Here is a 57,671-nt window from a genome sequence, read left to right on the forward strand (position 1 = left end):
AGGGTTTGGCTGTTCGCCAATTAAAGTGGTACGTGAGCTGGGTTCAGAACGTCGTGAGACAGTTCGGTTCCTATCTGCCATGGGTGTTGGAAAATTGAGAGGAGCTGTCCTTAGTACGAGAGGACCGGGATGGACGCACCTCTGGTGTATCGGTTGTCGCGCCAGCGGCAGTGCCGAGTAGCTAAGTGCGGAAGAGATAATCGCTGAAAGCATCTAAGCGAGAAACTCTCCTCAAAACTAGTTTTCCCTATGAGAGTCGTAGAAGACCACTACGTTGATAGGCTCGGTGTGGAAGCGCGGTAACGCGTGAAGCTAACGAGTACTAATCGCTCCATTGGCTTGAATATACACAGAAAACAGCAGTCAGTTGTTAGATGCCTGTCTTTCTAAGTTTTTAAAACTCTGAATGATAGCTAACTTCTGACATCTTAAAGAACAAATTGGTCACAACTATTTACTGTCATGCATTACTTTTTTGACAGTATCCCTATAGATTGCCTGGCTGCAATAGCGGAGGTGTCCCACCCGATCCCATCTCGAACTCGGCCGTGAAAGCCTCCTGCGCCAATGGTACTCCGTCTTAAGGCGTGGAAGAGTAGGTCGCCGCCAGGCTATCTATGGGGATATATGTCATTCTTCTTAAATTCTCTCACAACATATTAAGCTTTAGTTAAAAATTATTTCTTTGGGTATCTTTTTTCATAAATTTATGACTAATTTTTGGGATAAATCTTAAAAATAAATCATTTTTAATCTAGGAAATCAGCCAATTTTCTTAGATATGCAAAAAAATCATCTTAAAATTGTAAATTAGGCAATTGTAATTTCCGAAAAGACAACTATATTTTTCTCAGAACAGATTTTTAAGGAAATATAGGATGCATAAAGATCATAAGATTTTAATTTATACGACGACAAGAGTTTTAACACTTATTTTCTTAGCAAATGCTTATGCTGAAGGTCCTATGGATGAAGATACAATGGCTCTGCGCGCGCCCACCATGGGACAACGTGCTTTTGATAAAGAAGAACTTCTGGTTCTTAAAAAATCTCTACAAGGATTAAACGGTGCAGGCGATTTAGAAGCGATTGATCCTAAAAAAACAACGCGACAAAGCGTAAACCTTGAAATCGTGGTCAATGAAAGTTTGCCAACGCCGTCCCACTTACAAGTTATTGAAACAGCAGAAATTCTTGACGAAGTTGCAGCAAATACACCTGTTGTACGGACTGTGGCAGGCTTTACTTTAGATGATGTCAAAGAAATGGCTCATCTTTCTACTTTATCTTACACCGGCACCTTTGACGCTGACAATGGGAAGGAAATGGTTGCTAAACTTAAATCTGAAGGCTGGGAAATTGTTGAATTTTCGACAAAAGCTGAGCGTTCAGGGATTGTCTTGGTGCGGGGTGATGAAGCGATTATTAGCTATCATGGCAGTGAATCTTTAAGAAATCTTGCAACAGATGCTTATGCCACGATGTCTGAAATGGAATGGGCTTCTGGTTATGCTCATACAGGATTCTTGAATGGATTTGAGAAGACTTGGGATCAAGTTTATGGGACATTGAATACACATGCCACTAAAAAAGGTCTTAGTCTCCGTGATATGAAAGTGAAAGTGACAGGGCATAGTTTGGGGGCGGCTCTTGCAACCCTTGCTGCTTACCGTTTAGCCACTGTGAGTGAGGTAAAACCTGAGGTTATTAATTTTGCTTCTCCTCGTGTTTTTGATCCAAATGGAGCCGCAAACTACGAAAAAGTTTGTTCTAAGACATTAAGGGTAAAACATAACGATTCTACTACTGGCACAGACATCGTAACGCTTGTTGGGCCAGGTTTCCTAGGATTTAAGCATGTAGGCAAGGAGCTTGTCATTAAAGATGGTGGCGGTGTTCCTCATGTCATGAGTGGATATCATGGAGCTTTGGGTAAATTAGAAGATGAAAACTTTGAAGCTAAAAAAGGGTCAGGAACTGGTTTCTTTGCTTGGTTAAATAAGAAGTTATACACAGTCGATAGCGATCGCCATCTTGCTAAAGGGATTGTCCGCATCAGCAAAATTGCACCAGATAAGTGGATTGAAGTTCAGGGGATGGAACCTGAAGAAAAAAAAGCTTTTGTGAATTCAAGGCAAGCGTCTATCGCGCTTGCAAGAGCAATTTCTGCGAACAAAGCGCCTGAAGTTCTTGCTAATTTGAGTGAAGAAATGATGATGGCTCGAGCCCACTATGAGCTGGTAAGAGATCAACATCTCGATATTACCTCAGGTGTTCGTAAAGCTCGTCATGAAGTTGATTCAAAGCAAAAATCTTTTGAAGATAAACTTAATAAACTTGAGCGTCGTCATGGAGAGCTTATGCAAGCGGTAGACTATGCCGAAGAGAACTTTAAAAGTGAGAAAGCTAAAAAAGAAGTTGAAAAGAAAAGACAGAAATTAGACAAACAAAAAGTGAAAGTTCTGAAGGCGAAAGAAAAGCTTGATACAGCAGAAACACGTCTAAAACAAAAACGAGTTAAAGCCGCACAGAAAAAGGTTGAAAACACTAACCTTATAAACGAGACGGAAATTAAGTCTGCTGCTTAAGACCATTTCATCTTTTTCTTAATTTACGATCTCCCGATAATTCTTGTCGGGAGATTTTTATTTTAAGGCTCTACTTGGTTTTGAGGATATTTCACGGTAGGATGCACACCTAAAGCAAGTAAGGAGTCTTAGATGTATTTTATGGCGCCCATTTCCAATAGAGGGATTCTCTCACTGAGAGGAACAGACGCAAAAAAATTCCTCCAAGGACTTATTACGAATGACATCCATCACGTCTCTGATAAAAGAGCCATTTATACAGCACTGCTTGCGCCTCAAGGAAAATTTCTGCATGATTTTTTCATTACAGAGAAGTCAGGTGTCTTATTTCTAGAAGTTGAAAAAGAGCGGCTCGCAGATCTTAAGAAGCGTCTAATGCTTTATAAATTGAAAGCAGATGTAGATATAGAGGATGTCTCAGCTTGTTATCAGATTTGGGCTTTTTGGGGAGAGAACGTTGAAAATAAATTCGGCCTTTCCTTAACCCTGGGAGAAGCGCTTTTTGATAGAGAAAATATCTTTTATGTAGACCCTCGTTGGGCCATGATGGGCGTAAGAGGATTACTCTATATGCCCCAAAAATCCCCAAATGAACAAATTAATTTAGAACCTCAAGCTCTTGACACGTTTTCACAAAATTTTATCTCTCAAGGTTTTCAAATCGTTGAATTTGACGCTTACGATTACATGAGACTTCAGAAAGGCCTCCCGGATGGAAGTCGAGATATGATCATTGAACGCGCCATTTCTCTTGAATGTGGCCTTGAAGATTTACACGCGATCTCATGGACGAAAGGATGTTATATGGGGCAAGAGTTAACGGCTCGAACAAAACACCGAGGTTTAGTTCGTAAGCGTTATTTTCCTGTAGAATTTGAAGGAAGTGCTCCAGAATTTGGGACTAAAATTTCTCAAGGGGAAGATGACGTTGGTGAAATTTATTCTTCAAATGGAGCATTAGCTTTGGCGCGGCTTAAACTTGAGGCTTTATTGAAAGAAGAAGAGTTGTCAGCGAATCATCAACCTTTAAAAGTTCTTAAGCCTGAGTGGATGCCCTATGATGAAATTATGAAAGACGCTTCTCAAAATATTTAAAAATATTAGCGTCCTGTTCGAATTCTTGTCATTGTTCTTGTCAGAAGCTTCATAAATTTAGGGGAAAAAGAAGCCATTTTAAAAAGGCGTTTAAAATCTTTGTCTTTCAAGAATATGGATGTATTTTTAGTGAGTTCTTTATCTAATAAAGGATATGACGCGGGGACAGCATTTGCAGATCGTGTGAAATTAGAGATCTGCGCCATGATATGAGGTTGTAAAATAAATTCTAAAAATTTGTGAGCATTATAGGGGTGGGGAGCGTCTACAGGAATAACGAAACAATCAATCCATATAAGGGCGCCTTCTTTAGGGATGCGATAAGTTAATTGAGGCCGTTTATGAGGATCTAAATGATGCTGAGATTTTGCAATTGAACTGAGCCAATGTTGAGCAAGACATGTTTCGCCTGTGGCAATATCATCGTGACTGCGAGACGCATCAAATCGGCGAATATAAGGGCGAATTTTTGCGATCAATTTTTCAACAGCTTTAAGGTCTTCAGGATTTTCTTTTTTGGGGTCAAGTCCAAGATAAAGATAGGCAGGAATAATCACTTCGGCAGGTTCTTCAAGAAGGGTGACACCACATCTTGAAAAATGTTGGATCACTTCAGGATCAAAAAACATCGCCCAGCTATCGGTCGGAGCCTTTGAGAATTTTTGCGAAATTAACTCTTTTTGATAAGCAAAACCTGTCACCCCCCACATATATGGAATGGCATGTTCATTATGAGGATCTAAGGCCTGAAGTTGTGCCATGATTTCGGGATGAAGGCCGTTTAAATTTTTGATTTTCTCTTTTTGAAGTTTTTGGTAAACCCCAGCCGGGATCTGGCGCGCTATAAAAGGCCATGCACTGGGGCACACCAGATCATATCCAGAACTTCCTGAAAGGAGTTTGGTTTCGAGAATCTCGTTACTTTCATAGATATCGTAATTAATCTTAATACCGGTTTCTCTTGTAAAAGCTTCAAGAACTTCTGGGGGCATATATTCATGCCAATTATAGATATTTAAAACAGCTTCTTCTTGTTGTCCGATGGTCGGAGAAGAAAGCGAGGCAAGTAAAATAGCGAAAAGTGAAAAAAAGCGTTTCAAAGCCGGTCCTTCCAGAAGTTTCTCTTAATTTTTCATATCGCGTTAGAGGCGGGGATTCAATGATATTTATTTAAAGAAGAAAGTTTGAGATTAAAAAATATGTCTTATATTTTTCTATCAAGTGATGATGCTTAGCTATTTTTTCGGATTAAATTTTCTAAAAGATAATAAAAGAAGCATCAATTTATGATGTTCTTAAATAAACTTGGCCATCATCCTCTGAAAAAGGTTTTGTTTTGAGCCAGGATGTCCAGCCGAGGTAGGTTTTTCCATCCAAGCGGGTTTCCATAGCATCAGAAGCTTTAATCGTGAGATTAAAGCAGAACTCTTGTTCAACGCCAACATATAGCCTTGTTAAATCATAAAGAGGGGTATAACCATAACCCGGCTTAATAAAGGCCATAAAGCTTTCACGATCTAACGGCCCCAGGCGAATAGTAATATTTTTTCGTTGATTCCAAACTTTCTCGCCTAAAGCAGCTCCTTGACCAAGAAGATTAAATTTTCCGCGAGCCCCAATCCGTGTGAGTTGATTTTCTTCGAGTTTATTCCAGCCTCCTTGGAATTGAATAACTTCGACAGGAAGATCAAAATAGTTAGAGAGAAAAGTTTGAAGGCCTATCATAGAGCGTGGCTGCCCCCAAAGAAGTCCCGTATAATAAAGTAAACCTCGATCAGGAATCCCTAACCGATTGCGTGTTCCGTTTGTCCCTAATCCTAAAAGAGCATAAAGATTATTCGCAAAGGGAGTTTTATCTGGGCTTTGCTCACTTAAACCAATCCAATGCTTTTTACGAATTCGATGAAGGATCGAGAGGAGTCGATGATTAAAAATATCGATAAAATCTCGTCCGGCCGTATCTTGTTGACGAAGGCGATCATATAGAATTTCCGTGTATGGAGAAGGGAGGGGGCCATGGCCACCTGCAATCCCAAAAAAGTTCACGTGAACGGTGATGCGCTTATCGGATATTAAATTCTCATTGGAAGCATTTGTTTTTACTGAAAAAAGATCGCTTCCTGGATAAGAGTAGAGGATACGACCTTTTAAAATAAGAGCTTCTTCGCCGGGATGAGCCCCTTCCCCCAAAGATTTGCAATCAGGCGCTTGCATTTCAATAAGCTTAACAGCTTGATGAAATTCGAATTGATAAGGTTTCTCAAGAAACTGATTTTCTAAACTAGTCTCTTGCTGCCGGAGATGGAGGGCCATTGTTTCCATATTCCTTTACGATTTTTATTAATAATTTCAAGTTCAGTGAAAGAATTTACCGCGGCAAATAAAGAGAGAAAATGATTCATCACAGAAGAAAATAAAAACAAGTTTCCGCCTTCACCGTCTTTTTTATCAAAAGTTAGAGAGACTTTTGTTCCTTGCAAAAAACCACGCCATGCCTCTAGTCCTATGCGCCGTGTGACGAGTTCTGTTGACATTCCTACAAGAGCTTTCAGTTCTTTCGGTGTTGGAAGATGCTCTGTATTTGAATAAAGACGCATAATTTCCTTGAGGGCTTCCAAAGAGGCGGGATCGTTCGAAAGCGTTAAATGATTAAGTGATAAGTGTGAGATCAAGCGCCACAAAGCATCTCCTTCTAACGGAGCTGATGTTTGAGGTGTCGGCTTATCTAAACAATAAATATGCGAGGCAGGCGTTTCATTTTCTGGTTGTAAAATACTTCCTGCTGGTAATTGCTGAGCCAGCATTCGGTTTGTGCATAAAACTTCGGCATAGATGATATGAGAAGGTGGGCGTTGAGGATTCATCTCAAAATCAACAAAGGAAAGAAGAATATCTGTTCCAGAAAGTTTTGGATTCATCGCCGGGATACGGCGCGCAGACCAAAATGCTTTTTGCTCTCGTTGGACGTGGTTATGATTATAAGAGAAATATGGGGCAAATTCATGAACTTCTTCGCGATTTTCAAAAACGGCTTTGACGGTTTCAATCGAATGAATTTCGGTGGTTTTTTCCCGACGAAAATCAGCAACAAGCCGAGTTTCATGGGCTCGATAATCAAGTTTCAGAGGTTCGGAAGTTTTCCTGAAAATATTGGTGACAGGCGTTGTATGAAGCTGGAAAGTCATCTCATTAATATCATTGGGAGATAAAAAAACATCATCCGCGAGTGTGATTAAAATATCAAAACTTTTAGCAGTGCTGGTCAAATGTAAATTTTGGATTTCAGCATAGAGAAATTTCTCAGGAAAATGGAAATATTCATAAATAAGACGATAACCAGCATGCGCATGGCTGGGGTAAGGAATCACGGCCTCATCAGGTAAAAAACCCACTTGATAGAGAGAATCTTGAGGAAGAAGTTGAAGATTTTCTGGTGCTGAGAGTCCGCCTGGAATCACCGCGATTTCAGTTTCTTGAGCAAACAAAGCTTCATAGAGATTAGCTTGAAGAATGGAATTTCCCGAGAGATAAAAGCGCAATTTTTTAAGATTAATACGATTGATTTCCATTCCAAACGTTTCAAAGCGTAAGAGAAGGCAGTTCGTCGACGTCAAAATGTCGGACGGTAAATCCAGAGATCGTCTTGAGATAATTTCAGCTTTTTTGAGGCTAATGGGAGCAAGCTCAATATCATAGGCAGTTTCAAAGCGACATGTTTCCCCTTCAAGCGTTTGACAGAAGAGAGGCGTTTTTCTGGGGATTTTTGTAACTTCTGTCAGTTTTCCTTTGTCAGGAGTTGAGACGAATTTAGCAATTGTCATTGAAGGAAGAGGATTTATAAAGTGAGGGTATAAAACCTCCAACATGCCAGTGGCAATTCGTGGGAATTGATCATCAATATCTCGTTGAAGGCGGGCTGTTAGATAAGAAAAAGACTCCAAAAGCCGTTCTACATGAGGATCTGAGGATTCAGAAGCTCCAAAATCAAGTCTTTGCGCAATCTTCGGGTATTGTGTTGCAAAGCGTGAGCCTTGGTACCGGAGATAGTTAAGCTCGCGCTGATAATAATCAAATAAAGGTCTTAAGTTTGTCACGCAATCCCCCATCCATTTTTTTTAAGATGGCATGAGGAAGGTTAAGTTTTTATGAAAATTAGGGGATCATTTTTCATAAATTTTAATGAAATAAGCTTTCAAATTAATAGCGCACGCTTGTGAAGTAAAGGCCATCTGGGGGAGCTGTTGGACCGCCAGCTTGTCTATTTTTGGCTTCTAAGGCTTGTTTGAGAGTTTCAGGAGTCCACTTCCCTTCGCCAATTAATTTCAAGCTTCCGACCATATTTCGCACTTGATGATGAAGGAATGAGAGCGCTGAAACCTGAAAAAAGATCAAATTGCCTTCTTGCGTGATTTTGAAACTATTGAGAGTGCGTATCGGAGAGGTTGCCTGACATTCGCTCGCTCGGAAAGTGGTAAAATCATGCTTACCGATGAAAAGGTTCGCGGCTTGTTGCATCATCTCAATATTGAGGGGACATTTTATAAACCAAACACGCTTTTTATCGAGAGCTGGTGGGGCCGTACGACAAAGGATTTTATAGCAATAAGACCTTTCCACGGCTGAAAAACGTGCATGAAATTGGTCATCTGTCTCATGAGCTTCTGTAATGACAACAGGATAAGAACGCAAATAATAGTTGATTGCTTCTCGAATTTTGTAGGCTGGAAGACATTTTTCAAGGTCTACATGGGCGACTTGTCCCAGGGCATGAACCCCGGCATCTGTTCGTCCCGCAGCATGAAGTCGGACGTGCTCTTGCGAAAACGCCGTAATCGCAGATTCAATGACACTTTGAATAGAGAGACCATTTGCTTGATGTTGCCATCCAACAAAAGGAGTACCATCGTATTCAATAGTGAGTTTATAGCGTGGCATCAGTTCTCAACAAGAGGTAATTGAGTGCCACGAAGAATGACATGCCCATTCAAAAAATCTTTTAAAGAACACGGTTTTTTTCCTTGTTTTTGAATGAGTTGAGGTCTAAAAGCTTGCTGGCCGCAGGCAATTGTCAATTGATCATCAAGGACTTGCCCAACTTTTCCCGAGAGGGAAAGGACCTCTGCCGCAAGGACTTTATATATTTCATCTTGCCATATAAACCAAGCGCCAGGCCAAGGTGTGAAAGCACGAACTTGACGCTCGAGCATTTTCGCCTCTTGGGCCCAATCGAGTTGCCCTTCTTGTTTCGTGATTTTATGGGCGTAAGTAACGCCTTCTGAAGGTTGGGGCTGAGGTGTTATTTGGTCGTGTTGTAAGTCTTCAAGTGTTTTCAACAAAAGGGAAGCGCCCAGGGGGGCAAGTTGATCATGAAGGGTGCTTGCTGTCGTCTGAGGCGTGATTGGAATGGATTCTTTCGACAGCATTGTGCCTGTATCAAGGCCTGCATCCATCTGCATGATCGTAATGCCGGTTTCGTGATCTCCCGCTAAAATAGCCCGTTGAATGGGAGCTGCCCCCCGCCAACGAGGCAGAAGAGAGCCGTGAATATTAAGACAACCCAAGCGAGGAGCCTCAAGAATGGCTTGAGGTAAGATAAGTCCATACGCTGCGACGATCGCAATATCTGCTTTTAGCGTCTTAAAAAGAGTTTGTTCTTCATTCGTTTTTAACGTTTTTGGCGTGAAAACAGGAATGTTATAACGGTCTCCCAAAGAGTGAACAGGGCTTTTCTGCACATGATATCCTCGTCCTGCAGGGCGGGGAGGTTGGGTATAAATGCCAATAACATGATATCCCTTATCAAGAAGCAATTGAAGAGCAGGAACTGCAAAATCTGGCGTTCCCATAAAAATGACACGTTGTTTTTCCATGCGTCGCTTTAATCCTGTTTTATCTTAATCGCTCGTCGTAGCAGTAAGTTACGCTTAAGGGAGGAGAGATGATCAACAAAAAGAACACCATTAAGATGGTCGATTTCATGTTGAATGCAGGCCCCAAAAATACCATCGACAGTTAATTCTTGTCGCTTGTTAGAGCGATCAAGATAGTGGAATTTAACGGAGCTTGCACGGACAATCGACGTCCATTGATCTGGTACAGAAAGACAACCTTCTGTGAAGGCTTCACGTTTATCAGAATACCAGACGATCTCAGGGTTGGCCATGAGAAGAGGCTCGGGCGTCCGTTCATCTTCAAAATCAATAACAACAATGCGTTTTTGAATGCCGACTTGTGTTGCGGCCAAACCACACCCTTTATCGTGATACATTGTTTCAAGCATATCATCCATGAGGCGCTGAATTTCGCCATCAACTTTTTCGACAGGATGAGCTTTGAGCTTTAGACGGGGGTCAGGAACCTTAAGGACTTTTAAAAGGGCCAATTGAGTGCCTCATAATTTAGATAATACATTCTAAAGAAAATATAGTGATTAAGATGAAAATTTCAATTGTTTTCAGTAATTTTTTAAGAATTAACGGCGTATATTTATGACGTAAATGGTGCCTGGGGAGGGAATCGAACCCCCGACACAAGGATTTTCAGTCCTTTGCTCTACCGACTGAGCTACCCAGGCATCCAAGAGAAGTCTTAATGAATTCTTCGGACAATGTCTAGGAGTTTCTTCAAAATTACGTGACTTCTCAAAAAAAAGAGGTCAAACCTTCTGAAAAAAGAGGAAAGGCTTGCCTGTTAGTATTTTTATTGTATGCTTGATAATAAGATAAGAATTGGAGTTTTTGATGACCACAACAAAGAAAAAAGAAGGATCAGCCTCAAAAGAAGGTATTATAGAATTTGTGAAATCTTTGGTTTCCGCCATCCTGGTTATTGGGACCATTCAAACGGTTGCTTATCAAAATTTTAATATTCCTTCGGGCTCGATGAAACCCAACTTACTGATTGGTGATTTTCTTTTTGTTTCTAAATTTGCGTATGGCTATAGTCATTATTCGCTTCCTTTTAGTCCGCCTCTTTTTAAAGGGCGTATTTTGGCCCAAGAACCTAAACGTGGCGAAGTTGTTGTTTTCCGCCCACATTTTAATACAAAGATAGATTTTATTAAACGACTTGTGGGGCTTCCTGGGGATCGTATTCAGATGCGAGAGGGGATTCTTTATATCAATGATGAGGCCTGCCCTCTTGAGAGAGTCCCTGAAGATTTTTCAGATCATTTATATATGAATTATTTTCCAGGGAATATCGAAGAACGCGTCTATGACGAAGAGGGCGTTAAAATTCAGCAATTTGTTCAAACGCTGCCAAATGGAGTGAAGCATCTTGTAATTAAAGAAAGGCCTTTTGGAACCGGCAGATTTGATAATACGGACGTCTTTGTTGTTCCTGAAGGTCATTACTTTATGATGGGAGACAATCGGGATGGCTCTGATGATAGCCGGAATATCAATCATTTAGGGTTTGTGGCACAAGAAAATCTGATTGGTCGGGCTGAACTCATTTATTTCTCAACATCTGCACAATGGTGGGAAGTCTGGAAATGGTTAACACACCTGCGGTATGATCGTCTTTTAAAATTTATCCGATAGAGTACAGGGTGACAAATTTACGGCTTCTTGAAGAAAATTTAGGGTATGTTTTTAAAAACAAAAAGCTTCTGGATCAAGCTCTAACGCATTCAAGCTTGACTTCGATACAAGAGAATAATGAGCGTCTTGAATTCTTAGGAGATCGCGTTTTAGGCCTTGTTATTGCCCAACTTTTGTTTCAGCAGTTTCCTTCCGCACCAGAAGGAGATTTATCTTTGCGTCATACGCAGCTTGTGAATAAAGAAACACTTTCTCAGGTGGCGCTTAAACTTCAGCTTGGCCTCTATGTGCGAATGACAAGAGGAGAGAAGGCCTCAGGAGGGCAACTAAAAAAATCGTTAATCGCAGATGCTTGTGAAGCCGTGATTGCAGCTGTATACCTTGATGGAGGACTTTCCGCAGCCCAAGACTTTATTTTAAAGTATTGGGGTGATCTTTTGAGCGAAAAAAGTCAATTTATAAAAGATGCTAAATCGAAATTACAAGAGTGGGTCCAAGCTCAAGGTAAAAATGCTCCTTCTTATGAAATTGTTCGGCGGGAAGGACCTGATCATGCGCCTATTTTTACCGTGGCTATTTTTGCTGAAGGGCTCCCGTCTATGGAGGGGGCTGGGGCTTCGCGACGAGAGGCAGAGCAACAGGCGGCGCAGCGCTTACTAGAGTATTTAGAAAAGAATGGATAAAAGAATGCAGTGTGGTTTTGTAACAATTGTTGGGGTACCGAATGCCGGAAAATCAACCCTTGTCAATCAACTTGTCGGCTCAAAAGTAAGTATTGTCTCTCCCAAAGTTCAGACGACGCGGCGACGTATTCTGGGTGTTGTCATGCAAGATGAGAGCCAAATTATCTTAGTTGATACCCCCGGAATTTTTGAACCTAAGAAACGTCTTGAGCGAGCCATGGTGGCGGCTGCGTGGAGTTCTATTGAAGGCTCTGACGTTATTCTTGTGATCGCAGATGCAACGGCATACTCGCAGGAACCAACGCTTGCTTTGATTGACAAGCTTAAAGATGCGAATATTCCCATTTGGTTAGCGATTAATAAGATTGATCAATGTCCGCGAGCTCAACTTTTGCCGCTCATTTCTCAATTAACGCAAGATAAACCTATTCAAAAGACCTATCTTATCTCGGCTTTAACTCGAGATGGCGTGGACTCTTTATTGAAAGATCTTGCGGATAAGATGCCTTCCGCGCCATGGCATTTTCCAGAAGATCAGCTGTCAGATTTACCGCAAAGGCTCCTAGCTGCTGAAATTACACGCGAGAAAATCTTTCAATTTCTTCACCAAGAATTACCCTATGCGGTTACGGTGGAGGGCGAAAAATGGGAAAATTTTGCAAATGGAGATGTAAAAATCTCTCAAGTTGTCTTTGTGATGCGAGAAAGCCAGCGCCGCATTTTATTGGGTAAAGACGGGCAACAAATTCGGAGGATTGGTGAATCCGCACGACGAGATCTTCAAGAGATTTTAGGCACGCGTGTGCATTTATTCCTTCATGTTCGCGTGGCAAAAGACTGGGCTGAGAGGCGTCAACATTACGAAGAAATGGGCCTTGAATTTAAGGCGGGTGAGTAAAGTTTTATTAAAAGAGAGGAGAACATTTATCTTTCGATAAATGTTCTCAAGTCGTATTTATGTATTAATTGAGATCAATTTTTTGACAAAGGTGTGCCGACGGCAACGAGTTCTGTTGCGTATTGCTCTAGATAGTCATATGGAAGATAAGCATAACCTTTTTTGCCCCATTTAAGACCCCAGCTATTTTTAATTTCAAATAATTTACGTTTAAAGTCAAAACCCGTAATGACGATGGCATGTGAGCCTTCTATGGAGTCATAAAGGGTGGGCATACTTATTTGATAGCCATTTCTTGAAATGGGATTATCCCAGCAATTTTGATAGATATCAAGGGCAGCCACAACTGGAGACCCACAACATAAAGCTTTTTCCACCGATTCTATATCTGCTTCTAAAGGTTTCCCAACGGGAGCCGTTGCTTTTTTAGAAAGAGAACTTAACGCAAGATCAATACCAAATTCTTTCATGGTCCCATTATAGTCGCTCATTGTGCAAACTTTGGCATCTTCTTGTGCTCTAAGATCATCTTCCCAACCTTCATAAGAGATATTGATTCCGTTTTTAAGAGCAACTTCTTCAAGATATCTATCATAAGGAAGTTTATCTTCCGGGACAAATCCATATTGTTTGGCGACGCGAAGGGCGTTCCCTAAAAATAAACCTCCTTCGCAATGATTTCCTAATCTATGGGTTTGAGCCAATACTGTAAATTCCGCTTCAGAAAAACGGCGTTGATAGTAATATTCTGCAGTTGCGCTAGTTGCAAAGCTAACACATGTTCCTAAAGGACCCTGATCCTTTACGGACGTCATTTTTAAGTAATGATAGAAAGGTAATTTTTTCTCATATTCGATTGAGCCAGTAGAGCAAGGACATTTTCCTGAGGTATAAAAATCAACCGGCGTTTCTTCGAGATCTATTTTATGGTATGTAGCAAGAGAATTCCACGCATTGAACATAGCAAAGAAAAATGAGCAAAAAGCCAGATAGCGGGCTCTTTGTTTGTTTAATTTATGCGAAATACTGGTCATAATTATTTTTCCCTCTCCTTATAAAGTTATTGAAATGTGGATGACGTAAGGAATTCGTGATCCATGGGCCACGCTATGAAGAAAAGGCTGAGAGATCTATGCGTAAAATTTTCCTAATCAAGGCGCCTGAGTAGAAATTACTCAAAGATTTTATCGAAAAAAGAAGCATATTTTTGAAATTAGAACGGAATTTTCTTGATATTTGTATCGATTCGTGATAAGGTAATAATAGATGGTCAGAGATGATTTTCTTCCCTTACGCGGGCCTTACAATCCCTCGTAATTCTTTCACAAAATCTTCGACTACTGTCTTAATAAATTAGGTCTTACAACCCTAACTTATTAAAGAAGATAAGCTTTTTAACGCTCTTTTTGAGTGAATGCCTTTCCTTTGTCTTTTTTCAGAGGTCGCCTCCTCTGAGAAAAGCAGATCAAGAGACTCTTTTCTCATCCTGATGGAACCTCGAGGCCAAAGGGAGATGAAGAAAGGAACCTCTGAGGCTAGGAGGAGTAAAGACGGGACATACGTGGGGGATGAAAGAACCAAGTTGTTCGTCTTTATTTTTCTTAAGCTTTCGGGGGATAGAGAGAAGGGCAAAAGGCTCATCAGAAGTATGTAACAATAAACCATAAAACAGGGAGTAATTATAAAATGATGGAACGGTATGATCAAATAACAAATGTTAAGACTAAGAGAGGACCTCACCTATGGAGAGAGACATCGACACCAAAGAAAGATTCTCACCAGAGAGTGTTGAGAGCAGAAAGGAGTTACTTTCCTCCTCTGCAAGGAAGCAACAAAAAGACTGATCATCAGTCTTTTAATCGGTGGTGGGACCTTACCTTCGGCGATGAAGAGAGAGCAACAACAGATGGTAGAGAAAGAGGTCCTTTCTACTACCCTCATCCTCGGCCGTGTGCCGAGGATCTCAGGCAACCAGCGTGAAGACGCCAGGTACATTTGGAATTCTATGCCACCAAAGTGACAGGTCACCTGGCGCCACATCAGGGGCCGATGCGTACGGTTTTCCTAATAATCCTCCACCTGCAGACCATCCTAAGGGAAATATTGATTGATGCGTTGAAAGATTAAATCGACTTATCAGGAAAAATAAAGCGATCGATCTAAATTCTAGATCGATCGCTTTGGATGAAAAAATATGTCAACACAAGGGGGTGACAATTAGGGTTAAAAAATTGTTTCTAATTGTTAAGTGTAGTAGTGTTTGTTAATTTCTCTACCTTTATCTCTAATGGAGCGAACTTTTCTTGATAAATTTCTAACCAATTTGTCTTTACGGTCCTTTGATGACGATTAGCCATTTCTGTTTGGCTGATGGTTGCAGAGGTACCAGTGATGCTACTGATTGGATTTGTAACTACTTTACTGAGAGATATATGCAAGGTACCATTTGCAATTCTCATGAATTCATTCATAAATTCTGTTTGCTCTTGACTAAGTTTACTTGCAGGTTTCCAGTTATTTATATGAAGTGCTATAAAGCGACCCCAGTTAGTTACATTTTCTTGAACCTCATCGATAATAAATAAAATTTTTGGTAGAATGTTATTAAATTGCGCTAGATTTCCTTGAATACTTAGGAAGTTCTTAATATTATCATTAAGTGAAATATGAAAAATCTGATGTCTGCCATCAACTGTATCTATCATTCCGTTAATTTTTTTGTAGTCGTTAACTGCGGATTGCCCTATTAGAGATTTAGCTTTTTCAGTTGAAAGAACTGAATTTTTTAATCTAACCAGTGTAACAGTGCTTGCTGACGTAAGTGCTATAGCAGTATAATTATTTAAATTTACACTACTTGCTATAGACGTTTGGGCAATTATCGAAAACAGGACAATATATATAAATTTTTGCATATAGCGAATCATTTTGTAATTCCTTTAATAGGTTGTTTGAACTTACCTAAGGAGCATATTATAAATTGATTAATGGACAGTTAACTAAAATTGGTTTTGTGACTTAATTTGGTCTCAAAGGCATCTTCATGCATGCGGACTTCATCCTTGAATTAGGACGGTTGATTGAGAAAATTCTCACTGCGTCGATTGGGGGGAGAAAATGCTAGCAGCTCATTTGAGAAAGATATTTCTATTTTCTCTCTTTTAAACAAAGGATTCGATCCCTCTCAAGAAAATGATGTTCCTGAAACTTCTGCCAGCTCTCCAGAAGAAGAGCTCGATGATATCTTTCAATCAGAGATAAAAGAATTATTTGAAGAAGACGCAGGCAGGGAGTAATCTCTCTAACTATTTTCATCAAAATGAACGTTCAAAAGGAGTTTTCTTTTAAATGAAAGATCTGTTTCTAACCTATTTGCCTTCCATTCTTTCTGTGACGGCGATGCAGATAATTGGATTAGTAAGCCCGGGACCTGATTTTGCGATTGTGGTGCGAAATAGTCTTATCCACTCACGTAGCCTCGCGTTATTAACCGCTTTTGGGATTGCGGGTGGAATTATGCTGCATGTAACGTATATCTTGATGGGATTAGGCGCTTTCATTGCGCAAACAGAATGGCTTCTGGTGATGTTAAAAGTTTTGGGCGCAGGTTATTTATCTTATTTAGGGATCCGTGGTTTGAGAGCTTCTGCAACCTCTAAGAACATATCTCAAAAACCCATAGAGTTGAAATTGACCCCTTTTGGTGCTTTAAGAAGTGGCTTTTTAACCAATGCCTTGAATCCAAAAGCTATGCTTTTCATCTTGAGTCTTTTATCTCTGAATGTAAGTGACCAGACACCAAAGGCGATTTTAGGTTATTATGCCTCAATGATTTTTATCACAACACTTGTATGGTTCACAATTGTTGCCTTTTGTTTTTCAAATGAACGGGCCCGTCTTTTTTTTAGTCAGTATCGTCATTGGATTGATCGGATAACTGGGGGGTTTTTATTGTTGATGGCGTTGAAGTTATTACTAGGTTAAAGATCATTTTAAACAAAAGATTGCTTAAAATCCAATTATAGACTACATACCTTACGCACAAGAACCTCTTGGCTAAAATTTTTAATTCATTATAATAAAACACTTTTGGTTCTTGGAAAGTTTATGATTAACGTAAAATGGAGTTTGAATGTCGAAAGAAGATCTGATTGAATTTAGCGGAACCGTCGTTGAAATTCTACCAAATGCTATGTTTCGAGTGAAATTAGATAACGAACATATTATTCTTGCCCATACCTCTGGGCGTATGCGTAAAAATAGAATTCGAGTTCTTGCGGGGGATCGGGTTGTTGTTGAGATGACACCTTATGATCTTACAAAAGGGCGCGTGATTTTTAGAGAAAAATAATGGCGGGGAATGGCCACTAAAATCTCTACACTTGTGCCGGAGACACTTTTAAATTTGTGGCTGAAGACTCTAGGCTATAACTTATTCTCTTTATTATCTATTTATTCTTCTCTTAAATCTCTTGCTAAAGAGCCTCCTTGCAATTCTGTGGGCCCTGTTTTTTCATTAGAAAGTGTTAAAAATGCGCGAAGAAGATGAGAGGCAACTCTTTATTTTTAAAAAACCTGAAGGCATATTTTTAACGGCTTTTGAGGATGAGAAAGCGATTCAATGCAGTTTAGATCTTTTCGACAACAAACCTAAAGTCGGTGATATTTATTTAGCGCGCGTCTTACGAACGGATAAAACAAGAGCATGGCTTGATGTGGGCGAGAATAAACCAGCTCTTTGTTTTCCAAAAACGTCTTTTGTCGAAGGCGAATGTCAAGTCGTCTGTATCGTAAAAGAGTCTAGTGTAACCCCTTATGCTCAAAAGGGTGCTCTTGTAACGGATAAAGTTCCTGAAAAAGAAAAATATCTTAAAGACGCAGATAAATTACCCCTGTGCATGGTCGCAGCTGATCCAGCTTGGAAGAGGTATTTAAAAGAGATCGATATCCCTATTATCGTAAATGATATTGAAATTTATCAAGAGATTAGGGCTTTAGGGAAAACAACAGTGACACTAAAATCTGATTTAGAATGGTCCTATCAGCTTGATAGTATATGGAAATCATTTTTAGAGCCGATCGTGCCGATTTCAGGTGGTGGTTGGCTTTTATTTGAAGAAGCAGAGACGCTCACAGCCATCGATGTTAATACCTCTGCTTACGATCAAAAAGGCGTTAATTTAAAAGGAGATAATGACCTTTACGACTTCAGTAAGCGAGCTGGTGACACTTGTATTGAGCAAATTAAATTAAGAAATTATGGCGGGCGTATCGTCATCGATTTTCCGATCTTTAAAAATAAAAGCTTTTATTTTAAACTATGGACTTATCTTAAAGACCAATTTCAGGAAAAAGATACATTTATTCCTGGATTCACGCGGACGGGACTTTTTGAATTAACACGCTATCGTCCAGGTCTTTCAATCCCTCAAAAACTAAAGAAAATTAATTTTACATCATGACTCAAAACCCAACTTCGAAAATCCTTCTCTGCCCCATTTGTAAAAAGCCGCGACAGCATGAATTCAGGCCTTTTTGTTCGATACGTTGCAAGCAAATCGATTTAAATCGATGGTTTTCTGAAGTTTATTCAGTCTCTGTTGAAGAAGAGAAAAACCCAACAATAATTCAAGACGAAGATCTTGACTGAAGAAGACTCTCGACTTCTTACATCACAAGTATTGATTAACGGTAGGCTTGCCGTTAATATCTTAATTCTATGATAATATAAAGCGATATAACAAGGAGCTCTTAATGACACAACAAGGATTAATGGTCGGTAAAAAAGGCCTTATTATGGGCGTTGCTAACGACCATTCTTTAGCTTGGGGAATTTCAAAAGCGCTGGCTTCTCAGGGCGCCTCATTAGCATTTACCTATCAAGGAGAAGTTTTGAAAAAAAGAGTTGTTCCTTTAGCGGAATCCCTTAATTCAAATGTCTTACTTGAATGCGATGTGACGGATGAAGAAAAGTTGGCTGAAACCTTTCAAGCCTTAAAAGATCAATGGGGAACCCTTGACTTCGTTGTGCATGCAATTGCTTTTTCAGACAAAGAAGAGTTGAAAGGGAAGTATGTTGATACCAGCCGCGCCAACTTTTTAAATACACTCGATATTTCCTGTTATTCTTTTACAGCTGTTGCGCGCCATGCGGCACCTCTGATGTCTCAAGGGGGAAGTTTATTGACATTATCTTATTATGGCGCTGAGAAAGTGATGCCCCATTATAATGTGATGGGTGTGGCAAAAGCTGCCCTCGAGACAAGTGTTCGTTATTTAGCGGCAGATCTGGGTGGGGATAATATTCGTGTGAATGCGATCTCTGCGGGGCCTGTAAAAACATTGGCTGCTTCAGGGATTGGAGATTTTCGCTATATCTTAAAGTGGAATCAATATAATTCGCCCTTACGTCGCAATACCACATTAGAGGATGTTGGGGGTGCTGCCCTTTATTTGTTAAGCAACCTGTCTTCAGGTGTCACAGGAGAAGTTCATCATGTGGATAGCGGATATCATGTGGTCGGAATGAAAGCAATTGATGCACCTGATATCTCAACAATGAAAGAAGAACGGTCATAAAGTTAACTATCATGGGTCACTTTTTTAAGAAATTCCTTGTCGTATTGGGTGGAATAACTCTCTTTAGTATCGTGCTTTCTTTGAGTGGGATAATCTTTGCTTCTTTTAAAACTTTAAAAGTGCAAGATAATAGTTATTTAGAGTTATCATTTGACGGAGATTTAGAGGAAAAAACTGCAGAAGGGCTTCAATCTTTCTTCAGTCCTCATGTTTCTTTGCGTTCGGTTGTCGAAACGCTGACTCATGCGAGCCAGGATCCAAAAATTGTGGGAATTCTCTTAAGACTAAACCAACAATCTCCGGCGGGATTTGGGCAGATCCAAGAGCTTCGCAATGCCTTGAAAAGGTTTTCTCAAAAAGGGAAGAAGGTTATTGTTCATTGCGATACTTTTGGTGAAAGCTCTTCAGGTATGGCCGCCTATTACCTTGCTTCGGTAGGGCAGGAAATTTGGCTACAATCTCTGGGGTCCTTAAATATTACAGGTTTTGGTGTTGAAATTCCGTTTCTGCGGAAATTTTTGGATGACTATGGAGTGACCGCACGCATCTTAAGACGCGAAGGTTATAAAACAGCTATGGATTTTCTGACTCATGAGGGGCTTTCTCCCCAAAATCGTGAAGATCTCGAGAAAATTTTAACTGCGAGATTAAAACAATTTATCACAGATATTTCTCAAGATAGACAATTAAACCCGTCTCATATGAGAGAATACATAGATCGTGCCCCCATTGTGACAGCAGAAACGGCAAAGAAAATGGGATTAATTGATCATATAGGATACATTGAAGACCTTTATACGTCTCTTAAAGCGAAGATGAAAGAGGCTGGTCAATTTGTCCAATTTAAGAAATATGCGGAATCCCTTCCTAAGATAAAAGCAAAAAATAAGATCGCTATTATTTACGCTGTGGGTCCCATTATGCGAACTTCTGAGAGGGGAAATCCTTTGTCTCTGGATGCTGTAACTAAGGCAGAAGAGGTTCGTAAAGCCTTTGAAGAGGCTCTTAAAGATCCTCATGTGAAAGCAATTGTGTTTAGAATTAATAGTCCTGGAGGTTCTGCGGTTGCTTCTGATACCATCTGGGGCGCGGCTGAACAAGCAAAAATCAAAGGAATACCGGTGATTGCTTCTATGGGCGATGTTGCTGCATCAGGCGGATATATGGTGGCACTTCCGGCAAAAAAAATTGTTGCAAATCCTGCGACGATTACGGGTTCTATAGGCGTGTATGGTGGGAAACTGGTGACGAATGCTTTGTGGGAAAAGTTAAAAATTCATTGGCAAAGTGTTCAAGTGGGACAGAAAGCCATGATATGGAACAGTGTAAAAGACTATTCAAAAGAAGAATTAGAGGCTGTTAATGAATCATTGGATCAGATCTATGATATCTTTATGCAACGTGTCTCAGTGGCGCGTAAGTTGCCTTTAAATGAGGTTCGTAAACTAGCTCAAGGTCATGTTTGGACAGGAGATGAGGCTCTTTCTAGAGGGTTAGTTGATGTTCTGGGAGATATGGAACTTGCAATCACTATAGCGAAAGAAGAGGTAGGTTTAAAAAAAGATGAAGTGGTGAAGCTTGAAATATTTCCACGTGAAACCACGTTGATAGAAAAACTAAGGATGCTTTTAACCGGAAATTCTTCATCACTTTCTTTAAAGGGGGGAGTTTATGAAATTTTCAAAATGATCAAAGTTTCTTTTAAATCAATGGTTATTGAGTCTCTTTATTCCCCACTTTCTGCTTATTTTGAGAACAACTGAGGGAAGAGATATCATGACAAAACATGTTGTAACATTTATTGCAGGTGATGGGGTTGGCCCTGAAGTAACAAGTGCAGCGCGAAGGATCATTGAGGCGGTAGGGATCAATATTGAGTGGGAAGAATGTTTAGCGGGTGCAGCCGTTTTTAAACAAGGGTTTGCGTCGGGCGTTCCTGAAGAGACGATCAACTCTATTAAGCGAAATAAGGTTGTTCTGAAGGGGCCTCTTGAGACCCCTGTAGGATATGGTGAAAAAAGTGCCAATGTCACTTTAAGAAAATTATTTGAAACTTATGCAAATATCCGGCCTATTCGGGAATTCCCAAGTGTTCCATCTCCTTATCAAGGGCGAGGAATAGATTTTGTTATTGTTCGTGAAAATGTAGAAGATTTGTACGCGGGTATTGAATATATGCAAACGCCGGGAACGGCACAAACTCTTAAATTAATTACCCGCAAAGGGTGTGAAAAAATTGTGCGGGTCGCTTTTGAATTTGCGCTTGCAGAAGGGCGTAAGACAGTACATTGTGCCACTAAAGCCAATATTATGAAGTTTTCTGAAGGCCTGCTCAAGCAAACTTTTGAAGAAATTTCCAAAGAGTACCCGAACATTGAAGCGCACCACATTATTGTTGATAATTGCGCACATCAATTGGTGAAAGCTCCTGAAATGTTTGATGTGATTGTCACAACAAATATGAATGGGGATATTTTAAGCGACTTAGGATCTGGTTTAATCGGAGGATTGGGATTTGCACCTGGGGCGAATTTAGGAAATGAGATTGCTATTTTTGAAGCTGTCCATGGATCTGCTCCTAAATATGCAGGGCAGAATGCGATTAATCCCACAGCTGTTATTTGCTCAAGCTTGATGATGTTAAGGTACTTAGGTGAATTTGAGGCTGCCAATACCATTGAACAAGCAATTTTAGTTACACTGCAAGAACGACGTGCGTTAACGAAAGATGTTGTTGGGAGACAAAATGCAAGTTCGACAACAGCTTATTGCGATGAGATCATAAAAAATTTAGGAAAGAGCTCTGATTTTTGGCAATTAAGGGATTATAAACCTCTTCAGATGCCTAGCGTTTCACGGGATCCAGAGAGTGTCAAAGCCTCTTCAAAAGTTGTAGGGATTGATCTTTTTATTCAGTCAAGCTTAATGGCAGAGATCCTAGGTAAAAGTTTAGAAGAGATCGTCTCAGAGTTACCGATTCAACTCAAAATGATCTCAAATCGAGGGGTGAAAGTCTATCCGAGTGCAGGCACTACCTTAGATGTTGTGGATCTTTGGAGTTGCCGTTTTATGGCAAAAGAAGAAGCTGAAATGACAGACTCCTTAATCTGCCGTTTACTTGAAAAAATAAGTCCTTCTTATAGATGGATGCATCTTGAAAAATTAACTTATTTCGGAGATCGTATGGGTTTTTCAAGAGCTCAAGGTGAAGACTGAGGGCATCTCTTTATTAATTTAGGGGGCGCAATCTTTGAGAAAAGATCATCAGCTTTTTTAGGGTTCTCCTAACAAAATTAAGCTTTAGGAATCCTAAAAAAATGAAGAGAGGGATTAAATTTCAATAAAAAATTTTTTTTGGGCTAAAATTTTGGCCTTTATTAATAAAATATTAACCTTTACAGTTTAGAGCTAAGCGGCAATTTTAACGCCAAGGAGATATTGTTGTGAAGCGGATAACGCAGACTTTGAGAAGTTGGGGAACTTCGCGACGGGTTCTCTATGCCTTCATAATAGTTATAGGGCTTTTAAGTCTTGCCGGTTTATTTATAAAATTTTCATCTCAACCTATGGCTCTTTTGTATTCTGATTTAGAGCTTGCAGATGCAAGTCGTATTGTTGCACGACTTGAAAAGCAAAAAATTCCCTTTGAGATTAAAGCTGAAGGAACTCAGATTTATGTGCCATCTGAACGAGTGGCGCGCCTACGGATGGAGATGGCAGAAGCAGGACTTCCTAAAGGAGGAATTGTAGGTTACGAAATTTTTGACCAAAAAGCAGTCAATATAGGTTCTACTTTTATGCATGATATAAAACATTTACGAGCTTTAGAGGGGGAGCTGGCGCGAACAATCTCTTCTCTAGAGGGTGTGATATCTGCAAGAGTGCATCTTGTTCTTCCCCGACGAGAGTTATTTATAAAAGAGCAACAGCAGCCGAGTGCTTCAATCGTTCTTCATATGCGGAGTTCTAAAGAGTTAAAGCAATCTAAAGTTTTGGCCATTCAACATTTGGTCGCTTCGGCTGTGCCAGGACTTATACCTGAGGCTGTTGCAATTATTGATGATAAAGGAAATCTGTTAGCAAAGAGTGACACAGAAATAGATTCACAGCATCAAACAAATATCGAAGAAATTCGGATGGCTTATGAAACAAGAACGGCCCAGATGATTGAAGGCTTAGTCGGAAAATATGTGGGACCTGATAAGGTGCGAGCAGAAGTTACCGCCGAAGTGGATATCGATCGCTTTTCGCAAGAAGAAGAACGCTATGATCCCCAAGGGCAAGTTGAAAGATCTCGCCAAACTATTCGAAAGACTAATGAACCTCATGATTTAACAGAGGAAAATATTAAATATGAAGTTACAAAGTTAGTTCAAAAACAATCGCGAGAATCTGGAAGTATAAGACGACTTTCTGTTGCGGTCGTTGTAGATGGACATTATTTCTATGATGATAAAGGAAAAGAGATTTATCAGCCAAGATCTTCAGAAGAGATGGAACAATTAAAGAAGCTCATATCATCCGCAATTGGCTTTAATATAGAAAGAAAAGATCAACTCGAAGTTATCAATATGCCTTTTGCTAAGGTTAAAGACCGCACGTCACATCCAATTGATTATTTGGAGCCTGTTATTGCTTTTAAGCATTCAGAATTATTACGATTTGTAGAATTATTAATTTTCATTATTGCAACTTTTTTAGGGATTATGGTTGTCATAAAGCCACTTGGTTTTAGCTTTTCATTAAAAAAACAAAAAGCAACGACAACCCAAGACCCAATAAAATCGCCACTTCCTCATATAGATTTAAAGCATTCACAAGATATAAATTTTATTGCTCAATCCTTACAATCTAGGCTTTCTCCTCATTTTCAAAAAAATGTGAGTGAAGGATCTCAGCAAAAAGTGAAATATATTCTTGATCATCACCTTGAAGAAGCGGTAAGCGTACTTCGAGATTGGATGCGGAAGGGAAAATAAAAAGATGCCTATTCAGGAAACTGTAAGGCCAGAAACACATTCTAAATTTTCATCATTTGACAAGGTTGCTGTTTTTTTACTTTCTCTACCTAAAAATGAAGTAGAAAAAATTTTTTCGAAGCTCAATGTTGATGAAATCAAAAATATACTCCAAAGGATGTCAGCTATTGATTCATTTGAAATGGCAACCATTGACCATTTATATCTAGAATTTTCGAAAGACGTAGAAAAGTTAATAAATAAATCAAGCACTCTTGAAACTGAAGAAAATATTTTAACGAAGTTATTTCATCCTTTGGATTTGAATGAAAACAAGATTGAACACCAAAAAATTAAGGTAGATGATCTCTCAGAAACACTTAAGAATGTCACCTCTGTCAGCCTTTCGAAGTTTCTTAAAGACGAACACCCTCAAATGATTGCTCTCATCTTAAATAGGATTGATCCGCAGAAAGCAGCCTCTGTTTTTGTTGAATTCCCAGAAGCGTTATCACTCGATGTGATGAATAGAATGCTTACAATGGGGCAAGTTCAACAAGAGGTGCTTGATGAAGTTGAAAATACGCTTAAAGCAGAATTTAAAGATATTTTAACACCTGCAATTCAGCAAAATTCTTGTACCCATATGGCGGACATTTTTAATGCTTTCGGTCCAAAAGATGAGGTGAAATTTATGCAGGGGCTTGAATCTAAAAACAGTGAGGCAGCTAAGCATGTAAAAGATCTTATTTTAACTATCGAAGACTTGAAATATGTTGAAGAGGTCGGCATTAAAAAAATTCTCAGCATTATTGATAAAAGCAATCTTGTTATTGCCTTGAAGGGAGTTGATGAATCTTTAAAAGAGGTTTTCTTTTCTCATATGTCTGATCGATCTGCTAAACTTTTAAAAGAAGAAATAATGGCTTTAGGGATGGTTAAAATACGAACTGTTTATGAAGCTCAGCAAGTTATTGTTAACGAAGCAAAAGAATTGATTAGAAAGGGTGAAATTCATTTAAGTAAAACGCTCTTTAAGAAGAGAATTTAAAGATAGAATTCATCATGATTGATATTGTAAATTTTTCTTTGATACATAAAGTTTTCAAGAACAGGATTATAGAAAAATAAGTTTATTAAGTTGTTATAAAGGGGAAGCATCCTAGAAGAGGGGAATGGATGAATAGTCATGATCAAAAAAAAATAATAAAAGACAATCGAGATTTTATAAATAATACCGATTTCACGCCATTAAATGATGTTTTTTTTAAGGGCAGTTCTCAACAATCTGAAAAAGATTTACACTCATCAATTGATTTGAAAAGTCTTCAACAAGTACCTGTCCAAGTCTCAGCTGTTTTAGGACAAGCAAGTATTCCTATTAAACAAGTTCTAAAACTTGTTCCTGGGAGTATTATAGAACTAGATCGAAAAGTTGGGGAGCCCATAGATATTTATATTAATAATCATTTACTTGCTCGAGGGAATCTCGCTTTAATAGAAGATCAGCTTGGTATTACAATCACGGAAATTATTAAAATGGACAGAGATTAGAGATCTTAAGAGTTTTTTTAGGTGGACTCAAAAGTGTAGTAATTAAGCCACAAGCGTGCGGCTTAGAAAGAATAGTGTAGTGAATAGCTCGACAATTGTAGGGCTAAAGGCTAACTAAATAAGCATATCTAAGGGGAAGATAAGTGCTCAGAAAAAGTAATATTGTCAGCGACTCAATCCAAGAAATTTTAAAGTTATTTAGCCAATAGAATTAAGTTTCTAACCTTCTTCAAGGCCTCATAGAGTTTATCTCGATGGAGGTTAATAAAAAGAAAGTAAATCAAGAGGGGAGCAAAAGAATGCGCCTTAAAACATTCAGAGCCTCAACAATGACTGAGGCTCTGCAGGAAATAAAAAAAGAATTTGGCCCTGAAGCTGTTATTTTATCGACGCTTGAAGGGAAAAATGAAGTTTCTGTAACGGCCGCTTTAGAGCATAAGGATGACTTAAATTTTAATGAAGTTGCTGTTAATGAGCCTTTGAGCTTTTTAAATGATTTTTGTCGTATTCTAGAACATCATCGGGTCCCGACGGTCATTCAGGAAAGGCTTGTGTGGTCTCTTTCGTCTTCTCAAGAAGATACGTCAGATAAAAATTTTGAAGGAATGCTTAAAACAATTTTTAGGTTTAAGCCAATCATTAATTCTCAAGGAAAATTCTTACCTCCCGCGCGTTTAGCTCTTCTAGGGCCTTCTGGGGCAGGTAAGAGTGTAACAATTGCAAAGCTTGCTTCAGAGTATGTGATGGCGGGATTTGAGCCTTTTGTGATTACTCTTGATTGTTTAAAAGCAGGTGCTATTACGCAACTCGAAGTTTATATGAAAGCAATTGGACTTCCTCTTCATCCCGTTGAAAATATTAAGGAATTTAAAAAAATATTAAATGAGTCTCCAATTAATACTTATATTCTTGTAGACACCCCAGGCATTAACCCTTTTCGGCGAGATGAAGTTCAATTTTTAGAGGAAGTTGTAGATTGCTTAAATGGAGAAGCTGTTCTGACGTTTCCTGCAGGGCTTGATTCATGGGAAATCAGTGATTATTTAGGCTTATATAAAGGTTTAGGAGTAAAAAGAGTTATCTTAACAAGAGCGGATACCACTCATCGGTATGGTGCTTTAGTCACAGCTCTTTATGAAGGTCAATTCTCTTTAGCTCAAGTGAGTGCAGGCCCAGAGTTAGGATCACGTTTAGACGCGGGAGATTCTAAGTTACTTGCAGAGCTTTTAAGAAAGTTTCAAGACAGCAAGGCAATCCCACATTTCGCTTTAGAAGAAATGGTAAAGGAGCTAAGAGGGTGAATATGTTAAAAATGGACTTTAAAAATCCTAAATTAGATCAGCTAGAGGCAGCGGAGAATATTTACTTTATTGCTTCAGGAAAAGGTGGTGTAGGAAAAACCTGGTTTTCAGTTACTTTTTCTCAAGCTCTCGCACAACAAGGTAAAAAGATACTTTTGTGCGATGGTGATCTGGGGCTTGCTAATATTGATATCCAATTGGGTTTAACGGCAGAGAAAGACCTGACCACGAGTCTTATGAATTATATAGAGCTTAAAAATGTAATTGTGCCTTATCCTCAAGGGGGGTTTGATGTGATTGCAGGACGTTCAGGAAGTGGTACATTGGCAACGCTTCCTGCTCAAAGCTTAATATATTTAAAAGAACAATTAAAGAAATTATCAGCACTTTACGATGTCATTCTGGTGGATTTAGGGGCAGGTGTGGGGACAACAATTCAAAATCTCATGCAAATTGCAGGACAATGCATTGTTGTTATCACCGATGAACCAACGTCTTTAATGGATGGATACGCCTTTATAAAGGTGATGTATGGGCGTCGTCCGATGCTTCCAATGAATGTTATCATTAATCAAGCAGAAACCGTGGATGCGGGAAAACGAACCTATGAAACTATCCAACAAGTATGTGAGAAATTTCTCAAGATGACGCCTCATCTGTTGGGTATCATCAGGCGAGATCCTGAAGTGAGGAATACCATCTGTGCCCAAACACCCATTCTCACCCGCTATCCGACAGCCCCTGCGGCTGAAGATGTCAAGGGTATTGTGCAGATGATCTGCAGTTAAACATTCATGTTGGACGATTTGAGTGCAAAAAACCGCCAAAGAGAATTAGAGATTATGTATTCTTTTTATTGGCATCTTTTTGATAAATAGCTTCTGAGAGATCATCAATAACTTCATGGAGCATTTGTTCGTTGTCACCTTGGGCCATCAAACGAACAAGTGACTCAGTGCCTGATTTTCGAACCAAAAGCCGCCCAGTCGTCCCGAGTTTTGTTTCTGCATTATTAATTGCTTCTATAATTTTGTCATCTTCTAAAAGAGAAGAATTATTAAGTTTAAAGCTTTTTAAGAGTTGTGGCACAGGTTCAAATACGCGCAAAATTTCACTGGCAGGCTTATTTGAAGAAATAATCATGGAAAGAGCTTGAAGAGCTGCCACAAGGCCGTCTCCCGTGCGGGCATAATCACTTAAAATAATATGGCCAGATTGTTCACCGCCGACATTACATGATTTTGCTCGCATAGACTCAGAGACATAACGGTCGCCAACGGGCGTGCGAATTAATTCTATTCCTTTGTTCTTGAAAAACCATTCGAATCCTAAGTTAGTCATCACGGTGCCAACAACGGCTCCACCTTTCAAAAGACCTTCAGTATTCCAAGTGTTTGCAATGAGAGCTAGAAGTTGATCGCCATCAACAACGCCTCCTTTTTCATCAATCATGACAACGCGATCCGCATCGCCATCTAGGGCAATTCCTAAATCGGCTCTGTATTCAAGGACAGCTTGTCTTGCAGCTTCTACGGAAGTTGCACCCACATCTTTATTGATATTTATTCCATCTGGATAAACACCAATAGGGATAATTTCTGCACCCAGTTCCCATAAAACCGTTGGGGCGACCTTATAAGCCGCACCATGAGCGCAATCAATGACAATCCGAAGGCCGTCAAGCCGTCTATTCTTTGGAAAAGTATTTTTAACAAATTCGATATATCGGCCAGTTGCGTCTTCGAGGCGTTTTGCTCGTCCTAAATCTGCAGGTTTAACGAGACCTTCAAGAGACTTAGAAAAAACCCGTGCTTCAATTTGTTTCTCTACAGTATCACTAAGTTTATAGCCTTCGCGATCAAATAATTTGATTCCATTATCCTGATATGGATTATGAGATGCTGAGATGACAACACCAAGGTCAGCTCGAAAGGAACGAACGAGCATCGAAATAGCGGGTGTTGGAATGGGGCCTACAAGGGTTACATCCATCCCAACTGCAATAAAACCAGAGGTCAATGCAGGCTCAACCATATATCCTGAAAGTCGAGTGTCTTTTCCAATAACGACTTTTGGATGAGTGGCACCCTTTTTGAAATATCGCCCTGCTGCAATAGCTAGTCGCATGATTGTCTCAGGTGTCATCGGGTCTGTATTTGCGGTTCCTCGTACACCATCTGTTCCAAAAAGCTTTCGTGACACACTATTTTCCTTACTTAAATATTTTTCTTCTATAGGCGGCTTTAGATTTAAAAATCAAGAGTACAAATATATATTTGAATAATGTAAACTGAAAGTGTTTTAATTTATCAAGTGTGAGGGATCTTTTAGATGTTTGTTAATCCGCATATTTTTTTCTTTCTCAAAGATGGCGAAATTATAGCTTGGGATTATAAAAACCATCAACAATTTGCTTTAGAAAAATTATATTTTGACCGACTTGTGGATCGTTCAAAAGAGGAAGAATTAGAGACAATTTCTCTTGATAGTGAGCTTGCTGAAGGCGCTTTGTTATGCACACAACAATCTCCACAAGAAGAATGGGGTTGGGATGTTCTTGCCCAGATTTATCATATAGGAACGCGGGATATTGCAACCAATTTAGGGGAACTCGATCCTCAACAATGGTCTAAGGAATATCTTGAATACTGCCAAGGAATCTCTCAAGAGGCACCGGAATTTCACACCAAACGAGAGGGAGAGAAGTTAAAGCTTCCAAATCCTGACCTTGAACTCCTCAAAAATCAAAATTTTTTAGAAGTTGTAAAAGCCAGAAAAACATGCAGATCCTTCAATGGAGAGCCTGTGTCCCTTGAGTATCTCTCAACATTACTTTATGTCAGTTTAGGGCCCCTACATGATAAATGGCAGGATTTAGAGGACAATAATTTAATGGTCCTTGGCGTTCGTAAAGCCTTTCCTTCCGGGGGAGGTATCCATCCTGAAGAAGCATATGTTGTTATTTTCAATGTGGAGGGAATAAAACCTGGCGTTTATCATTATGATGCCGAGCAACATTCTCTAACAGTGATTAAAAATGGGGAATTTGAGAAAGAAGTGATTGAATTATTGTTGGGGCAATTCTTTGCAAAAGGCCTTGCTTTTGGAATTTTCTTAACTTCTCGATTCGATAAAATTTGGTGGAAATATCCTCATTCAAGAGCTTATAGAGTTGCTTTATTAGATATAGGACATGCGTCTCAAACGATATTACTTACCGCCACAGCATTAGGGCTTCAAACTTGGCTGACAGGTGCTTTCTATGATTCAAAAGTGGAGGAATTTCTAGAAATAAAGACATCGAATGAAGCCTCAATTTTCTTTGTTGGAGTGGGACATGGAGATAACCAATCGATTCCTCCTGAAATTCTTAAAATACTTCAAGAAAAATCATAAATAAAGGAAGCTTTCTTAAGTTTTCTCAAAATAAGTAAAACTTACCTAAGTAGACCACTTAGGAAGATTTTGCTCATAGATTAAAGGATTATTTTTTTATACAGCTGAAACCCGTTTATTTCTAACGAAGAGGTCAGTATGAAAAAATTTTACTTAGCAATTTTAACTGTTTTATTTTTATTAAATTTATCAAAAACTTATGCAAATGATTATAATCTTATTCGAGATTATATGTTGGCAGAGAATCAAAAAGGGAAGAAACAATCTTATTTTGCAGAAAAATTGGACATATCTGAAGCAACTATTTCACGGTTTTTAAATAAAAAAGTTGAAACATCTCCGAAGCTTTTAGAGAAATTCAAGTCAAAGTTGCCTAAGACATATCAGAAACTTATTACTCCCCAAAAATTACAGGCTACTAAGCAGATAAAAAAGAAGGCTAATTTTCCAGTGAAAAAGCTCATCTTTAAAGAGGAGGGGGAAAAACATATTCCCCAAGTGCCGCTTCAAACTAAAGAGGGAGCTTCTCAAAAAAAATTAAGCTCTGCCCTAGCTCAAATGCCGGTTAAAGTAAACTCAACTCTCTCTGTTATGCCTTTTAATAAGCCAAGTGAGATCTTGGCTCAAAAAAAGAAAATCAATCAGGAAGATAAAGCCAAAAAAGCACCTATAGTGATTGCATTTAGAGAAGAAGGAGATGGCAAAGGCGCGCTCTATGATCATTATACAGTCCAAAGAATAACGAAGTATCCAACTCAGATTTCTGCCCATGAGAATATGCGTACAAAGAAGCTAACAGAATACCAACGGACCGTAACTTATAGTCTAACGTATGGAAATAAGCATAATGGGCAAATAATTCCAGAGACAATTAATAATGCTTTTGAAGGAGGTCTTTTATTTATTCCAGGAAGGGCCCGGGTTAACGAGTTTGATTCTTTTCGCAAAGAACATGAAGAAAATCTCCTCAAACAAGCTTTTCTTAGAGGGCAACCTATTTTGGCGATTTGTGCAGGATCGTGGAGACTTTGGGAATCTCTGGGAGGAAAGCTTGAAGAAGTGGAAGATCATTGTTATGGCGGAGGGATGATACGGATCTCAGAAACGACCGGTGAGGTAGGATACAATAAGCAAATTCATCGGGTAAAAGTGCACAAAGACACTTTATTGAGATCGATTATGGGCACGGCCGTGGACGAGAGGCCAAGTGTGAATAGTCTTCATTGGAAAGCGCCGTCGTCTAAAAAAATCCCAACTTTAGCAAAGATATCAGCAATTTCTGTTGCGGATAACAAAATAGCCCCTAACACTCGGCAAGGGGAGCAGATGTCACCTGAAGAGGGAACAATTGAGGCTTTTGAAAATATGCATGGAGCCCCGTTCTTAGGAATACAATGGCATCCTGAAGCTTATACAAGAGCAGATTCTGAAGACATGGTGCCTGAAAAACATCTTGCTATCCTTGAGTATATGGCCAAAGCTGGTCAGGCTTACCATCATAAAAGATTAATGTTAAAAGAGTTAGAAGAGTTAACTCTTAAGAACTAAAAGAAATATGGCTTTAGGTAATTTGTAAGTTCAGTTTTGTTGAAGTGCAAAATTTAAAGGGACTTAGAATTACCTAACCTTTTTTAATGAGGGCATTTTTTTTCCAAGAATAATGAGATTACCGAGGCTGATAAGTCCAACACCCCAGATAACGTGTTGTTCCCATTGGAATTGTTCCAAAAAAGTTGAGATGATAAGGGCAACAATGGGGGTGATGAGCATAATGTAAGACGCTTTGACAGGTCCAATCTGGCCTACGAGAGTGAGATAGCATCCAAAAGCAATAACTGATCCTACGATGCTTAAATACAAGAGACTTAGAACGTAGGGAAAAGTCCAATCAAACGTCAATGAATGTCCTTCAATAAAGGCTAGTAAAAGAGTTAAAAGAGCGCCGTATCCCATAGCATAGGCGTTCGTTTGCATAACGGGAAGATGGTGCTTCTGATTGCGCATGGAGATCATGGTTCCCCATGAAGCTGAGGCGGCTCCGAATAAACTGAAGAGCATTCCTCTTAAGCTATCATTAGAGAGATTGAGAGCATTAATTTGAGGCCAGAAAATAAAACATATTCCGATAATTCCTAATAGAGCCCCACTAATAAATTTGGAATTGATAGGAAGGCGATAAAATAAGAATGAGTTCAGCATATTAAATATCAAAACAATTGAAAAGATAACGGCATTAATACCGCTTGAGATGTAAATTGCAGCTTCATAAGCAAAAAAATAGTTGAGACAAAAAAGAAAAATTCCTTGAAGCAGGAAGAGAAGATGACTTTTCTTAGAAAACCTGAGGTTAACGTCCTTAAGAAAACACCACCCAAAAAGGATCAAAGACGCGATTGCGAATCGATATCCAATCGAAAGGGCCGGAGCAACATTCCCAAACTGAAATTTGATAGCATACCAAGTTGACCCCCAAGCGAGTGTTGTCACAACATAGAAAAGGATCGTTTGAAGAAGAGAAGAATTTACGTACATATATCTATTTAACCACTATTATAGTCGCCATATAGTAAGCAATTTATCGCCCAAAGGGAAGGGGTTGTTGAGAAGGGTTTAAAATTTCTTATATTTGTTTTGGAGAGGTTATGCTTCTGTCTTAATTCTAAAGCATAACCTTATCCTTAGAAGCTTATTTCTTAAAATCTTCTGGTGTCATGTGTTGAGGATTCTTGGTTGGTCCAATTTTAACTTGTTGGTGATTCCTCACGGCTTGAATAGATCGTTCTTTTCCTAAAAGTCGTTGACATTCTAAACTCGCAACTTTTTGCGTGTTAGTGACCGCATATTTGCGGCATGCTTCTAATTTTTCTTGGTAAGCTTTACTCTCTTGTTCGCTCGCATTCACATGTATTGAGTGAAATGCCGTAAAAATGATTGTCGATATGATTATATGCTTTTTCATATTAATATCCTTTAATTTGATAGGGTAATTGAAGTAACATCATTAATATATCTGAGTAATATTAAAATATTATTAAGGAATTTTATTTTAATTTAATTGATTAATAATATTTTTTTATATTAATTTTGGTAGAATTTTATGGGAAATATTTTGGAATATTTTTGAAATATGATGATCTGGATGTTTCAAAATAAAAGGCTCCCCTGTATCGCAAGCTTGGCTCAATTCATAAACAAAGGGGATTTGCCCCAAAAAAGGAATATCTTTTTGGTTTGCTTCTTGAGACGTATTTCCTGGGTGAAAAAGAGGAGAAGCTTCCCCACAATGAGGACATTCAAAAACGCTCATATTCTCAATAATCCCAAGTACAGGAATTTCAAGCCTTTTAAACATACTGATGGTTTTTCGTGCTTCTGTTAAGGCGATATCTTGAGGCGTCGTTACGATGACTGCGCCCGATAAAGGTACTTTTTGAATCATTGTGAGTTGAGCATCGCCTGTGCCGGGTGGAAGGTCAACGATAAGCACGTCTAAATCCTGCCAATGGACATCTTTAAAAAGTTGCTGAATTGTGGTCTGTACCATAAGGCCGCGCCAAATAAGAGGTTCATCCTCATTGATAAATAAACCAATCGAGGCACATTGAATTCCATACTGAACGTGTGGTGTAATTTTTTTATTTTCATCAATGTGTGGTTTCCCTTTTAAATTCATCATGCGCGGTAATGAAGGGCCATAAACATCGGCGTCAACGATGCCAACTTTCAATCCCTGTTGAGAAAAGGTACAAGCTAAATTAACAGCGGTTGTTGATTTTCCAACGCCTCCTTTACAGGAAGAAACGGCGATAATATGTTTAACGGTTGGAAGGTCATATTTACCCCGGAATTTTGGATTAGTTTTCATACTTTCTTGTGAGTTTTCCTTATGAGATGTGAGCACGACCATTATTTTGTTAACGTGAGATAAGTGTTTAACTTTATGCTCAATCTCTTGACGTAATGGCTCATAGTCATGCGCTTTTTCTGGAGGGATATTAACGGAGATTGTCAGATTATTTTGATCAATGTTAAGACCAGAAACCCAATCCAAAGAAACAATATTTTTTCCTGAATGAGGATCAATAATTTCTTGAAGAACATCCATGATGTCTTGAACACGAAGGGAAGAAGAGGTCTTCATAGAATTCTCTTTTGTTAGTTAAAAATCTTAAATTAACATAGTAATCATTTACCCTTAACATTTGTCTGATTCCTCATACAAATATTTTTCGAAGAAAAACTTTTGTATTCTCTTAAAACATTATAAATTAACGCAACATAATTATGACAGGTGTCAGATACATGGATATCTCCTTCAAAGTAGTGCATCATCTTGGTTTTATTACGCTTGAGCGACCCCAAAGCTTAAATGCATTGAATCTTTCTATGATTACAGCGTTGCATGAGATTTTAAAAGAATGGCGTCATGATCCGGATGTTCATGCGATCATTGTTCAAGGGCAAGGAGAGCGTGCTTTTTGTGCTGGAGGAGATCTGAGGTCTGTTTACGAAGCGCAACAACGTCATGATTCCCGTTTTCATGATGAGCTTTTTCGCAAGGAATATACGCTTAATTTAGAGATAGCCCGATTTCCAAAGCCGTATCTCAGTTTTATTCATGGATTTGCCATGGGAGGCGGATTAGGACTTTCCGTTCATGGTTCGTATCGAATTATCGCTCAGAATGCGCAACTTGCCATGCCTGAGACGAAAATAGGTTATTTCCCCGATGTTGGGGCTAGTTATTTTCTTAATAAAGCGCCGGGTGCTTTGGGGATGTATCTTGGGCTTACCGGCAATAGTATTGGTGCGAGTGACAGTCTTTATGCCGGATTAGCAACGCATTTTGTGCCTCAAGAGAAACATGCTCAGGTCATTGAAGCTTTATGTGAGAGTGATGCGTTGCAACGCAAAAATATTGATAATATCCTCGAGACGTATGCCGAAAACCTTCCCGAAGCTTCTTTGAAGATTCAGCAGGCTCAGATTGATACTTTATTCCATCACTCGACGTTAGAAGGAGTTTTTCAAGCTTTAGAGAGTGATCCTTCTTCCTTTTCTCAAGAATGTCTCCAAACTTTAAAAATGCGCTCTCCCACAAGTTTGAAGGTCACATTTGAACTTTTAAAGAGAAATCAGGGAATAAGTTTAAAAGAGGCGCTTGAAACTGAATTTCAGCTCAGCCAAGTTTTCATAAAAAATCATGATTTCTTTGAGGGCATTCGCGCTTTGTTAATTGATAAGGATCAAAAACCTGCGTGGTCTCCAGCGACAATTGACGACGTTGATTCATCTCTTGTGGCGGAATATTTCAACCATAAGATAAAATTATGAAATAAATAAAAAATCAGGTTATAAGCGCAGAGATCAGTTAAAATAATTCATGAATTAAAGTCACTTAGAATGCAGATATTAAACATCGATCACTTACTGAGAAATTCTACTCATATAACTTTAGGAGGCGTGCCAGAAGGGGCAGAATCTTTTCTGTTAAAGGAAATGCTTGCGCAAGAGCCGAATACACCTTTGCTCTATATTTGTCATCATGAAACGTCTCTTCATGAACTTGATGCAACGCTTAGATTTTTGTGTCCTGAGGTTGATATCTTAATATTTCCACCGTGGGATTGTTTGCCTTACGACAGGATGTCTCCGAAGCGAGATATTATTGGTGAGCGTGTGACCACGCTGCTTAAGCTTAATAGGGCACTTGATAAACCAACACTCGTTATTACAACAATTCAAGCTTTCCTTCAGCGCGTGGCACCTCAAGAGATCTTTAAAGATGCGGATCTTCAGTTAAAAATTGGCACCTCTTTTAATCTTAAGACTTTTGAAAATTACTGCCATAAATATGGTTTTATGCGTGTTTCAACGGTTCGAGAGCCTTCTGAATATGCGATTCGCGGCGGGATTATTGATCTCTTTCCTTCCAGTTCTGAGCAGCCTTATCGATTAGATCTTTTTGGGGATGAAATTGATAGCATTAAAATATTTGATCCGCTCTCTCAGCGAAGTTTAGAGAATATTCAAGAAATTAATTTATCCCCCTGTAGTGAAGTTTTATTAGATGAGAAATCTATTGAAGTATTTCGCACGTCCTATCGGAAAGCGTTTGGGCATACAGGCGAGAAAGATCCTCTTTATCAAGCGATTAGCGCGGGACAAAGTTATGCAGGGATGGAGCATTGGCTGCCTTTATTTTACTCTCAGCTTGCAACCCTTTTAGATTATGTTCCTGAGGCGACTTTAGTCTTTGATGCCAAAGCTCTTGACACGGCAAAAGCTCAACTTGAGCTCATTGAAGAAAATTACCAAGCAAGAAAAGAATTCGTGACTATCAAGGCAGATAATAAGGCCCCTTATTATCCTCTTTCGACAGAGTTATTGTACCTCTCTCTTGAAGAAATAGAAAAGACTATTGAGACCAAAAAAGTCGTGCATTTTTCTCCTTTTTTAAAAGAAGGAAGCCCTCAAATAGAAGGGCGTAAGGTGCCGGACTTTAGTGCTGTTAGAGCTCAGCCGAATGTGAATCTTCTCGAGGCTCTTAAAGAACGAGGCGAAAATTATATAAAATCTCACAAGAAAGTTCTTCTTGGCTGTATGACTTCAGGCTCTCGTTTAAGGCTTCAAGGATTATTACAAGATCATGGTTGCCAAGCAAATTTAGTGGAAACATGGGATGATTTCATCACGTTGCCAGCTTCAATCATTGGAATTTCTCTGATTCCTTTAGAGCAAGGAATTGAGTTCAAAGATTTTGTATTAATCACGGAACAAGATATTTTTGGAGAACGCCAAAGCCAGCCTGTTAAGAGAAAACGACGTTCGGATCTTTTTATTGGAGAAGCAGCAGCCCTTAATGAAGGGGATTATGTTGTGCATCAGGAGCATGGGATTGGCCGTTTTCAAGGACTCAAAACACTTCAAGTTGATCAACTTCCTCATGACTGTGTAAGTCTCATATATGAAGGAGGAGATAAGCTTTTTGTTCCAGTTGAGAATTTAGAGATTCTGTCTCGCTATGGGGGCGAAGATAGTATCGTAACGCTTGATAAGCTTGGTAGTTCTGCGTGGCAACACCGAAAAGCGCGTGTGAAGAATAGACTCGAGGATATCGCAGAACATCTTATTGCTCTGGCCGCTGAGCGAGCTTTACGGGTGGGTGAAATTTTTCAACCTTCAGAAGGGTTATATAACGAGTTTTCCGCCCGTTTTCCGTATAATGAAACAGAAGATCAAGAGCGGGCAATTTCCGAAGTTCTTCAAGATCTTGAATCTGGGAAGCCGATGGATCGCTTGATCTGTGGAGATGTGGGGTTTGGAAAAACAGAAATAGCTTTACGGGCCGCCTTTGTCGTCGCTTCTTCAGGGAAGCAAGTCGCAATTATTGCACCGACAACGTTGTTATGTCGCCAACATTACCAAAATTTCCAAAAGCGTTTTGAGGGATTTGGGCTTAAGGTGGCTCAGTTATCACGCCTCGTTCCAACAAAGGAAGCGGCAGGCATCAAAGAAGGGTTAGAAAAGGGGCACGTTGATGTGGTCGTGGGAACCCATGCTATTTTTGCACAATCAACACACTTTAAAAATTTGGGGCTCGTGATCGTGGATGAAGAGCAGCACTTTGGCGTGAAACAAAAAGAAAAACTCAAAGATCTTCAGAAAGATGTTCACGTTCTAACGCTGACAGCCACGCCAATCCCGCGCACACTTCAGATGTCGTTAAGTGGCGTGAGGGATATGAGTATTATTGCAACGCCGCCCGTAGATCGTCTTGCGGTCAGAACTTTTGTGATGCCGTTTGATGAGATTGTGATGCGCGAGGCCTTAACGCGCGAGTTCAATCGTGGCGGTCAAGTTTTCTATGTTTGTCCCCGTATTGAAGATCTTGAGAGTATTCAGGAAAAATTAAGAGCTTTGATGCCGGAGGCTAAAGTCGCTGTGGCGCATGGACAGCTAGCGCCAACCATTTTGGAAAAGATAATGAACGATTTTTATGATCGTCATTATTCAATTCTTCTTTCAACCAATATTATTGAATCAGGTCTGGATATCCCGGCAGTTAATACGATTATTATCCATCGATCGGATCTTTTTGGGTTAGCGCAATTATATCAATTACGAGGTCGTGTCGGGCGCTCGAAAACACGAGGGTATGCTTATTTAACGATCCCTGATGTCATTACCTCAACTGCTCAGAAGCGTTTGGAAGTTATGCAGACACTCGATACGTTGGGCGCAGGATTTCAGCTGGCGAGTCACGATATGGATATTCGCGGGGCAGGAAATCTTTTAGGGCAGCAGCAATCGGGTCATATTCGCGAAGTCGGTGTGGAACTTTACCAACAAATGTTACAAGATGCTGTTGATACTGTCCGGCATAAGTCGTCAGAGACGGTGCCGCAAACCGCAGCTGTGTGGACTCCTCAAATTCATCTGGGGCTTCCCATTTTGATTCCTGAGGACTATGTTGTAGATCTTGCAACGCGCCTGAATCTCTATCGTCGTCTTTCCCATCTTGAAAATGAAGACGAAATAGAAGCCTTTACGCTCGAGTTGCTCGACCGATTTGGGGCTTTACCGCAGGAAGTTAAGAACCTCTTAAACGTGCTTAGATTAAAGCAATTATGTCGACACGTTGGCGTTGAAAAGATCGAAACAGGAGAAAAGGGAGCTATTTTTACCTTTTATAATAACACGTTCTCAAATCCTGTGGCGCTGATTCAATTTATTCACACCCAAGGTGGTACAGTTAAGTTGAGACCTGATCATAAACTGGTTTTTTTGCGTGCGTGGAAAGAAGCTCAAGAGCGGGTAAAGGGATGTGAAGACATCTTAAAAGAGCTCATAAAGATGGTGTGATCCTCTCAAGTTCAACTTCTTTTTGAGAATGATTTTTTAAAGAGATACAAGAGCACAGGCTTTTTTAAAGGAATGTTTTTAATGTCGTTTTTTACAAAGTTTACTTATTTATTAAATCCGCAACGTGATTCCTCTAAAGTTGCCCTCAGCATCTGTCTGATGATTCTTTGGGCCTTGAGTTTCACAACGGCCATGTCTTTTGTTAAAATTGTTCATGGGGAAATTCACAGCCTTATGATTCTTTTCTTAAGGTGTTTTTTTGGTTTCCTCTTCTTTTCGCCTTTTGTCGTAAAAGGAGGAATAAGCAACTTACGAACAAAAAGGCCTTTTCTTCATGGCATTCGCGTTATTTTAACGTGCACAGGAATGTTTTGTACTTATTATGCTTATCGTCATTTACCTTTAGCAACGGCCTCGGCCATTGGATTTACAAGTCCTTTATTTACGACAATATTCTCCTTTTTGTTTTTTAAGGAGCATATATCCTATAAAAAATGGATGGTAATTTTTGCAGGATATCTTGGGGTTCTCATTATTCTGCGCCCCTTTTCCTTGCATCTTGACAACGCTATGTACGTTGCTCTTTTGGCGAATGCTGTTGCAAGCGGGGCTATTATTGTCGCTAAGAGACTTTCTTCAACAGAATCAACGGTTACAATCCTATTTTATACCAATATTGCCACGTTTCTTTTATCGTCTTTTGCTGTCCTATGGGTCTGGCAAACCCCTGACATAAGAGAGATTTTGATCCTCGCTTGTGTTGGACTTGCCGGCATCTTATCGCAGTTTTTTTATATTAAAGCCCTGCAGCTTGGAAAACCGTCCTTTTTAGCGCCATTTGAATATACGCGTCTTCTCTTTGCGATTGTTGTCGGAACTCTATTTTTTCAGGAGAGCCTTGATCAATGGTCCCTTATGGGGGCTTTTGTTATTATTTTTGCGACGTTTTTTCTGAGTCGTATGGAAATGCATCCCGAAAAATAACGCTTATCAGGAAATGAGCCCGCTAAGAAAAAAGGCCCCAGGTTTTTCTGAGGCCTCAAAGACTTAAAAGGTTTGGGCGCGTAAGGCTTCAATCACCGGTTTGATTTGGGCTGCATTGATTCCAATCGCCTTGGCAGTGAGAAGTGCATACACGGCAAGATCACGGATGCCTTCTGCGGTAAAGTGTTGTTCTTGAGACGTTTCCTTTTGTTGCCCTAATAAACTTAAACCAGCCTTAAGGATTGTTGGTGCGGTATATTGTTTTTCCTTATGGCTATCAAGGGTTACAATTTCACCTGATATTGTTTTAAGAAGGATACCTTTTAAAATAATATCATTAGGGAAGCGGGCCAAAAGTTGGACTTTACGAGTAGGACTGACACCAGACCAAAGCTTTTGCGCATTTTCAAAAGCCAACTGTTCTTTATCAGATATCTCAAGCTTGAGAACTTGAGCAAAAGAAGGAATTGATGCATCAACGGTCTTCGCTTCTTCTCTTTTACCTTCTTCTATTTCAAGGGGAGCAATAGGAGTTTTCTTTCTTGCGAGGAGTTCAGCAAACATGCCTCCTTGTTTTGCTGAGGACTCAGCAAGCTTCTGAGCTTTTGCCGCATCTTCATCATCTTTTGTTTTGCGCTCCTCTGGGGACAAGGAAAGATAAGCAAGCTGGAGAGGATATTTTGGCATTATAAGAACTTTCTGGGCTTGATTATCATCAAGTTCAGAAAAAGTTGTGGCTTCTTTTTCCCCTTTTTCTGTCAACACTTTCAAATAAAATTCAATCCTATTTTGCTTCCAAGAAGATATTTTTTCTTTAGACTCTGTTTTTAAACTGTCATAAAGAGGTTGATATTCTTGACTTAAGACAACAACTTTTGACTTAGAGGCGGTCTTTTTTACAGAACCTAAACCGAGAGGTGGCGGTGGAGGAGGCATGTCACCAAGCATTGGAGGAGGAGGCGGTGGTGGTGCAAAACTACTTGAAGGCGTAGCTCCTGAAGTCGCATTCGTCACACTCTGATTGAGTTGAGCATTTTCTTCTGTTAATTTTGCAATAACAATTTTAAGTTTTTGAACTTCTTCCTCAGAATTATACCCTGTATCTGGTGAGACAGAACTCGAAGAAGCATTCAAGCTTGAGAAGTTTGAAGAACGTGGCGAGCTTATTAAAGATCTTAATTCCCGCAGTCTTGTTCTATCGCTTTGCTCTAAATCAGCTTCAACAACAAAGCTATATTTATCTAATTGTGGTGCTCCTTTAAGCCAGCTTGTAAGTTTATCCACACCAGAAGACGTATATTCATAAGTAATCAGGACGGTTCCGCGTTCTATATCTTCTACAGAAGCAAGAACTTTAAGGTCTCTCATAAAATTTGTAACAACCGATTTGCTTGAGGGGAGAGATTTTTTAAATCCTTCTCTTATCTCTTGATCTTCTTGGGAGGATAGGCCAGGAACCCAAAAGCTATAACTGTAATGTCCAACAGTAACTTTATTTTGGTCGTGTAAACCATTAAAAGCTGTGCAGTACTCATTGACTGGGGCGTATTTTTTGATAATAGCGTCAATTTCTGCTTGTGCATCTGTCTGACGTTGCGAAGAGCTTGAGGAGATCTTTATATTTTCTTCTTGATCATCGCTTGCATAAGAAAGACTTGCAAGGCTCAGAAACGCCGTGGTTAAGAGTAAATATTGTTTCATCATTAAGGGTCCTTTTAAAATTAGGAAAGGGAACTTTACACTCCTTATATTTAAGAAATATTTTTTATCTTTCAAGTGCATTTTTTGACTGATAGGATTTTCATAAATGCATCGATTATTTTTTTCTTGTCGTTTATCTTCTTCTGCTGATTCTATTGGACGACTTTGAGACGTTGTGAAAAGTTTCTGCTGTCGTTTTTCGAAGCTTGAATTTTTTCCCATCAAAATAGTGATGAGACTCTCTCTAATTTTTTGATACATACTTTTATATTCCATTATTACCTCCTGTTTTATTTATTTCTCTGTTTCATTTTTGTGTGCTTTCGGCACGGTTTATTTTTTGGGGCTTTATTAAAACCTCTCATTTTTTGGTTTTGATGTCCTGAGGTACCTTATAAAGTTTTCCTCGGATTTTTCTCCTGCGAGGTCAGCCATAAAGCCTTTCCTCAGCTTACGTTCTGCTTTGCCTATGTCATGTCCTTTTCTTCCTTCACCATGCCTTTCACGCACGCTGAGAGGTTCCTCTTCCTTTCAGTGGGCAAAGAGAGAGTATTCGCTCAAAAAAGAGCGTTAAAAAGAACTCTTCAGAGTTTGCTAGACTCTCTTTATTAAAAGGACGGAAGGAGAGGAATTATTGAAGAAGATTGAAGGCTTTTTAAAGGCCTTCAAGGAAGGAAAACATCATCTCTGACCATCTATTTATAGACTATCACAAACAGATACAAGATTCAAGAAAATTCGAAACAATTATCAAAAAATATCAAGTTTATTATTAAATTAGTTCAAGCTGGATACCGTTTATACTCTATAATATCTGGAATTCAGAAAAAATTTAATAAAATTAACGAAAATTTAAACTTTTTAAAAGTAATATTGAAATAAAATAATAATAAAATTTTGATAAATAACTTATTTTAGGAGTAGTTCATGTTAAATTTAAAAAAAATAACAATTTATTCATCTATCATTGCTTCTGGGTTCATAAATATGGCAGAAGCTTCTAAGTTGCACCATGTAACTCCAACAGAAGAGTGTCAAGCTGCTTTTAATGCTTTCCTTACGACTCCCTCAGATTTTTCTTTCAGAAATTACCATGGAGGTGAATTGAATAAACATCTTGAAAATGCGGAAGGTAATGGTCCTAAATCTCCAGGAGAATCTTATTTTTATGCTAAGACTGCCGGAGATGTAATAAAATTATTAGGTAGAAGTCAGTGCGTTGTTTCCTCTAATGGTATGAGAGGTCATCAGCAAACATGTCAAGCTTTATGTAATAATAACATAGGATTTCATCACGACGCTGATAAAACAACAAAGCGCGTATATTTTTCTCTTGAAAAACCAGAATCTGAAAGAGATTTAAGTAGAAACGGAAGTCAATATTTTATTCTTAACATATATCCAGATAGCTAAGTTTCTGAAGCTATTTGATTTTGCCTTATAACTTGACTCTATTGCAAGGAATGGATCATATTATGAATTCCTGCAATAGAGTCTTAGTTTGTCAAAAATTCGATAAAGTTAGATTCATCTAATTTCTAAAAGATCTTTACGTACAATCTTAAAATTTAATCTTTAAACATAAGTCTGGTTAAATTAAGAAACTCTTAATCAAAAAATATTACCCTTTTAATAAAAGAATGAGAAATTTTATCATCATGTTAAGTTTTTTAAAAAAATTAAGTGTATTTTGGGGACTGGGACAGGCTTTAATCCTCGGGGCATGCACTGCTGAAGAGCCACCTCAAGCTCCTGAAACCTTATATGTTGAGCCGGCTAAGGAAAAAGTTTTGATGGGCGTTTATCCTGTCATGCTCCATGATTTTGATTTAGCTCATAATACCTTTAAGGTGAGTTTTTATGCTTGGTGGCGATCAAAAGATAAAGCTTATGTCCCCGATAAAACCGTTGAAATTACTAATGCGCTGGATTTTCATTCAAAATTTGGAACAACAGGAAAATTTAAAGATGAGTATTTTACGTATATCCGTTATTACGCAACCGTTTCAAAAGAGTGGGATATGCGCCATTTTCCCTTTGATCATCAGCAACTTGTGGTAGCTTTAGAAGATTATGCCGATATCCAAAAAATTATTTTCACCCCCGATAACGACCAGAGTGCGTTGCATTCGGAGATTAAGCTTAAGGGGTGGAAAATTCTAGGGTTTCATTTGAAAGATTCCATAACAACGTATGACACTAATTTTGGAGACCCTTCGACGAAAAAAGGCCAATATTCTCGTCTTTCTTTTATCATTGATATTAAAAGAGAGGGAATAAGACTATTTTTTAACTATTTTATAGGATTTTTGGTCGCTTTCTTCCTCTGTACGGTGATTTATATTTTAGATCCGCGCGAAATTGGGGCCAGAACAAGCTTATCTCTGGGGGCAACATTTACAGCGATTGGAAATAAGTACATCCTGGATCAAGTTTTACCGTTTACGACCTCGTTTACGTTAGCAGATGCGATTCAAGCGGCCACTTTTGGAATGATTATCGCAGCTGTTTCGATGATTATTTATACAAATCATCTTATGAAATCTCATCCTTATAAATCAGTGGCTTTATTGAGTCAGAGGATGGGATTGTGCGCCCTTTTGGTTTACACCTTATTTGTTTGTTATTATCTCTCTGAAGCCGCTATTTCTTAAAGAACTTTAAAAAAGTTTTTTAAGGAGATCTTTCACAACTTTTTCTGGCTTTTGAGAGGCTTTTTCTGAATCGGATTGCGGTTGCTGCGTCCCTTGATCTTGACCCAGAATACTCTCTAACACATCTCCAATTTTTCCCGTCCCTTTGGAAAGTTGATCCACAACTCCTTTAAAGACATTTTGGATAAGATAGTTCTGCAAAGCTTGGGTTTCCAGGTTTCTATGAGGATTATCTAAAGGCCCTGTAAGGTACATCTTAAAAGGGGGTAATTGAGCGTGATCCGTCAATCGAAATTCAGCCGCAACATTCACAAGGTAGCCGGGAAGATTAATGGTTCCTGTGGCTTGACCATTGCCTCCATTGGCAATCAACTGCATTGTTTTGATCGTTCCCATGCCATTTTTAAAGAGAATCTCGCTATTAAAACGTTGAAAGGTCGTTTGGCCTTTCGCCATAAAATTTGATAATAAGCCTAGTAAACCTTGGATATTATTAATTTGCTTGAGGCGTTGACTGATCGCTTGAAGATCAAATCCATTAATAACACCATCCCGGGCATTTAAGTTAATCGGGCCTGTCAGATTTGCGACGAAGTCATATACGCTTTTTCCATGAGTCGAGAGAGCTGAATTAAGCGAAAATTTTCCGCCCACAAGTTTAATTTGTCCTATGTAATGGGGGACTAAACTTGCAAGGTCTGCATTTTTGAGATCAAGGTTGAGGGCGAGTGTATTGTCAGCTGATACACGGAAATTCCCTTCAAGATTTCCTCCAGAAAAGTTTCCTGTTAAAGGGGCATCAAGGATACCATTCTGGATTTTTGGCGTTATTTTTAGATTGGTGAGAGTAATATCTTTACGCTTTAATTGATGGATCATCACTTTAACATCAGCTTCTAGTCCTTTTAAAAAGGCAAAACTGAGGGGGTCTTTTGACCAGGTGTGTTGAGCAGGTGGTGCTTTAGCAGCTTTTAAAGCAACAAGCATAAATTGGGACTCAGAGGAGATTGGTTGTTGATGGTCAGCCCTCGCGAGCAAAAGATCGAGATCAAGAGAGGTCGCCGTGAGTGACCCCACAATTTTCGTCTTCTCATTAGGGTGGCTCACCTCAATTTTCCCTGTTAGATCAAAGCTCTTTCCTATGGTGGCTTTAAAGGCATCAAGCGTAAACTGTGCCTTGTTACCTGTCAGATGGGCTGTGAGGGAAATGGCACCTTGAGGTGTCGCTGAAAGGGGGAGCTTTAGGAAAGTTCTAACATTCGGATGCGTGATATTAAAGGTGAGATTAAAAGCAGGAAGCGTCATGAGATTTTGAAGCGTCCCTGAGGCTCCTAACGAAAGCTCATCAAGTGTCGTTTGAGTTGTGAGGCGAAGATTCTCAAGGTCACCGGTGATTTGTCCTTTAAGAGACGCATTTCTGTAAGTACTTTTTGAGACAAAACCAAGATTGACAAGGAAGGCCCCTAAATTAGGTGTTTGACCATTGAGATCAATCTTCAGGGTCGGTTTTTTATCAAGATTTTGAGCTTGTCCTTTGAGGGAAAATAAGAGGGTTCCAAGCGTTGTTTGAAGATCAAAAATAAGATTTTGAGTATCGCCTTGAAGAGAACCACGAAGCTGACCAGAACCTAAAGGTTGTTGAGCTTTAGGGGCAAGGCGAGGCATGAAGTTTTCGACTTTTGGTGTTTTGAGGTTGAGTTGAATTGACGGTGTTTTCTGATTGAGTTTATAGTCAATGTCTCCTTGAAGTTCAGCCTCTTGAAGATTCAATCTCAGATCCCGAAGTTGGAGCGTATCTTTGAGAAGCGCATAGTGAGTTGACACTGAACATTTTCCTAAAAGATGAGAAGGAAGGCTTTTCGCCTCAATGTCGAGCCATGTTAGAAAATCCTGAAAACGTTGAAGAGTGGCTTTGAATTGGCCTTGGGCCCCCTCTCTTTTTTGAAGAACAGTAAAATCAAGAGTGCCTTGACCTGGTAGATTCTTAAGGAGGCCCTTGACTTGAAGAACATCGCCTAGGGTGACCGTCATGGCTCCCTTTATGAGGGCCTTATCCGCCTTAAGAGTCAAATCCTCAACAATGACACGGGCGGGATTTGCTATAAAAAGAGCCTTAAGAGAAATCCCCTCTTTCGTGAATTTAGGAAGTTCAGTTTTTCCCGTAAGTTGGTGTAAAGCTTTGGCTGTGAGGTGATTCTCTACGTTGCCTTTAAAGGTTTGAGAAGATTGCGTATAAACGCCGTTGATTTTGAGAGGAAGCTCGCCGATTTGAAGGTCTGCTTCAATCGGTTGAGACTCTGATAATGGCCCTGCTTTAAGATTAAATTTTAAGATTTGTTGGTCAAATTCAAGCTCACCTTCTGCGCTATAAGGCCCTGTGAGTGAGTGAAGGCTTGCTGTGAGAGAGAGATTTTTTATTGTCGTCTTCTGGGGGCCATCTCGATAAGTGACGTGAGTATCTTCAATACGAATATGATCGATGCCTAAATCAAAGGAAGGAGAAGAAGAAACGTCTTGAGAGGGGGCAGGAGAAGGCGTTATTTCTTTTGATGAAGATGTTTCTTGAGAGGAGAATACCCAATTCATGGTTCCATTTGAAAGCTTTTCAAGTTCAATTCTAGCGCCTGTGAGAGTCACTTTGGTAATATGAATTCTTTTGTGCAACAAGGGCAGAAAGGCAGCATTTACAGAAGCTTTTTCAAAGATGATAAGGTGAGATGTCTGAGCTTGAGGAGGGTTCGCGAGCTTTACTTGGTGAAGGGTGAGAGCCGGGGAAGGAAAGAGGGAAAGTTCAATAGGACCTTCAATCTCAAGGTCTCTGCCTGTGGCTTTTTTTGCTTGCGTTTTGATTTCGTCCTTGTACTGATTCACATCAATAAACAACGGCATTATGAGGGCGAGACCAATCAAAAGACCCAAAATGGCTAAAAAACCAAGAACTATGCGTTTCATAATTTACTCCACCTATAATATGAGTGATAGTGTAGCGTTGGATAGTGAAGTTCACAATAAGTGAAATGATTGGATTAATGAATAAAATTAAAACTTATGATGGAATGGTTGCCTCTTTGGGACCTCAATTCTTGCAAGACTCAGAAGAGAAATGGCTTAATTGTGGAGACCTGGGGGGATATGCTTTGGGAGCTTTGCGTATGGGGAATAAGCATCTGCTGTTTGACGCTTCAAGTCCTGTTTATCCTAAAATTGTCGCGATAGCAGCTCAGTATGAAGCACATATTCGCCCGATAAAAGAAGAGTAGAGTGACCACGCGATGAAATATCTTTTTAAATGCTTGAAGGTGAGTTTTGGCGTTCTGCTTTTTTCCTCCTCTCAAGGGTGGGCAGGAGAGGTTCTTTCTTTGGCCGGAGGAACTCTAGGGCTTGAGTGGGTTATTCCTTTTGGAGGACTGTTATTATCGATTGCCCTTATGCCTTTACTAAGGCCCCATTTTTGGCATCATCATTATGGCAAAGTGGGGATGATATGGGCGCTTTCAACAGCGATTTTGTTGGGAAAGAATTTTGGACTTTTGACGATGGTCGAGAGCTTAGGGTTGACACTTATTCACCATTACATGCCCTTTATGATGATGATTGGGGCTCTTTATATCATTGCAGGAGGGATTCGCCTTGATATTCAAGCCTCTTCGACGCCGATCCTTAATACATCTATCTTAGGGATTGGCGCTCTGTTCGCAAGTTTGATAGGAACCACTGGGGCTTCGATGCTCTTGATACAGCCTTTCTTGACGTTGAATAAAGAGCGTCAGTTTCGGCGGCATTTGGTTGTCTTTTTCATTATTCTTGTTTGTAATGTTGGCGGCGCTTTATCGCCAATTGGAGATCCTCCTCTTTTAATCGGCTTTTTAAAGGGAGTCCCTTTTTTGTGGCCTCTCATACATCTTTTTAAGCCATTCTTGCTTATTTTAAGTTCTGTGCTTGTCATATTTTATGTCGTTGATCGAAGGCTTCTTGCTCAAGAAGGGCGATCTTTACGCAAAATAACGACAGCTAAATTTTCTTTACACGGATACGATAATGTTGTGCTCTTAGGACTTGCTATTTCCTGTCTTTTTCTCAGTGAATTGACCTATTTCAAATCATCACTAAGGCTTTTTGGAATGACTTTTTCTCAAGGAGATTTGATGAGAGATTTGGGGCTCTTAGGGCTTGCCTTTATTTCTTTAAAATTTTGCCGCCAAAATGCTCGCATTGAGAACCAATTTACGTGGGAACCTCTTAAAGAAGTCGCTCTTTTATTCGGCGCAATTTTTATTACGGTTGAGCCCGTTCTTGCAATGCTCAAAGCCGGGAAAGAAGGGGCCTTTTCAGGTCTTTATCAATTTTTGGTGGATTCTCAAGGGCAGCCTTTAAATAACAGTTATTTTTGGCTCACAGGATTTTTGTCCAGTTTTTTGGATAATGCGCCGACTTATCTCATCTTTTTTAATCTTGCAGGCGGGGATGTGACAACGTTGACCACGGAGCTTTCCTCAACTTTAATGGCTATTTCTGCCGGAGCTGTTTTCATGGGAGCCTTAACCTATATCGGCAACGCGCCGAACTTTATGGTGAAATCGATCGCTGAGACCAATTCAATTGAGATGCCAAATTTCTTTTCTTATACTTTTTGGGTGAGTTTAATTTTGCTTCCCCTTTTTGTTGTCATTTCATTTGTTTTTTTTAGTTAACTTTACGTTAAGGAAAAAGGCATATAAAATAAAACTTTACTACAAAAGAGGCGCATATTGTCATTTCAACCCCTATTTGAAGTGAGTCAAAAAAATCAGAAAACAACGTTAAAGGTTGGAGGATCGTGGCAGGCTAAAGACCTCAAGAACCTTGTCGATTTGTTAAAGACAGAAAATTATCCGATTACAACCGACGTCATCTTAGATTGCAAAGATCTGAAAGCGCTTGATACGTCGGGAGCATGGCTTTTGAATCGTTTCTTGGAAAGATATGACCATCTCCATTTTGTGAATGTTACATCCCAAACGAAAGCTCTGTTGCAACAAGTTAAAACCTATCCTATTTCGTCTCCACGAGAGGCTTCAAAAGCGCCTGTTCGGTTGTTTTACGTGCTTAATTTTCTGGCTCAGCTTGGGCAGAAAACAGTTATTCTTTCAAAAACATTTTTACAATCTTTATCCTTTTTCGGGGAGATTTGTAGTCTCTCAAAGACTTTTATTCTTAAGCCTTGGCGCTTTAGAGGTATATCTCTTTTCCATTTTTTGTATGAAGACGGTGTGAAAGCCGTTCCAATTGTTGGCTTAATTTCATTTTTGATTGGGATTGTCTTGGTTTATCAAGGCGCGGATCAATTAAGACGATTTGGCGCGGAGATTTTTACGGTTGACCTATTAGCCATTTCCGCGTTGCGAGAAATTGGAATCTTACTCACAGCGATTGTTGTCGCGGGGCGCTCAGGCAGCGCTTTCACGGCGCAAATAGGATTCATGAAATTAAATCAAGAAATTGATGCGATGATTGTCTTGGGATTGAGCCCGATAGAAGTTCTTGTATTGCCTCGTATCCTTGCCCTTGTTATCGCGTTACCTCTATTGGCTGTTTTTGCAGACATGATGGCGTTAATGGGAGGGGCTCTCATGACGTCAGTGATGCTTGATTTGAATGTTGAGGATTTTCTTCATCATCTAGGGCTTTCAATCAAGCCGTGGACTTTTTGGACGGGGATCATCAAAGCGCCAGTCTTTGCTTTTTTCATTGCGCTTATTGGATGTTTTGAAGGTTTGCGCGTGCAAGGAGGGGCTCAAAGCGTTGGAATGCACACGACCAAATCTGTGGTCCAAGGGATCTTTCTTGTTGTAGTTCTCGATGCTTTTTTCTCCATTCTATTCTCAATTTTAGGAATATAAGATGTCTGAGATTGCTCTTAAAATTGAAAATCTAACAACCACCATTGGAAAACAAAAAATTCATCAGAATTTGAATTTAGAAGTGTCTCAAGGTGAAATTCTTGGGCTTGTTGGGGCTTCAGGCGCAGGGAAAACAATTCTCTTGCGCACCATCTTAGGGCTTATGCCTTTTCGTAAAGGGACGATCCAGCTTTTTGGAAAACCGCTTCAAGATTTAAAAAAAACAGGTGATTTTCGACAAAAAATAGGAGTTCTGTTCCAAAGTGGAGCGCTTTTCAGTTCTCTAACTGTGGGAGAAAATATTCGTATTCCCATGAAAGAAATTGCAGGGATTCCGGCGGAGATTTCTGAAGAGCTGATTCTGTTGAAACTTGCTATGGTCGGCTTAGGCCCTGAAGTTGCTCAAAAATATCCTTCTGAGCTTTCTGGCGGGATGATCAAACGAGTTGCTCTTGCGAGAGCCTTGGCCATTGATGCTGAATTTCTTTTTCTCGATGAACCCACGTCCGGGTTGGATCCGTTGTCGCGGCGAGAATTTGATCATCTCTTGAAAACGCTTCAGCAAAATCTTAATTTAACGGTTGTCATGATCACGCATGATGTTGATACTTTAACGGCGATTTGTGATCGAGTGGCAGTTTTAGTAGATCATAAACTTTTTTTAGGTACAGTACGTGAAATGGAAAAGCATACGCATCCTTGGATTCGGGATTATTTTCGAGAAGGTATGTCAGAGAAAGATAGGTTAATCTGATGGAAACACAAGCGCATTACATTAAGGTTGGAAGCTTTGTCCTCGCCATGCTGACCGCTCTTGTTGTGTTTGTTTTATGGATGTCAAAACTTGATTTTGGCAATAAATTTCAGATTTATGATATCTATTTTGAGGGTTCTGTAACAGGCCTAAGAATTAATGAAGAAGTTCGCTATCATGGCATTCCAATAGGAAATGTGAAGCAAATAAAAGTTGATAAGAGAGATATTCATCGTGTGCGGGTCCAGGTGACCATCAAGGATCCAACGTTGATTCGGGAAAATACGATTGCATCGATCGAAGCTCAAGGCTTAACGGGGTATACCTATATTCAAATTCAGGGGGGTACGGAAACAAGTCCTTTGTTAGAAGTTAAAGAAGGACAGCATTATCCTGTTATTCCTTCTCAACCCTCAAGAATTGAAATGATTTTTAACAATATGCCGATGATTCTTGCCAATATTTCTCATCTTTCCGAAAATCTGAATGCTGTTTTGAGTCCAGATAATCGGGCCCATGTGCAAGGTATTTTAGAGAACATCCATAAGATCTCGAGCGGATTATCTCAAGGGCGTGCTTCATTGAGTACCACATTACAAGAGTTTCAAGAGACCTTCCGGGATATTCGAGGTCTTATCACACGGAATCAAGGCGCAATTGAAGGCTTTACTACAAGCGGGCTCTCTGATTTTACGCACTTGTTGGCAGAGACTCGAGAAATGGTTAATAGTATTAAACAGATTGCAGATGGCTTCAACGAGAGTGCGGGAGCTTTTTTGCATCGATCACCGCAAAAAGGATATAAAATCGAATGAGAACTCTAGGACTGCTCTTTTGTGTAGGCCTTTTAGCCGGTTGCATCAGTGTCTTACCGGAAGAGCCCGCTCCAGCTAAGAAGATTGTTTTAATACCTAAATTGAGACACAAAATAGTGGGCCACAAAATAGAAAGTTATTCTATTTTAGAATCACTTATCGTGGAAAAACCAAGGATGCTTGAAAGTTTAGATTCGGCCCGGGTCAAAATTGTTTTACATGGTCAAGATGGCGTGACGTCTTCTGAGTTTGTGGCTGGTATTGAATGGAGTGATAAGCTTCCTTCATTCCTTCAAGAAACCCTTATTTCATTGTATGAAAGAACTGGGAAAATCACCGCTGTAGGGCGTGCTGAAGAACAATTTTACGCCCCTTATCGTTTGCAATTTACCATCACGAATTTTGAAATTGTAAAAGAAGCTGATGCCTCAATGAAGGTGGTTGTGAAGGTTTCTGCAAAGGTTATTAACTCTCAAAATCGATCTGTTCTTGCGCAGCACTCTTTTCATCAGCAAGTGGCTGTGAAAGAAGAAGGTTTGGAAGGAATTATTAAGGCGTTTGAAAAAGCGACTTCAGTGAGTTTTTCTGAAATAATTCAATGGACATTTGAGAAAATAAAACGTGAAAAGCGATAGAGAGGGCGTAAAGTCGAGGTTCTCTTGTGCTTTTTTGAAGGATCAGTTATAATTTAGTCATTAAGAAAGAAGGAGACAACAATGAGCAATGAATATATGCGCACTGTATCGCGTTCAGGTGCCGCAAACTTAGATCAAGGCTTACGCAGCTACATGTTGGGCATTTATAACTACATGGCCCTGGGACTTGGATTAACTGGTCTTGTTGCAACACTTGTTGCCTCGAGCCCTGCTTTATTGCAAGCTATTTATGGAAGCCCTCTTCAGTTTATCGTGATGTTGGCTCCTGTCGGGTTTGTCTTTTTCCTAAGTTTCCGCTTACATGCCATTCAAGCCTCAACAGCTCAAATGCTCTTCTGGGCTTATTCAGGTTTGATGGGATTGTCCTTGTCATGGATATTTTTGGCCTATACTGGGGCGAGCGTTGCTAAGGTATTCTTTATAACCGCAGGTACGTTTGGAGCGATGAGTCTTTACGGGTATACAACGAAAAAAGACCTTACTGGACTTGGTTCTTTTCTTTTAATGGGACTTATTGGTCTGATTCTTGCAAGTCTTGTGAATCTCTTTGTAAAAAGTTCCGCTTTTGAGTTCGTGATCTCCGCGATTGGAGTCCTAATTTTCACCGGTTTAACAGCCTATGACACGCAAGTTATCAAGAGTGAATATATCGAAGGTGAAGATCGTGAAATAATGATGAAAAAGTCTATTATGGGCGCTCTTCGTCTTTATTTAGACTTCATCAATCTTTTCCTTCACTTGCTCCGTTTCTTAGGCGATCGCCGCTAGAAAAGGGTGAAATACATTTGATCTAAAAGGCCTCTTGTAAAGAGGCCTTTTTTTTATGGGAAATGCTAGAAAAAATGAAATATTTTTCACTTAACAGAAGCCATTCTTGATAGATGTGACGAATTTTCTTGAAATTTGTATCGTGTTGTGATAGTCTAATAATAGATGATCAGAAGTGATTCCTTCCTATGAAAAGAAGACCTCTCTTCATAAACTCTTTACTCAGTTTCTGAAACATCTCAAGAAAAAATAATAAGACAGGGAATAAAAAACCTAGATTATTACAAGGTATAAGCCTTTCAACGCTCTTTTTGAGAGAATGCCCTCTCTTTGCCTGATGGAAGGGAGTGGATAACGGAGAATTTGTTTTGGGAAGAGCGGTAGGATAGCAACCCCCCGCTCGGTCATCCTCGGCCGTGTGCCGAGGATCTCAGGCAACCTGACGGTGTAAACAGGTGCCAGAAGGCCTTCTCATTGTGTGTCAGGCGTATCTAGGAGATCATGAAGAACGATTTAGTACTGCTTCTTTATTGTCGTGATTAAAAAATTGCATGGGTAGCAGAGAAAGGGCAGAGAAGATCTTAAGTCACCACGCAAAGAAAAAGATCTTTAGGAAGGTCCTGTGAGAAAAAGTGGGTAGAGTAGATCCTAAAATGGGTGGAATAAAGTTGGAGCAGAGAAATCTTAAGAGCGAGGAGAATTTTAAAAATAAAGAAGAAAATTCTCTTACCCTAAAAGAATAAGTTGAAAGCGTAAGAAAAATAGTCTATCAACGCATTCTACACTTGACGGCGCTTAGGTAGCTGAATAAGATGCCGCGATTATGGGGCTATTAATGAGTGCTTCTGCATTCAAAAAGCTTGTTATATCTAAAAGAAATGCTTGATTCTTAAACGATCAAGCTCTAAAACTTTTGTGTGATTAGAAGGAAGGAAAGGCTCAATGCCGACTATTAACCAATTGATACGTAAACCACGCGTGTCCGTTCCAGAGCGCAATAAGGTGCCAGCGATGCAAGCTTGCCCGCAAAAGCGTGGTGTTTGTACGCGTGTGACGACAACCACACCAAAAAAACCAAACTCTGCGTTGCGTAAAATTGCTCGTATTCGTTTGACCAATGGAATGGAAGTCACAGGCTATATTCCTGGTGAAGGGCACAACTTACAAGAGCACTCAGTTGTTCTTATTCGTGGTGGACGTGTTCCTGACCTTCCCGGTGTTCGTTATCATATTATTCGTGGTACCTTAGATACTCAAGGCGTTGCAAAGCGTCGCCAAGGGCGTTCTAAATATGGTGCTAAGCGTCCAAAGTAGGAGAGAAATAAATGGCTCGTAGGCGCGCTGCAGAAAAACGTGAAGTCCTTCCAGATCCAAAGTTTGGGGACATTATTATTACTAAATTTATGAATACAATTATGCGACAAGGCAAAAAGTCTATCGCTGAGGGTATTGTATATGGAGCTTTTACTCAAGTTCAAGCTCGCACTGGAAAAGATCCTGTTGAGCTTTTTCATGAAGCGGTAGCAAATGTGCGACCTGCTGTTGAAGTCCGCTCACGCCGTGTGGGTGGTGCGACGTACCAAGTTCCTGTTGAAGTTCGGAGTGAACGTTCTCAGGCTTTGGCGCTTCGCTGGATTACTTCCGCGGCTCGTGCTCGCTCTGAAAAAACAATGAGAGATCGCCTTTCTGCAGAGCTTCTTGAAGCTTCTCAGAATCGTGGGTCAGCAATTAAGAAAAGAGAAGATACGCATAAGATGGCAGATGCAAACAAAGCATTCTCCCATTATAGATGGTAAGGTAGGATTTAGAAGAAATGGCAAGGACAACCCCTTTAGAAAAATACCGCAATATTGGCATTATGGCGCATATTGACGCGGGTAAGACAACAACAACTGAGCGTATTCTTTATTATACGGGCAAGTCTTACAAGATTGGTGAAGTGCACGAAGGGGCTGCCACCATGGACTGGATGGAGCAAGAGCAAGAGCGTGGTATTACAATTACTTCTGCGGCAACAACTTGCTTCTGGAAAGATCACCGTATTAATATTATCGATACACCAGGTCACGTAGACTTCACGATTGAAGTTGAGCGTTCTTTGCGTGTTCTTGATGGGGCTGTTGCTGTTTTTGACAGCGTTGCCGGTGTTGAGCCGCAATCAGAAACAGTTTGGCGTCAGGCTGATAAGTATAATGTCCCTCGTATTTGCTTTGTGAATAAGATGGATCGTATTGGGGCGAACTTTTATCGTACTGTTGATATGATTGTTGATCGTCTTGGAGCGAATCCTTTAGTCATTCAGCTTCCGATTGGATCTGAAGCAGACTTTGTGGGTGTTGTTGATCTTATTGAGATGAAGGCGATTCGCTGGAAGAATGAGAATCTCGGTGCTGAATTCGCTTATGAAGAAATTCCAGCTGATCTTAAGGATAAAGCTGAAGAATATCGCGCCAAGCTTGTTGAGCAAGCTGTCGAGCTTGATGATCAAGCGCTTGAAGCTTACTTGGGAGGTGAATTGCCTTCTGTTGAAGTATTGCGTCGCTGTATTCGTAAAGGGACTCTGGTCGGAAGATTGGTGCCTGTATTGTGTGGTTCTGCTTTCAAAAATAAAGGGGTTCAACCTTTACTTGATGGTGTTGTTGAATTCTTACCATCACCTAATGAGCTTGTTGAAATTCGTGGAACTTCCCAAGATGGTGAAACGGAAATTGTCCGTAAGTTCTCAGATGATGAGCCTTTCTGTGGTCTTGCTTTCAAAATTATGACAGATCCTTTTGTTGGTTCTTTGACCTTCACACGTATTTATTCTGGTGTTCTTGAGAGCGGTTCAACAGTTTTGAACACGGTTAAAGATAGAAAAGAGCGTATTGGACGTATGCTTCTTATGCATGCGAATAGTCGTGAAGATATTAAAGAAGCGCGTGCAGGTGATATTGTGGCACTCTGCGGCTTAAAAGAAACAACGACTGGTGAAACATTAAGTGATCCAAGTAAGGCTGTAATTCTTGAGCGCATGGAATTCCCTGAGCCTGTGATTGAAATTGCGATTGAGCCAAAGTCTAAAGCAGACCAAGAAAAGATGGGCTTAGCCTTATCTCGTTTAGCTTCTGAAGATCCTTCATTCAGAGTAAGTTCTGATATTGAATCAGGTCAAACGGTGATTAAGGGGATGGGTGAGCTTCACCTTGAAATTAAAGTTGATCTTTTGAGGCGTGATTTTAAGGTTGAGACTGTTGTAGGTCAGCCTCAGGTTGCTTATCGCGAGACAATTACGAAGCCAGCTGAAGTTGATTACACGCACAAAAAGCAATCAGGTGGTGCGGGTCAATTTGCTCGAGTCATTATTCAGTTTGAGCCGTTGGCTCCTGGATCAGGTTATCAATTTGAGAGCAAGATTGTCGGTGGTTCTGTTCCAAGAGAATATATTCCAGGTGTTCAGAAGGGATTACAATCCGCTTTAGATACAGGTGTTCTAGCGGGCTTCCCAATGATTGATTTTAAGGCAACCCTTGTAGACGGTGGTTACCATGATGTAGACTCGAGCGTTCTTGCGTTCGAAATCGCAGCTCGTGCAGCTTTCCGTGAGGGAATTAAAAAATGTACTCCAAGACTCCTTGAACCTGTAATGAAGGTTGAAGTTGTCACGCCAGAAGAGTATATGGGAGATGTGATCGGAGATTTGAACAGCCGTCGTGGTCAAATTAGCGGAATGGATCAACGTGGAAATGCACGTGTGGTTAATGCAATGGTGCCCTTGGCAAATCTCTTTGGTTATGTTAATACACTTCGTTCAATGAGCCAAGGCCGTGCCCAGTTCACAATGCATTTCGATCATTATGAACAAGTGCCTCAGCATGTGGCCGACGAAATTTGTGCAAAGAATAGCTAAGGAAAAGGATTAAAAACATGAGTAAGGCGAAGTTTGAGCGAAATAAGCCGCATTGCAACGTAGGAACGATTGGGCACGTTGACCATGGTAAGACGACGTTGACGGCAGCG

Annotated in this window: 52 protein-coding genes, 1 tRNA gene and 2 rRNA genes (1 of these 55 running past the window's edge); 39 read left to right on the plus strand and 16 right to left on the minus strand. The window is 39.8% G+C overall.

Annotated features, from left to right (window positions below; all coding sequences use genetic code 11):
* From J0H12_05100 to J0H12_05115, 4 genes are all read left to right on the plus strand, one after another.
* Positions 1 to 347 (plus strand): 23S ribosomal RNA (locus tag J0H12_05100); the annotation flags it as partial.
* 150 nt (positions 348 to 497) lie between these two features.
* Positions 498 to 612 (plus strand): 5S ribosomal RNA (rrf, locus tag J0H12_05105).
* Positions 613 to 878: 266 nt separating this feature from the next.
* Positions 879 to 2,588: a lipase family protein gene (locus tag J0H12_05110; protein MBN9413282.1), complete on the plus strand. Its 1,710-nt coding sequence runs from the start codon at positions 879 to 881 to the stop codon at positions 2,586 to 2,588.
* 132 nt (positions 2,589 to 2,720) lie between these two features.
* Complete coding sequence (locus tag J0H12_05115; protein MBN9413283.1) at positions 2,721 to 3,683, plus strand: folate-binding protein YgfZ; 963 nt, start codon at positions 2,721 to 2,723, stop codon at positions 3,681 to 3,683.
* A gap of 5 nt (positions 3,684 to 3,688) precedes the next feature.
* Here J0H12_05115 and J0H12_05120 read toward each other — a convergent pair whose 3' ends face one another.
* The 7 genes from J0H12_05120 to J0H12_05150 all read right to left on the minus strand — a co-directional run bounded on the left by J0H12_05120 (position 3,689) and on the right by J0H12_05150 (position 10,257).
* Positions 3,689 to 4,783: an extracellular solute-binding protein gene (locus J0H12_05120; protein ID MBN9413284.1), complete on the minus strand. Its 1,095-nt coding sequence runs from the start codon at positions 4,781 to 4,783 to the stop codon at positions 3,689 to 3,691.
* 184 nt (positions 4,784 to 4,967) lie between these two features.
* Positions 4,968 to 5,996 carry a type VI secretion system baseplate subunit TssG gene (tssG, locus tag J0H12_05125; protein ID MBN9413285.1) on the minus strand — a complete coding sequence of 343 codons (1,029 nt, stop codon included), beginning with the start codon at positions 5,994 to 5,996 and terminating at the stop codon, positions 4,968 to 4,970.
* On the minus strand, positions 5,960 to 7,777 hold the full coding sequence (gene tssF, locus J0H12_05130) for a type VI secretion system baseplate subunit TssF (GenBank protein MBN9413286.1): 1,818 nt from the start codon (positions 7,775 to 7,777) through the stop codon (positions 5,960 to 5,962). The genes tssG and tssF overlap by 37 nt, the downstream gene beginning before the upstream one ends.
* Before the next feature lie 103 nt (positions 7,778 to 7,880).
* Entirely contained in the window at positions 7,881 to 8,618 is a 738-nt protein-coding gene (truA, locus tag J0H12_05135) for a tRNA pseudouridine(38-40) synthase TruA (protein ID MBN9413287.1), read from the minus strand.
* Positions 8,618 to 9,553, minus strand: coding sequence for a methionyl-tRNA formyltransferase (locus tag J0H12_05140; protein ID MBN9413288.1), 936 nt, complete (start codon positions 9,551 to 9,553; stop codon positions 8,618 to 8,620). The genes truA and J0H12_05140 overlap by 1 nt, the downstream gene beginning before the upstream one ends.
* An 8-nt stretch (positions 9,554 to 9,561) precedes the next feature.
* A complete protein-coding gene (locus J0H12_05145; GenBank protein ID MBN9413289.1) occupies positions 9,562 to 10,065 on the minus strand; it encodes a peptide deformylase in 504 nt (167 codons plus the stop codon).
* 116 nt (positions 10,066 to 10,181) lie between these two features.
* A tRNA-Phe gene (locus tag J0H12_05150) sits at positions 10,182 to 10,257 on the minus strand.
* A gap of 166 nt (positions 10,258 to 10,423) precedes the next feature.
* Between J0H12_05150 and lepB the strand changes: the two genes are divergently transcribed.
* Genes lepB through era form a run of 3 tightly spaced genes read left to right on the plus strand, consistent with a single transcriptional unit; the run spans position 10,424 to position 12,808 of the window.
* Positions 10,424 to 11,227 (plus strand): signal peptidase I, encoded by an 804-nt coding sequence (gene lepB, locus J0H12_05155; protein ID MBN9413290.1) that lies wholly within the window; start codon positions 10,424 to 10,426, stop codon positions 11,225 to 11,227.
* 8 nt (positions 11,228 to 11,235) lie between these two features.
* The gene (gene rnc / locus J0H12_05160; protein ID MBN9413291.1) at positions 11,236 to 11,910 is read left to right on the plus strand and encodes a ribonuclease III; all 675 of its coding nucleotides are present in this window, start codon (positions 11,236 to 11,238) and stop codon (positions 11,908 to 11,910) included.
* A gap of 4 nt (positions 11,911 to 11,914) precedes the next feature.
* A complete protein-coding gene (era, locus tag J0H12_05165) occupies positions 11,915 to 12,808 on the plus strand; it encodes a GTPase Era (GenBank protein ID MBN9413292.1) in 894 nt (297 codons plus the stop codon).
* Positions 12,809 to 12,882: 74 nt separating this feature from the next.
* Here the strand turns inward: era and J0H12_05170 are convergent, their stop codons facing one another.
* Positions 12,883 to 13,842: a C1 family peptidase gene (locus J0H12_05170; GenBank protein ID MBN9413293.1), complete on the minus strand. Its 960-nt coding sequence runs from the start codon at positions 13,840 to 13,842 to the stop codon at positions 12,883 to 12,885.
* A 652-nt stretch (positions 13,843 to 14,494) separates the two neighbouring features.
* Here J0H12_05170 and J0H12_05175 point away from each other — a divergent pair.
* The gene (locus J0H12_05175) at positions 14,495 to 14,788 is read left to right on the plus strand and encodes a hypothetical protein (protein ID MBN9413294.1); all 294 of its coding nucleotides are present in this window, start codon (positions 14,495 to 14,497) and stop codon (positions 14,786 to 14,788) included.
* 257 nt (positions 14,789 to 15,045) lie between these two features.
* On the opposite strand, the gene J0H12_05180 is transcribed toward J0H12_05175, so the two are convergent.
* Entirely contained in the window at positions 15,046 to 15,735 is a 690-nt protein-coding gene (locus J0H12_05180; protein MBN9413295.1) for a hypothetical protein, read from the minus strand.
* Between the two features lie 153 nt (positions 15,736 to 15,888).
* Between J0H12_05180 and J0H12_05185 the strand changes: the two genes are divergently transcribed.
* The 13 genes from J0H12_05185 (at position 15,889) to J0H12_05245 (ending at position 27,988) form a co-directional block, all read left to right on the plus strand.
* Positions 15,889 to 16,104 (plus strand): hypothetical protein, encoded by a 216-nt coding sequence (locus J0H12_05185; protein ID MBN9413296.1) that lies wholly within the window; start codon positions 15,889 to 15,891, stop codon positions 16,102 to 16,104.
* 52 nt (positions 16,105 to 16,156) lie between these two features.
* Positions 16,157 to 16,792, plus strand: coding sequence for a LysE family transporter (locus tag J0H12_05190; protein MBN9413297.1), 636 nt, complete (start codon positions 16,157 to 16,159; stop codon positions 16,790 to 16,792).
* Positions 16,793 to 16,940: 148 nt separating this feature from the next.
* Positions 16,941 to 17,159 carry a translation initiation factor IF-1 gene (gene infA, locus J0H12_05195; protein ID MBN9413298.1) on the plus strand — a complete coding sequence of 73 codons (219 nt, stop codon included), beginning with the start codon at positions 16,941 to 16,943 and terminating at the stop codon, positions 17,157 to 17,159.
* Between the two features lie 181 nt (positions 17,160 to 17,340).
* A complete protein-coding gene (locus tag J0H12_05200) occupies positions 17,341 to 18,270 on the plus strand; it encodes a ribonuclease E/G (protein ID MBN9413299.1) in 930 nt (309 codons plus the stop codon).
* On the plus strand, positions 18,267 to 18,458 hold the full coding sequence (yacG, locus tag J0H12_05205; GenBank protein MBN9413300.1) for a DNA gyrase inhibitor YacG: 192 nt from the start codon (positions 18,267 to 18,269) through the stop codon (positions 18,456 to 18,458). Before J0H12_05200 ends, yacG begins: the two co-directional genes overlap by 4 nt.
* 104 nt (positions 18,459 to 18,562) lie before the next feature.
* Positions 18,563 to 19,387 (plus strand): enoyl-ACP reductase FabI, encoded by an 825-nt coding sequence (gene fabI / locus J0H12_05210; protein MBN9413301.1) that lies wholly within the window; start codon positions 18,563 to 18,565, stop codon positions 19,385 to 19,387.
* An 11-nt stretch (positions 19,388 to 19,398) separates the two neighbouring features.
* Positions 19,399 to 21,150 carry a signal peptide peptidase SppA gene (gene sppA, locus J0H12_05215; protein ID MBN9413302.1) on the plus strand — a complete coding sequence of 584 codons (1,752 nt, stop codon included), beginning with the start codon at positions 19,399 to 19,401 and terminating at the stop codon, positions 21,148 to 21,150.
* A gap of 13 nt (positions 21,151 to 21,163) precedes the next feature.
* Positions 21,164 to 22,603, plus strand: a complete 1,440-nt coding sequence (locus J0H12_05220) for an NADP-dependent isocitrate dehydrogenase (protein MBN9413303.1) — start codon at positions 21,164 to 21,166, stop codon at positions 22,601 to 22,603.
* A gap of 227 nt (positions 22,604 to 22,830) precedes the next feature.
* A complete protein-coding gene (gene fliF, locus J0H12_05225) occupies positions 22,831 to 24,366 on the plus strand; it encodes a flagellar M-ring protein FliF (GenBank protein MBN9413304.1) in 1,536 nt (511 codons plus the stop codon).
* A 4-nt stretch (positions 24,367 to 24,370) separates the two neighbouring features.
* Positions 24,371 to 25,396: a hypothetical protein gene (locus J0H12_05230; protein ID MBN9413305.1), complete on the plus strand. Its 1,026-nt coding sequence runs from the start codon at positions 24,371 to 24,373 to the stop codon at positions 25,394 to 25,396.
* Between the two features lie 128 nt (positions 25,397 to 25,524).
* Complete coding sequence (gene fliN / locus J0H12_05235; GenBank protein ID MBN9413306.1) at positions 25,525 to 25,899, plus strand: flagellar motor switch protein FliN; 375 nt, start codon at positions 25,525 to 25,527, stop codon at positions 25,897 to 25,899.
* A 299-nt stretch (positions 25,900 to 26,198) separates the two neighbouring features.
* Positions 26,199 to 27,200, plus strand: coding sequence for a hypothetical protein (locus J0H12_05240; GenBank protein ID MBN9413307.1), 1,002 nt, complete (start codon positions 26,199 to 26,201; stop codon positions 27,198 to 27,200).
* A gap of 2 nt (positions 27,201 to 27,202) precedes the next feature.
* Positions 27,203 to 27,988 (plus strand): MinD/ParA family protein, encoded by a 786-nt coding sequence (locus J0H12_05245; protein ID MBN9413308.1) that lies wholly within the window; start codon positions 27,203 to 27,205, stop codon positions 27,986 to 27,988.
* Between the two features lie 52 nt (positions 27,989 to 28,040).
* On the opposite strand, the gene J0H12_05250 is transcribed toward J0H12_05245, so the two are convergent.
* Positions 28,041 to 29,402: a phosphoglucosamine mutase gene (locus tag J0H12_05250; GenBank protein ID MBN9413309.1), complete on the minus strand. Its 1,362-nt coding sequence runs from the start codon at positions 29,400 to 29,402 to the stop codon at positions 28,041 to 28,043.
* A 129-nt stretch (positions 29,403 to 29,531) separates the two neighbouring features.
* Here J0H12_05250 and J0H12_05255 point away from each other — a divergent pair, with 129 nt between their 5' ends.
* Positions 29,532 to 30,596, plus strand: coding sequence for a SagB/ThcOx family dehydrogenase (locus J0H12_05255; GenBank protein ID MBN9413310.1), 1,065 nt, complete (start codon positions 29,532 to 29,534; stop codon positions 30,594 to 30,596).
* 138 nt (positions 30,597 to 30,734) lie between these two features.
* Positions 30,735 to 32,144 (plus strand): gamma-glutamyl-gamma-aminobutyrate hydrolase family protein, encoded by a 1,410-nt coding sequence (locus J0H12_05260; protein ID MBN9413311.1) that lies wholly within the window; start codon positions 30,735 to 30,737, stop codon positions 32,142 to 32,144.
* Between the two features lie 69 nt (positions 32,145 to 32,213).
* On the opposite strand, the gene J0H12_05265 is transcribed toward J0H12_05260, so the two are convergent.
* From J0H12_05265 to J0H12_05275, 3 genes are all read right to left on the minus strand, one after another.
* A complete protein-coding gene (locus tag J0H12_05265) occupies positions 32,214 to 33,128 on the minus strand; it encodes an EamA family transporter (protein MBN9413312.1) in 915 nt (304 codons plus the stop codon).
* A 154-nt stretch (positions 33,129 to 33,282) separates the two neighbouring features.
* A complete protein-coding gene (locus J0H12_05270) occupies positions 33,283 to 33,555 on the minus strand; it encodes a hypothetical protein (protein MBN9413313.1) in 273 nt (90 codons plus the stop codon).
* Between the two features lie 114 nt (positions 33,556 to 33,669).
* Positions 33,670 to 34,737, minus strand: coding sequence for an Mrp/NBP35 family ATP-binding protein (locus J0H12_05275; protein MBN9413314.1), 1,068 nt, complete (start codon positions 34,735 to 34,737; stop codon positions 33,670 to 33,672).
* A gap of 161 nt (positions 34,738 to 34,898) precedes the next feature.
* Here J0H12_05275 and J0H12_05280 point away from each other — a divergent pair, with 161 nt between their 5' ends.
* The 3 genes from J0H12_05280 to J0H12_05290 all read left to right on the plus strand — a co-directional run bounded on the left by J0H12_05280 (position 34,899) and on the right by J0H12_05290 (position 40,445).
* The gene (locus J0H12_05280) at positions 34,899 to 35,930 is read left to right on the plus strand and encodes an enoyl-CoA hydratase/isomerase family protein (GenBank protein ID MBN9413315.1); all 1,032 of its coding nucleotides are present in this window, start codon (positions 34,899 to 34,901) and stop codon (positions 35,928 to 35,930) included.
* Positions 35,931 to 35,999: 69 nt separating this feature from the next.
* A complete protein-coding gene (mfd, locus tag J0H12_05285) occupies positions 36,000 to 39,461 on the plus strand; it encodes a transcription-repair coupling factor (protein MBN9413316.1) in 3,462 nt (1,153 codons plus the stop codon).
* An 81-nt stretch (positions 39,462 to 39,542) separates the two neighbouring features.
* On the plus strand, positions 39,543 to 40,445 hold the full coding sequence (locus tag J0H12_05290; protein MBN9413317.1) for a DMT family transporter: 903 nt from the start codon (positions 39,543 to 39,545) through the stop codon (positions 40,443 to 40,445).
* A 63-nt stretch (positions 40,446 to 40,508) separates the two neighbouring features.
* On the opposite strand, the gene J0H12_05295 is transcribed toward J0H12_05290, so the two are convergent.
* Positions 40,509 to 42,422, minus strand: a complete 1,914-nt coding sequence (locus J0H12_05295) for a hypothetical protein (protein ID MBN9413318.1) — start codon at positions 42,420 to 42,422, stop codon at positions 40,509 to 40,511.
* Positions 42,423 to 42,497: 75 nt separating this feature from the next.
* On the minus strand, positions 42,498 to 42,656 hold the full coding sequence (locus tag J0H12_05300; GenBank protein MBN9413319.1) for a hypothetical protein: 159 nt from the start codon (positions 42,654 to 42,656) through the stop codon (positions 42,498 to 42,500).
* 417 nt (positions 42,657 to 43,073) lie between these two features.
* On the opposite strand from J0H12_05300, the gene J0H12_05305 reads away from it, so the two are divergent.
* Both J0H12_05305 and J0H12_05310 read left to right on the plus strand, forming a co-directional pair.
* On the plus strand, positions 43,074 to 43,559 hold the full coding sequence (locus tag J0H12_05305; GenBank protein ID MBN9413320.1) for a hypothetical protein: 486 nt from the start codon (positions 43,074 to 43,076) through the stop codon (positions 43,557 to 43,559).
* A gap of 245 nt (positions 43,560 to 43,804) precedes the next feature.
* The gene (locus J0H12_05310; protein MBN9413321.1) at positions 43,805 to 44,800 is read left to right on the plus strand and encodes a hypothetical protein; all 996 of its coding nucleotides are present in this window, start codon (positions 43,805 to 43,807) and stop codon (positions 44,798 to 44,800) included.
* A gap of 6 nt (positions 44,801 to 44,806) precedes the next feature.
* Here the strand turns inward: J0H12_05310 and J0H12_05315 are convergent, their stop codons facing one another.
* Positions 44,807 to 47,752, minus strand: coding sequence for an AsmA family protein (locus J0H12_05315; GenBank protein MBN9413322.1), 2,946 nt, complete (start codon positions 47,750 to 47,752; stop codon positions 44,807 to 44,809).
* A 77-nt stretch (positions 47,753 to 47,829) separates the two neighbouring features.
* Between J0H12_05315 and J0H12_05320 the strand changes: the two genes are divergently transcribed.
* The 11 genes from J0H12_05320 to tuf all read left to right on the plus strand — a co-directional run.
* On the plus strand, positions 47,830 to 48,060 hold the full coding sequence (locus J0H12_05320; protein MBN9413323.1) for a hypothetical protein: 231 nt from the start codon (positions 47,830 to 47,832) through the stop codon (positions 48,058 to 48,060).
* A gap of 12 nt (positions 48,061 to 48,072) precedes the next feature.
* Entirely contained in the window at positions 48,073 to 49,491 is a 1,419-nt protein-coding gene (locus tag J0H12_05325; GenBank protein ID MBN9413324.1) for a sodium:proton antiporter, read from the plus strand.
* A 57-nt stretch (positions 49,492 to 49,548) separates the two neighbouring features.
* Positions 49,549 to 50,679, plus strand: coding sequence for an MlaE family lipid ABC transporter permease subunit (locus J0H12_05330; protein MBN9413325.1), 1,131 nt, complete (start codon positions 49,549 to 49,551; stop codon positions 50,677 to 50,679).
* A 1-nt stretch (position 50,680) separates the two neighbouring features.
* On the plus strand, positions 50,681 to 51,433 hold the full coding sequence (locus tag J0H12_05335) for an ATP-binding cassette domain-containing protein (GenBank protein ID MBN9413326.1): 753 nt from the start codon (positions 50,681 to 50,683) through the stop codon (positions 51,431 to 51,433).
* Positions 51,433 to 52,248, plus strand: a complete 816-nt coding sequence (locus J0H12_05340; protein MBN9413327.1) for an MCE family protein — start codon at positions 51,433 to 51,435, stop codon at positions 52,246 to 52,248. Before J0H12_05335 ends, J0H12_05340 begins: the two co-directional genes overlap by 1 nt.
* Positions 52,245 to 52,883, plus strand: coding sequence for a membrane integrity-associated transporter subunit PqiC (locus J0H12_05345; GenBank protein MBN9413328.1), 639 nt, complete (start codon positions 52,245 to 52,247; stop codon positions 52,881 to 52,883). The genes J0H12_05340 and J0H12_05345 overlap by 4 nt, the downstream gene beginning before the upstream one ends.
* 81 nt (positions 52,884 to 52,964) lie before the next feature.
* Positions 52,965 to 53,672: a Bax inhibitor-1/YccA family protein gene (locus tag J0H12_05350; GenBank protein MBN9413329.1), complete on the plus strand. Its 708-nt coding sequence runs from the start codon at positions 52,965 to 52,967 to the stop codon at positions 53,670 to 53,672.
* A 942-nt stretch (positions 53,673 to 54,614) separates the two neighbouring features.
* Positions 54,615 to 54,986: a 30S ribosomal protein S12 gene (gene rpsL / locus J0H12_05355; GenBank protein MBN9413330.1), complete on the plus strand. Its 372-nt coding sequence runs from the start codon at positions 54,615 to 54,617 to the stop codon at positions 54,984 to 54,986.
* A gap of 11 nt (positions 54,987 to 54,997) precedes the next feature.
* Positions 54,998 to 55,468, plus strand: coding sequence for a 30S ribosomal protein S7 (gene rpsG / locus J0H12_05360; protein ID MBN9413331.1), 471 nt, complete (start codon positions 54,998 to 55,000; stop codon positions 55,466 to 55,468).
* Between the two features lie 17 nt (positions 55,469 to 55,485).
* Positions 55,486 to 57,561, plus strand: coding sequence for an elongation factor G (gene fusA / locus J0H12_05365; protein MBN9413332.1), 2,076 nt, complete (start codon positions 55,486 to 55,488; stop codon positions 57,559 to 57,561).
* Between the two features lie 17 nt (positions 57,562 to 57,578).
* The coding region annotated (gene tuf / locus J0H12_05370; GenBank protein MBN9413333.1) for an elongation factor Tu crosses the window boundary (this coding region is incomplete at its 3' end): on the plus strand, positions 57,579 to 57,671 show 93 of its 144 nt. The annotated region continues 51 nt past the right edge of the window.

The sequence above is a fragment of the Candidatus Paracaedimonas acanthamoebae genome (assembly GCA_017307065.1).
GTDB lineage: Bacteria > Pseudomonadota > Alphaproteobacteria > Caedimonadales > Caedimonadaceae > Paracaedimonas > Paracaedimonas acanthamoebae_A.

What these genes read in the sequence shown, in the direction of transcription:
- J0H12_05110 (MBN9413282.1), top strand. Translation starts at nt 879, where the DNA reads ATGCATAAAGATCATAAGATTTTAATTTATACGACGACAAGAGTTTTA.
- J0H12_05115 (MBN9413283.1), top strand. Translation starts at nt 2,721, where the DNA reads ATGTATTTTATGGCGCCCATTTCCAATAGAGGGATTCTCTCACTGAGA.
- tssG (MBN9413285.1), bottom strand. Translation starts at nt 5,996, where the DNA reads ATGGCCCTCCATCTCCGGCAGCAAGAGACTAGTTTAGAAAATCAGTTT.
- truA (MBN9413287.1), bottom strand. Translation starts at nt 8,618, where the DNA reads ATGCCACGCTATAAACTCACTATTGAATACGATGGTACTCCTTTTGTT.
- J0H12_05140 (MBN9413288.1), bottom strand. Translation starts at nt 9,553, where the DNA reads ATGGAAAAACAACGTGTCATTTTTATGGGAACGCCAGATTTTGCAGTT.
- lepB (MBN9413290.1), top strand. Translation starts at nt 10,424, where the DNA reads ATGACCACAACAAAGAAAAAAGAAGGATCAGCCTCAAAAGAAGGTATT.
- era (MBN9413292.1), top strand. Translation starts at nt 11,915, where the DNA reads ATGCAGTGTGGTTTTGTAACAATTGTTGGGGTACCGAATGCCGGAAAA.
- J0H12_05170 (MBN9413293.1), bottom strand. Translation starts at nt 13,842, where the DNA reads ATGACCAGTATTTCGCATAAATTAAACAAACAAAGAGCCCGCTATCTG.
- J0H12_05175 (MBN9413294.1), top strand. Translation starts at nt 14,495, where the DNA reads ATGATGGAACGGTATGATCAAATAACAAATGTTAAGACTAAGAGAGGA.
- J0H12_05180 (MBN9413295.1), bottom strand. Translation starts at nt 15,735, where the DNA reads ATGATTCGCTATATGCAAAAATTTATATATATTGTCCTGTTTTCGATA.
- J0H12_05190 (MBN9413297.1), top strand. Translation starts at nt 16,157, where the DNA reads ATGAAAGATCTGTTTCTAACCTATTTGCCTTCCATTCTTTCTGTGACG.
- infA (MBN9413298.1), top strand. Translation starts at nt 16,941, where the DNA reads ATGTCGAAAGAAGATCTGATTGAATTTAGCGGAACCGTCGTTGAAATT.
- J0H12_05200 (MBN9413299.1), top strand. Translation starts at nt 17,341, where the DNA reads ATGCGCGAAGAAGATGAGAGGCAACTCTTTATTTTTAAAAAACCTGAA.
- yacG (MBN9413300.1), top strand. Translation starts at nt 18,267, where the DNA reads ATGACTCAAAACCCAACTTCGAAAATCCTTCTCTGCCCCATTTGTAAA.
- fabI (MBN9413301.1), top strand. Translation starts at nt 18,563, where the DNA reads ATGACACAACAAGGATTAATGGTCGGTAAAAAAGGCCTTATTATGGGC.
- sppA (MBN9413302.1), top strand. Translation starts at nt 19,399, where the DNA reads ATGGGTCACTTTTTTAAGAAATTCCTTGTCGTATTGGGTGGAATAACT.
- J0H12_05220 (MBN9413303.1), top strand. Translation starts at nt 21,164, where the DNA reads ATGACAAAACATGTTGTAACATTTATTGCAGGTGATGGGGTTGGCCCT.
- J0H12_05230 (MBN9413305.1), top strand. Translation starts at nt 24,371, where the DNA reads ATGCCTATTCAGGAAACTGTAAGGCCAGAAACACATTCTAAATTTTCA.
- fliN (MBN9413306.1), top strand. Translation starts at nt 25,525, where the DNA reads ATGAATAGTCATGATCAAAAAAAAATAATAAAAGACAATCGAGATTTT.
- J0H12_05240 (MBN9413307.1), top strand. Translation starts at nt 26,199, where the DNA reads ATGCGCCTTAAAACATTCAGAGCCTCAACAATGACTGAGGCTCTGCAG.
- J0H12_05245 (MBN9413308.1), top strand. Translation starts at nt 27,203, where the DNA reads ATGTTAAAAATGGACTTTAAAAATCCTAAATTAGATCAGCTAGAGGCA.
- J0H12_05255 (MBN9413310.1), top strand. Translation starts at nt 29,532, where the DNA reads ATGTTTGTTAATCCGCATATTTTTTTCTTTCTCAAAGATGGCGAAATT.
- J0H12_05260 (MBN9413311.1), top strand. Translation starts at nt 30,735, where the DNA reads ATGAAAAAATTTTACTTAGCAATTTTAACTGTTTTATTTTTATTAAAT.
- J0H12_05265 (MBN9413312.1), bottom strand. Translation starts at nt 33,128, where the DNA reads ATGTACGTAAATTCTTCTCTTCTTCAAACGATCCTTTTCTATGTTGTG.
- J0H12_05270 (MBN9413313.1), bottom strand. Translation starts at nt 33,555, where the DNA reads ATGAAAAAGCATATAATCATATCGACAATCATTTTTACGGCATTTCAC.
- J0H12_05275 (MBN9413314.1), bottom strand. Translation starts at nt 34,737, where the DNA reads ATGAAGACCTCTTCTTCCCTTCGTGTTCAAGACATCATGGATGTTCTT.
- J0H12_05280 (MBN9413315.1), top strand. Translation starts at nt 34,899, where the DNA reads ATGGATATCTCCTTCAAAGTAGTGCATCATCTTGGTTTTATTACGCTT.
- mfd (MBN9413316.1), top strand. Translation starts at nt 36,000, where the DNA reads ATGCAGATATTAAACATCGATCACTTACTGAGAAATTCTACTCATATA.
- J0H12_05290 (MBN9413317.1), top strand. Translation starts at nt 39,543, where the DNA reads ATGTCGTTTTTTACAAAGTTTACTTATTTATTAAATCCGCAACGTGAT.
- J0H12_05295 (MBN9413318.1), bottom strand. Translation starts at nt 42,422, where the DNA reads ATGGAATATAAAAGTATGTATCAAAAAATTAGAGAGAGTCTCATCACT.
- J0H12_05305 (MBN9413320.1), top strand. Translation starts at nt 43,074, where the DNA reads ATGTTAAATTTAAAAAAAATAACAATTTATTCATCTATCATTGCTTCT.
- J0H12_05310 (MBN9413321.1), top strand. Translation starts at nt 43,805, where the DNA reads ATGTTAAGTTTTTTAAAAAAATTAAGTGTATTTTGGGGACTGGGACAG.
- J0H12_05315 (MBN9413322.1), bottom strand. Translation starts at nt 47,752, where the DNA reads ATGAAACGCATAGTTCTTGGTTTTTTAGCCATTTTGGGTCTTTTGATT.
- J0H12_05320 (MBN9413323.1), top strand. Translation starts at nt 47,830, where the DNA reads ATGAATAAAATTAAAACTTATGATGGAATGGTTGCCTCTTTGGGACCT.
- J0H12_05325 (MBN9413324.1), top strand. Translation starts at nt 48,073, where the DNA reads ATGAAATATCTTTTTAAATGCTTGAAGGTGAGTTTTGGCGTTCTGCTT.
- J0H12_05335 (MBN9413326.1), top strand. Translation starts at nt 50,681, where the DNA reads ATGTCTGAGATTGCTCTTAAAATTGAAAATCTAACAACCACCATTGGA.
- J0H12_05340 (MBN9413327.1), top strand. Translation starts at nt 51,433, where the DNA reads ATGGAAACACAAGCGCATTACATTAAGGTTGGAAGCTTTGTCCTCGCC.
- J0H12_05345 (MBN9413328.1), top strand. Translation starts at nt 52,245, where the DNA reads ATGAGAACTCTAGGACTGCTCTTTTGTGTAGGCCTTTTAGCCGGTTGC.
- J0H12_05350 (MBN9413329.1), top strand. Translation starts at nt 52,965, where the DNA reads ATGAGCAATGAATATATGCGCACTGTATCGCGTTCAGGTGCCGCAAAC.
- rpsL (MBN9413330.1), top strand. Translation starts at nt 54,615, where the DNA reads ATGCCGACTATTAACCAATTGATACGTAAACCACGCGTGTCCGTTCCA.
- rpsG (MBN9413331.1), top strand. Translation starts at nt 54,998, where the DNA reads ATGGCTCGTAGGCGCGCTGCAGAAAAACGTGAAGTCCTTCCAGATCCA.
- fusA (MBN9413332.1), top strand. Translation starts at nt 55,486, where the DNA reads ATGGCAAGGACAACCCCTTTAGAAAAATACCGCAATATTGGCATTATG.